Consider the following 57,343-nt stretch of genomic DNA (forward strand, 5'->3'; position numbering starts at 1 on the left):
TTGCAAGCCACATGGCGGAGACGATCTGCGGGCTGGTGTAGTGAGCGTTTCGGGGGGACGCTATAGCTGCACCCATCTCGGCCGGTTGCAGAATGTCATTCAGCTCGGCGACTTCCTTCGCCCAGCCGCTGGTGGCCGTACCATCCGTGCGGGCAAACGCTTCCTGGATGCCGCTCCAGCCTACGTATTTGGCGAGCACGGCCTGTCCGTCGCCTGCCGGTTGCCGATCTCCAGCTCTTTCAGCAGTCGGATGGCGGCAATGTTATCGCGGTAATTGGCCTTTTTCCCGCCCTGCCTATGCTGGCGGGGTCGATGGTGAAGAGGTCGGCCGGTTTTTCCTGCGCGGTCAGTCCTGATATTGGGAGGGGCCCTCGTCCTCGTCGTAGAGCGGCATCGCCAGTACGTCCCTCAGCGCCGCACTGCAGAACGGCTCTCTGTCCTGCTTGTCCTTCAGGACCTGTTCTTCGGGCGGAAACAGGTATTTCTCGCGCGTCATCTCCCACGCCTCGTGTTAGTAGAAGCCCGCGTTCTCCAGCTAGTCCATCTCCTCGGACGTCCACATTGCTGCGTCCTGAAGGGCGTCCTCTAGCGTCCCGGCCTTCTTCATTTCTGCGAATTTAGTTGGCTGGAACTCTGCCCAATGTTCTCGGGCTTCATTAATCCAATTTTGCAGCATTACCATTTGATACTGTTTTCAGGGAGGAGATCACCGGTATGCAACCCCGCGCGGGGCTCTGTATTCTGCTGGATGACGGAGACAGCCGGATACTGTTTGATACCGGCCCGGATGAAACATTTATCCGCAACGCCCGGCTGATGAATGAACCTTTGTCGAATCTGAGCGCGGTGGTGCTATCGCACGGCCACTATGACCATATCGGCGGCGTCAACTGGCTCAATTCAGGTACCAGGATTATCTGTCATCCTGACGTTGTACGGGAAAGATATGCCTGTGTACGAGTCCCCGGTAAGGCAATACCGGTCAAAAAGCTTTCACGCCACCTTAATTTCACCGGCGAAAATGTGCTGTTCAGTAAAGGCCCGCACGCAGTGGGAAAACGCTTTACCTGGACAGGTGAAATTCCCGTCGAAAAGCCCGTTGCATATGGTATTACCGATGTCCGTACCGGAGCACTTGATTATGTGCCTGATGAAGGGGCCCTTATCTGGCGCTCCTCCCGTGGCCTGGTCATTATTACCGGATGCGGTCACCGTGGGCTGGAGAACACGATTCGCCATTGCCGGAATATTACGCCGGAAGAGAATGTTTATGCCGTTATCGGCGGACTGCACCTGCGTACCGCGTCGCCATTAAAACTGATCAATCTTATGAAGTTTCTCAGGGAAATAAAGCCTGAAAAAATCATGGGATGCCACTGCACGGGACGATGGGGCAGACTGTGGCTTAAGGATAAATATCGCCTTTCCTGCGGGGATACACTCTTTTTTGACGCATAGCACCTTTCTGTCTTGCCGGTCATCCCGGCACATCTGTCTACGGGAGGGAGCATCTGTGTATCAAATCAGCAGCCCTGCTAAACACGCGTAATGCGAAAACAGCTACTGCATACCTTGATCATTTGCGGCTCGCCGCGTCCGCATAATGCTCACCTCATGCTTGCGCAAGTGGCACCTCCCCAACACTGAAACTGACCGCCAGCCGAATATGTTGCATTTGGGCGGCGCGAGCGGATTTAAGAACCGTCTTCAGCACTCCGCGACGCTGTCGCGCGTTCTTTCCTGACAGCATGACCATACTGCCAGGTGGATACCAGACATATCAGTAAAACAGGTAACATCATCAGGCCCAGCAGTTTCCAGCCCAGCAATGCCAGCATCACCCCCGCCCCTGATGTGGCGATCGCGGAGAAAATAAAGCGGCTGGTTTCGGCCAGACCCTGCGCTTTTTTTCGCTCATGATCACGATAAGAGAGACTAAGCAGCGTAGAACCGCCCACAAACATAAAATTCCATCCGACCCCCACCAGAAGCAGACTTAAGCCGTAAGCCAGCATCGTTTCCCCGGTCAGGTTAACCATGATGGCTGACATGTTGAGAGCGATCCCGGCATATAACAGCACGGTGATCCCCACTTTTCGTATCAGGAGACCGGTAAACAGTGAAGGGACATACATTCCCAGCAGATGCAGCTGAATTACCAGGGCGCCATCATTCATTGAATGGTGGTGCGTAACGGAGAGAGGGGCCGCCGTCATGAGAAAAAGCATCACCAACGAGCCAACGACCAGGTGAAACCAGGCAGTACGATAATCCGGACGTTTCATTAGCTCCCGGCTGGTCGGTGACCGTACCGGGGGAGCCGCGGTGTCCGGAGCAGAGGGATATTTTTTTGATCGGCCGAAGAACAGCGCCAGATTAAGTGCCGACATAATACCCAGTGCCGCCACCACGAGATAAACACCGGCAAAGCGAGGTAGCCCGGGAACATCCCGTGCAATAATCGTCAACAGTGGCCCGAGGATTGCCGCCACAACACCGCCAATCATGACCAGAGAGATAGACTGCCCCTTCACTTCCGGCGGGGAGTGATCGGCGGCAACCAGGCGATAGTACTGGCTGAAAGCCTGATAGACCCCCACAAGAAAGCAGCCGGTGCAAAAAAGTAAAAAACTGCCCTTCAGCACAGCGAGAAAAGACAATAATCCGCCCGCTGTACCGCATACAGACCCCAGCATAAACGCGAGTTTTTCGTTTCCCCGCCCGATCATGCCGGCAGCAAACAGACTCGAGAACGCGCCGGCAACAGTGATGAGCGCAAATGGAACGGTGGCCAGTTCATCAGACGGGGCCAGCTGATAACCCACCAGGGTGGCAATGGTCAGGTCAACAGAGACAGCACAGGTAAAAAACAGATTACTGACCGCAAGGATAGCGGGTATACGGCCTGGTATGTATCGCATGATGCCCTCCTGGAGGGATGAACTTAACGGAAGTCAAGCGGCGGCTCCTGAGCCTAAGTCTCATGGAGTGGACCGGGAAGAGCAAAGAGAAGCGGTTGCAGGCGGGCGTCTTTCTCAACGCGAAGCTCCTTGTATACATTTTTAAGATTCCATTCGTCATTCGTTCACTCAGGACGCTATATGTATTGCCTCTCCATGACGTGAGTAATAAATAAAGCAAAAAAGGTGCCATAAAAAAAAGGGGGGGACCTGTTATTCATGGCGCTTCTGCACCGTCCGCAAGCAAAGTTATCATTCTCTGGTGCAATGAGCTTAATTACATAATGTTATTATTAATTATAAAATAGATAAATTGTTTACTGATGTCGGTTTTAAATTTAAAAAAGTCATTGAGAGCGTGTGGCGGCCATGCCATAAAGTTCAGCAGTAATAAAATGTATCCGAAGCCAACCGGTTTCGCGGTCATTTTCGTTGCCATGCGTTCCAGTCTCAGCCTACACGGTATGTCCAGTAAGGCCTTGAATGAGGATGGTAAAATACTGCGGGAGATCGTGTTGATCTCCACCGCATTTAAGCACGAAAAATGCCGGATGTTTACGAGCATCCTGAAAGCGGTTCTCAAATCGGCAGCGGCAGAACGCTGTGCCTGTAGCGCCATGACCTCATTGCTGGCGCGATCGCGACTGCGCGGGCCGCAAAGAAAAATTCAGAATATCCTCCTGCAATAACGGTCTGTCAGGCTTAAATGCAGTGATTTTTTCGGAGGTTGCAATAATCAATAACATAAAATATGAGAATGAAACCCGGGTCATTTATCATGCCTGGTCCAGAAAGAGACTTAATTGTCACTTCTTGTGCTTGAAATATCATCAAATGGTGCAAAATTTGAATGATATTAATTTTAATTAATTGATGTATAAAGCATTAATAAAATTTGATGACAAGAATAAAATGTTACTATAGAGTAAATTTTAGTATATTAATTGCCGTGTTTTATCATGAATACGGCTGAAAAAGAGGGTCTGGCGCCGGTGGGAAATTTACGCTGCCAGTGAGTGCCTGTCAGATAGCACCTTATTTGTCGACTCATCATATCGGGATAATTCCCGCTGATCTTACCGGGGGGCAGAGGCACCCCTGCACCTGACAGGATATCCCCTCATGCAACAGATCGCTTTTTATATTCTTATTGCCAGCCTGACCATCGCCAGCCCCGGTCCGGGCGTTTTATTCACCCTGACGAACACCCTGAACTATAACTTGCGTCATGCCATGGCCGGGATCATCGGTGTGGCCGCAGGAATGGGGGTGATATCGATCGTCGCGGCCAGCAGTGTCGGGGTGATCATTACCACTTCCCGGTTGGCCCTGCTGGCAGTGAAAATCATCGGAGCCGCTTACCTGATTTATCTCGGGAGCAAATTATTCCGTTCACTACCCCGTGCGATGAATAATAACGCGGCCATACCGGGAACCGATGTCGCGCCATCCGCCAGTCAAAGCTTTCGCCAGGGTCTGCTGATTTCTCTGCTGAATCCCAAACCCATCGTCTTCTTTATGGCGCTGTTCCCGCAGTTTATTAACCCGCAGCAGCCGTTTGTCCCCCAGTTTTCGATACTATCGGGTATTTTCTGTCTTTTGGTGATCGTCATCCACACGCTTTACGGGCTTTTCGCACACTCCGTAAAGATGAAGATGTCTTCCGGTAATCTCTTCAGTAAACTCAATAAAACCGGCGGAGTGCTGTTCATGTGTTTTGCTGCAGGCCTCATTATTTCCGCCCTGCAGCCTTACATTTGAACCTATGCTCCCTTATTCCCCCATGGAGTCGTTAAAATGGATATTTTTGTTTGCTATCGCTGATTACTCTGGGCACCAATCTTCTTGACCCCCTCAGATTGCATATCCCGACTTTGTGGGGGGAGTGGGCTGGACTCATCATGATAAACCGTGGTTACCGGGCGATAACGTTCCCGAACATAGCCCGCTGACCCTGGCCGTATGCCGTGACGCTGGAACTTATTAAACCGGGTACAGCGACGCAGAATGTGACGCCGGAAGAGCACCGGCTGATAACCAGGAAAGCGCAACTATCAAAAAGGGCATGAAGCTAAAACAGGTGTAGTGGCAATACCGGCTCAGGTATTTGCTATCATCCCCACATGGACACGTGAAGGTTGTCTATGAAGGCAAAACAGCAGCAATGAAAATCCTGTCAGAAGGGAAGCCCATAGTGGGTTGCGCCGGCTACGTAAGATACTTTTCCTGCGGGAAATTGACGGCGGGTCGCCAGGATGTTCTGAAATACAGGTGAAAAATGTTTCAAAAAAAACCGTTTCTCCTCTCCCTGCTTATCGCTCTCTATTCAGGGGGAGTTATCCTGACAACTTTTCTTCTCCTTGGCGGTATCTATTTCTTTCAAAAGAAAGAAATAGAAGATTCTCTCCTTGAGAGCAACCTGGCCTACGCGATGAAAATTGCTGATACGACAGACCGGTATCTGGCCATGGCCCAACGTGAATTAGCCTGGACAGCTTCTGAATTACATAGCACCGATGCATCCGTGGCCAGGTATGAGGTAGAGCGTCTGCGACTCCGGTCAGCCGTATTTAACTCTGTTGGGGTTGTTGACGCTAAGGCTGCGATTATTGCCACTTCACCTTACCTGCCCGCACTGACCGGCGTCAGAGTACATTCCGCAGCAAGCCAAAATGCTCTGGCTGTTCAAAAACCGCTGATTTCTGGTCCATTCACGTCGATTGCCGGAAATGACATGATAATGCTCTCGCATCCACTCCGTTCGCCGGATGGCCACTATCTGGGCTATCTCGGCGGAAGTATTTATCTGAAAAAACAGAGTATGCTCAGTGATATTATTAGCCTTCATTTTTATAAAGATAATGTATCTGTAACTATTGTCGATCGCGATGGCAAAGTTATATTCAATACTGCTCCCACGATGACCAGGTCGCCCGTCAATCTCACGCCACAATTGAAAACGTATATGAGCAACAACTTAAACGGTTCTTTTGCCGGACGAGATTATTTGGTTGGCTATGCGGGTCTTAAGAAATCTAACTGGAATATTATTGTGTCGACGCCGTCAGAGGTTGTCACCAGTATGTTGTTCAATACGGTGAAGAAAATTTCCGGACTGGTGCTGGCTATCCTGTTCTTTATTACGACAGGGGTGGCTTTTCTGTCGTCACGTATCGCAAAACCACTGGAGCAGCTTGCGCGGCTGGTTCAGACCAATGACAGTCTCACGTCGCCAGAGAAACTCTCTTCCATCAGGGCCTGGTACCAGGAAGCTTATTTACTCAGAGAGGCGATGGAAAAACGTTTTCGTTTAGTTTCTGCCCAATTTGCAGCGCTCAGTGATGAGGCGATGACAGATCCTTTGACGGGTTTGTATAACCGGCGTGGTTTCTATGAGCAATTAACTTATATCAAGAACCTGAAAAATCAGTGCGCGATTGCAGTAGATATCGATCATTTTAAAGCTATTAACGATCGGTTCGGACACAGTACGGGTGATGACGTGCTGGTTCATACGGCGGATTTACTCAGACTGACATGCCGAAAAGAGGATGTTATCAGCCGCTTTGGTGGAGAGGAGTTCGTTATCCTTTTGACGGAAACCACGCTCGCCGGGTCTGCTGCGATAGCCGAGCGGATCCGCCAGGTCATATCGGCTACCGAGTTCTCTGAGGCAGGGCACCTTACGGTCTCGATCGGTGTTGCGGGGCTAAAAGATTATGAGGGTGACTACGAGCGACTCCTCATGGCAGCTGATTCCGCGTTATATCAGGCTAAACGACAAGGACGAAATAGAGTCGTGGTCAGTGGGCATAGCCAATAGCCATGATGGTCAGAAGTGAATGCGCTCAAATTGTGAATGTTCGGTTTTGCTTTATGAACAGAGGCTTGCCGGCCCGGATTTTACCAAAAGTGGTTCTCAGACAATAAAATGTGCGATTTTCCCAACGGCACATTACCAGATTGCTATCTGGCAGACTGGACAAGGAAATCCAGATATCTACGTTCTCAATTTTCAGCCGCTTTGTCGGCTGAAAGGTTCGCAGGTAAGACTAATCTGCGGATTCTGCTATTGTAAAGAATTAAGATGTGGAACAACTACCGGTAGGAGATAACCGATACGGCGGATACGAGCAGCTGTTGCTGAACTGCTCGAGTAATTCTTGCCTGGTCATCAACCAGTGTATTATTTTGCCGCTTTGTTTTTTATATCTGTCGGAATTTTTTCCGGACTGACAACCAACCACACAGAAATACACACTATTAACGCACCGATAATAAACCCTTCATTAATGGTTTCACCCAGCGCCAGATAGCTCCACAGCACCGCAAATGGTGGGATCAGAAAGGTGACAGTCAGTGAGCGCAGTGGACCAATATCAGCGATCAGGCGGAAATACAAAATATAAGCAAAAGCAGTACAAACTATCCCGACGGCGAGAATGCTCGCCCATACATCTCCCTGCAGCCAGTGAACTGACGGCCCGGTTGTGGTACTCCAGATAAAAAAAGGCAGTAAAAATAAAGTCGCGCCGATCTGGCTGCCGAAGGCGACAGTCTTTGGATCCAGCCCACCTTTATTTGAGATCCAGCGACGGGTGAGAAAACCAGCTATACCATAGCATGCAGTAGCCACAAGGCATGCCACAACGCCAGCGATAGTTTCATTCGTAGAACGAGACTCTCCGACGCTGGTGATGACTATTATCCCGACCAACCCAAGTAACACACCACCCCATTTTCGTGTTGTCAGTTTTTCACTGAAGAAAGTAAATCCAAGCAATGCTCCCATTAATGGTGTAGTTGCGTTGAGAATAGCTGAATATCCGGCTGGCAACCATCTTGCAGCAAGACAATACATTAAGAAAGGCAAGCCAGAATTAATTACCCCTAAAATAATAGATGATTTGAACTTATCTTCAAAATTAAATGAAGATTTAAGGGTGAATAAAATAACTGCAAGCCCGCTAAAGCCAAAAAAAACACGTAAAAAAGCAGTGTTTATCGCACCAAATTCAGGTGCGGCAATTCGCATGAACAAAAAACTAGCTCCCCAAATGGCGGCAAGAAGTAATAATCGGATATAATCGGCCACACGCATTTTAACTCCTCTTTCTATTAAAATAAAAATGTCGTATATAATCTTGGTTAATAAAACTTAAACATAAAAAACTTTAAAGGCATGTCAGCAAACACACAAACAAGTTTTTCTTTTATAATTCAGTTTAACTAATGCATAGGTTCAGGCAGATTATGAAACTTCCTCCTTTACATGCACTTATGTGCTTTGAGTCGGCCGCCAGGCATTTAAGCATGAAAAAAGCGGCCGAAGAATTGTGCGTCACCGCTAGTGCGGTCAGCCAGCAGATTGCAAAACTGGAAGGCATGATACACATACGTCTTTTTATCCGGAGTCCACGAAGTCTTGAACTGACCGATGAAGCCCGGATCTATCTGCGTGCAATCCGCCCGGCGTTCAGTCAGATAGCAGAAGCGACGCAGCGGCTGATGAATGAAGGGAAGTCGAATAAAATTACCATCAGTTGCACCAGCGGTTTTGCGATCCTGTGGTTGCTGCCGCGACTACCAGAATTTGAAAAGGAGAACCCCGGTGTGGAGGTGCAAATCAGCACCACTAACCGGCGGGTTGATTTATTGTCAGAAGGGATCGACTTTGCAGTCAGACACGGCACCGGCTATTATCCCGGTCTGGAATCGGAATGTCTTCTGAACGACCGGCTGAGGCCCGTATGCAGCCCAAGTCTTGTCCCTCAGGAGCAACCACTCTCTTCGCCGTTTGATATCACCCGGTATACGCTGTTGCATGATGAACACCGGATGGACTGGGCTCTCTGGTTTAATGCAGTGGGTATTGCTGGTGCCGATACCGATAAAGGTCCCGTTTTTGTCGATTCGAATGGCGTACTGGAGGCGGCGCTAGCAGGGAAAGGTATAGCCCTTATCCGCGACGAGCTGATCCGGGAAGAACTGAAAAACGGGACGCTTATCAATCCGCTGCGGATGGCCATTGATTCACCGATAGCGTACTACCTGGTGTATCACGAATCGGCCACTTTACAGCGAATAAGCCGACGGTTTCGGGACTGGCTCTCGGCCACTGCAGCTGCTAACAAAAATGAATACCCCACTTGACCTGCCTTCAGAAAGAGAACACCGACAGGCGTTCTCTGTTTTAGTTTAGTAAACTAAACTATCGTTTAATTTATATCAGTTGTGCGATCCCGCCCTCTAATTAGATTTTCTCCTGAGTTTACTTTTTCTAACTCATTAGCCCAGATGATTATTTTCAGTCATCCTGAAGAAATACCATGGTAGATTTTCAAATATTTCGCGCGATGTGTCGGGGTAAGTTATTACACATATGTGAACTTGATAGTTCAGGTCTTCTGTCAGTTATTGCTGATTATGACCGGATCATATACTAGGCCAGGCTCCGCCAGTCTTAAAAACTGGCCGAGGGAAATAGGAACTTTGTTTGCAGATAAACGTTGGTGAGAAATCTGCATACGAAATGAATCCAGAATGATAATAACGGGCGCTGAAAACATTCAGGAGAACTCCTGCTCACTTATATCCAATGTCTATTTTCGCTCATAGCCGCTATGGTTCCCTCTACCTGTAAGGGCGGCGTCTTCCATAAACCAGGCCGCCTTCCGGCGATGCAGTCCTGGTATAGCCGCCAACATTCCCGCTATAATCGCAGAAATTTCTCAACGGGTTCAGAGACGAAATGACAAAACTCACCTTACAAGAGCAGCTGCTGAAAGCCGGGTTGGTGACCAGCAAAAAGGTCGCTAAAGTGCAAAGAACGGCCAAAAAATCACGGGTACAGGCGCGTGAAGCGCGAGAGGCGGTGGAAGAAAACAAAAAAGCGCAGCTCGAACGCGATAAGCTGCTGGGCGAACAGCAAAAGCAGGCCGCTTTAGCCAAAGAATATAAAGCTCAGGTCAAGCAGCTGATTGAAATGAACCGGATTGTTCCGGCAAAAGGCGACATTGGCTTTAACTTTACCGACAACAATCTCATTAAAAAAATTTTTGTCGATAAGCTGATTCAGGCTCAACTGATTAGCGGCCGTCTCGCGATCGCGCGTTTGGTGACAGACAGCAGCGGCGAGAGCGTATACGCGATTATTCCGGCTAACGTCGCGGATAAAATTGCGCAGCGCGATGCGGACAGCATTGTGTTACACAGCGCGCTCAGCCAGGAAGAGCAGGATGAAGACGATCCGTATGCTGATTTCAAAGTGCCTGATGATTTAATGTGGTAGCTGGCCTTGCCGTTCGTCATCTGTGCCTATGAATGGCCGCGTCGCTGAAAGGGATGAATGCATCGTCTCGCTGCGAAAAATGTCGCTCCCTATCAAAGGATGAATCAATGATTATGCTCCGCCCGATGGGCGAAGAAGAATACCCGGCATATCTGGAATACTTTATTGCGGATTACGCGCGTGAAATTGCCGCCAACTATCGGCTTAGCGCGGAGGATTCGCTGGCAAGAGCGAAGCGTGAAATCGCAGAGGATCTTCCTGAGGGGGTGAATACGCCCGGGCAGGTTTTGCTGTGTCTCTTTAACCAGGCAGACCACTGCGACGAGCACGTCGGTTACCTCTGGTATAAACCCGATACCGCCACGCAAACCGTGTTCATCTTTGATTTTTATATCTTCAACGCCTGCCAGGGGCAGGGGCTGGGCACGCAGGCGCTACGCGCTTTTGAGCGGGAGATGCGAGAGCAGGGGATTGAACAGATTCGACTTCGCGTGGCCGGAGATAACCAACGAGCCCGCCACGTCTACGCGTCTGCCGGCTTTTGGGTGACGGGAATCAATATGAGCAGGACGTTATCCGATTAATGCTCGTGGAGGCAGACAAAAGTCACGTATTCCGACGGGCCGCACGGCGGTGAAAGGGGAGATGAACGCGCGGGGCTTCAGGCTTTATGTTCGGTCCTGCTGCGCGCTGTTCGTTCCGGCCAGGGTTCTGGATAGCGATCCGAACGCCTGACCCGGACTTCTCTTTCAGCGCGCTGACTCCGCTGACGTTATTTCGCCAGCAGCTCCTTGCGGACGATCTCTGCGCCTGCACTTAACGCATTGAGCTTGCCTCTGGCGACCTGACGAGAGAGGGGCGCCATCCCGCAGTTGGTCGAAGGATAAAGCTTATCGGCATCGACAAACTCAAGCGCTTTACGTAGCGTACCGGCGACCTCTTCCGGGGTCTCAATAGCATTGGTTGCCACGTCAATCGCGCCCACCATCACCTTTTTGCCGCGAATCAGCTCAAGCAGGTCCATGGGGACACGCGAGTTATGACACTCCAGCGAGATGATATCGATATTCGATGTTTGCAGCCTTGGGAACGCCTCTTCATACTGGCGCCACTCTGACCCCAGCGTCTTTTTCCAGTCAGTATTGGCTTTGATACCATATCCATAGCAGATATGTACCGCCGTTTCACATTTTAGTCCTTCAATCGCTCTTTCTAACGCAGCGATCCCCCAGTCATTCACCTCATCAAAAAAGACATTAAATGCCGGCTCATCAAACTGGATAATATCGACACCCGCCGCCTCTAATTCTTTCGCTTCCTGATTGAGAATTTTGGCAAATTCCCAGGCCAGCTTTTCACGGCTTTTATAGTGGTTATCATAGAGGGTATCGATCATCGTCATCGGCCCTGGCAGGGCCCATTTAATAGGTTGTCGGGTCAGCTGACGTAAAAAACGGGCATCTTCAACGAAAACCGGCTTCTGACGCGCCACTTCACCCACGACCGTCGGCACGCTCGCCTCATAGCGATTGCGAATTTTCACCACTTCGCGTTTCTCAAAATCCACGCCGCTGAGATGCTCAATAAAGGTGGTGACAAAGTGTTGGCGCGTTTGCTCGCCATCGCTGACAATGTCAATTCCTGCGCGTAGCTGATCATACAGGGACAGGCTTAGCGCATCTTTTTTCCCTTCAATTAATTCCTGATCGTGTAATTTCCAGGGCGACCATAGTTTCTCAGGCTCTGCCAGCCAGGAAGGTTTAGGTAAGCTGCCAGCCGTCGAGGTGGGTAATAATTTTTTCATAATAGAAAGCCTTGTATGTTCGGTAAATTAAAGCGCGTAGCCAGCAGACCATTTCTCAAGAATATTCTGGTAAGGCTTGATGAAATGCTCTTCAGTAAATTTTCCCTGCTCGATCGCCAGCTGGCTGCGTTCTTCCCGATCATAAACAATTTTTGTTAATGAATGATCCTGGTGATTCAGGTTCGGTTGATAATATTGCCCTGCGGCGGCATTGGCATTGTAAATTTCAGGCCGGTAAATTTTCTGGAATGTCTCCATCGTACTGATGGTACTGATAAGCTCAAGATTAGTGTAATCACTAAGCAGATCCCCAGAAAAATAAAACGCTAACGGTGCAACGCTATTCTGCGGCATAAAATAGCGAACCTTTAATCCCATCCTGGAAAAATATTGTTCAGTCAACGACGAGCCATTTTGCTGATATTCGATACCCAATACCGGATGCTGATTTCCCGTCCGCTGATAGGTGTCTTTGCTCGATACGCTGAGGCAGATTACCGGCGGTTTGTTAAAGTTCTGCTGGTATACAGTAGAACTAACGAAGTGTTTAAAGATATTGCCATGTAACTCACCAAAATCATCCGGGATGCTAAATGCGGATTGCTGTTTGTTATGCTCTAACAACCGCACGCTAAAATCATAATCGCGTACGTAAGAAGAGAAATTATTCCCGGCGAGGCCGTCAATACGTTCGTGCGTTTTTTTATCGAGAATGTTTGTTTTTAAGATCTCAATGACCGGAAAGCTGCCGCTGCGGTGCTGGTCATTGAGTGTCATTTCAACTGAAATAATTTCAAGTTCGACAGAATAACGATCGCCTTGTGGGTTATCCCAGTACGCCAGCGCATTAAAACGATTGTCAATCATCGTCAGCGTGTTACGTAAGTTGTCCTCGCGGTTTTCCCCTCTGGCCAAATTCGCGAAATTGGTTGTAATTCGCGTATTTTCAGCGGGGTTATAATGCGCGTCAAAACAACTACGCTTAATCGTAAAAGTAAAATCTTTATTCATCGCGATGGTGCACCCTAAGTCTGATATGAAAACTGAATGTATTCCCTGAATCCCAGCATATCCTTTCTTTTTATCTGGTTATGTCATTCAGTAATCATCATATTGTCTCTGATTAATAGAACATATTTTATGCCAGAGTCCCTGGATGAGTGAAAGCGACATAATTTCATTACAACATGAGTCATCTTCATGGTCGAAGAGCAGCCTCACTGCGCCAAGGCTGGCGGAGAGTCCTGCGTCGAACGTTGTACTTATTCGCGCAGGCGGCTCTTGCGCGCGAGATCTTCCCGTGTAGGCCCCTGAAAATAGAGGGTGCTGATATGACAGCTGCGGGGCTGAGTGAGGACAAAGCGAATGGTTTCCCAGACCGATCGCCCGTTCAGCAGGCGTTCGCCCATTTTGACGCTATCGTCGACATGTTCGTCTAAACCGCTCAGTTCAAAATCCGGCGGATACAGCCCGGTGACGCGGATGTTTTCAGCCGCCAGCTGGTGCGAGAGCGTCTGGGTAAACCCGCTCAGACCATGCTTGCTGGCGAAGAAAGCAGGATGCGCGATTGAATCGGTAAAGTGCGGGATACCGCAGGCGGAGATCATGGATACAATATCCGCCTGCTCCGAGCGTCTTAATGCCGGTAATAACGCCTGAACTAACAACACCGAGCTTGTTAACCCGGAATGAAGGGTATCGACGATCTCCGGGGGCGAGCGATCGTCTAAATTGCCGGACAACCATTGCGCCGCATTAAGAATAAGAATATCCACCGGCGTCTCAGACTGTAATAGCTGCGCCGAAAACTGCGCAATGGATGCCGGTTGCGCTAAATCACACAGGTATCCTTGCGCCGTCCCGCCCTCCGCCGCGATCAGAGCGCTGGTTTCCTGGATATCCGCCGGGCGCCGGGCGCAGTAATCGACGCTGACCCCTTCGCGGGCCAGCCAGACGGCCAGCGCCTGCCCAAATCCGCTTCCTCCGCCCGTAATAACGGCTCTTTTACCTCTCAACATCAACTGACTCCTTGTGAGTGACAAGCATGAACACGGAAGTGATTGTGCACAGGAGGCGGGAGGGGCATCTTTCCATTTGTGCCATTCGGCCAATCATGGCATCAATGAACACATCCCCACGCTGTGTTAACCGGAGGTCGGCCCCAATGGACGCCGCACAGGGCTTGCATTATGGCCGCCATATTGCAATGCAGTCGCAGAACCGGCGGCAAGAGCAGGCGTATGGAGAGCGGTTTGAAGGGCCGCCAGGCTGCGGCAGAAAGCGGCAGAATGTCGGCCCAGGGGCGGTCAGAAGGCAATCAGACTTTAAGCAGTTTCACCGTGGCATCAATGTCAATCTCATCTTCTGAGAAGATCAATGTCGTTCCCTGAAAAGTGGTGATCGCCAGTTTTTTCAGCGAACGCATGTCACCGGGCTTAACGTCGGATTTCGGCTTGATGCTGCTCATCAGGATCCCCACGGACAGCACCGCATTTTCTTTATCAATGCGGGTATCGGCAGGCACTTCTTCGCTGTAGACCAGGTAGGATTTGATCGACGTGAGCTTCAGGCGCTCGCCGGCGATATAGATGTATTTGCTTTCCGGCACCACTTTCACCGCATAAGCTGACAAACCCTTGTTATTGGTGGTGGGTTCGAAGGTCACCGCCGCATCTTTCTTAATCAGATCAGGATTGGCGACCTTAATCACATGAAAATAGCGGTTATCGCCGTTTTCATCTTTGATAAATCCAAAACCTTTATCTTTAAACCAGGTTGTGATTGTTCCGTTCATCGCCGTTACCACCTACTTAATCGTGTATTAACTCAATTTTTGCAGCGCGCAGTGTAATGCACAACGCCTGCGCAGACCACGCCTTTGCTTTCAGTCTGGACGATAAATTTTGGCTATGCGAGGGGGAATAGCGTGCGTCAGAATAACAACACGCCCGTTTATCCTGGCCAGAGAGCCCTGCTGAGGCTACTCATTGCCCCACTGATTAAGGAACATCGCGATCTCATCGATACGATCCGCGGGGAGACCGGCTTCGCGCGCCATGTCTGCCTGGGCCTCTTCGCTGATCTCCTCGTTGTTCATGAGACGAGTGAGCAGCAGTTGAAAATAGTGCGCCAGAGGTTCGCGTTCTGATTCACTGACCGGCTTTGCGCATTCCGTCGCGTACTCATCGGCGATGTCATAATACTTTAGCGGTATTTCATTATTCATTAAGTAGGCCCTTAGGTTAATGCCGGTATCATTTGCCGAAGATCATATCATCCTTATTTCATTTTATCTGCCATCCGCGTTGTGGAGATCAGAACGCGGACAACGTCCTGAGTGCAGCGGTCTGATTTTCTGTCCTGCCGGGTGCTCTGACCGTCACGGAGTGCGCGTCAGGGAAAGCCGGGCCGGGCATCGCTTTCTTTTTATTCCCGACGGATGGTAATGTTGCCCGATAACGGGTAACCCGATGCTGCTAATGAAAATATTGCTCGTAAGACATGGTGAAACTGAATGGAATGGCGTTAACCGCCTGCAGGGGCACCTTGATAGCCCGGTAACCGCGCGCGGGCATAGACAAATTGCGGCGCTGATCCGCGCGCTTGACGGTGAGAAGATCGATCGGGTGGTCTCTTCTCCCGCAGGTCGCGCCGTCGCGGCGGCCACGCCGATCGCGGCCCATTTTGCCTGTCCTATCCGTTTTGACGCGCGGCTCATTGAACGGGGCTTCGGGCCATTAGAGGGAACGGTCTACTCGCAGCTCAACGACGAGCAGCGGAGGTTGTTCGATGCGATCTACTCCGGCGATCCGCACGTGACGCCACCGCACGGCGAGTCGCTGGCCGCTGCCGTCGCCAGAACAACAGCGGCGCTGCTTGAAGCCGGTGAGGCGGGGGACCGGTGCGTGTGCGTGGTTTCTCATGGCCAGGTCATGCAGGCGGTTATCTCTACGCTTGACGGCCATGGTGCGGAGAACTTTCCCCGCTATGCGCATCTGAATGGCAGCTACTCGGTTCTGGAGCGCGCGGAAGGTCGGTTATCGCTGGTGAAATGGGGGATAGCCACCCATTTGCTGTTGCGGGGATAAGCAGACAGCTTATCCCCGTATGGCGTTTAGTCGGATTTCAGCATGCCGAAACTGACTATCCGGGAGCGCCCCTGCTCTTTGGCCCGGTAAAGTGCGGCATCCGCGGCTCGCAGCAGACTGTCGCTCTGGGTATGCTGCGGGAAGCTGGCAATGCCGATTGAGACATCCACCTGGCCAATCTCGGTGAGACCATCGCGCAGGGTCAGGCTGCGGACACTGTCGTAAATCTCCTCTGCGCAGGCCCGGGCCGTCTCTTCATTGGCGCCGGCAAGTAGCACCAGAAACTCCTCGCCGCCGTAGCGAAAAGCCATGCCTTTGTCGCGTACCGCGCGTTGGACAATGACCGCCACGCTCTTGATCACCAGATCGCCGGCTTCATGACCATACCGATCGTTAATCGTTTTGAAGTGATCGATATCGATCATCAGGCAGCTCAGCGGAGCATGGTTTTGCACCGCGAGATTGATTTGCGTATGCAGGGCATCATCCAGATGATGACGGTTACGCAGCCCGGTCAGCGAATCAAACAGCGCTTTCTCCAGCAGCGCGCTGCGCAGACGCTGGTTTGCCAGCGCCAGACCCAGCGCTTCGGCCATCAGCTCCAGATAGGCGCGAGAAGGGGCGGTGGCGGGAGTGACATTCCTGAAGGAGAGCAGGCCGATCGCTTCTCCTTGCGCAACCAGCGGCACGCAAAGCGATTGATGAATGCAGGCGTCGGGCAGGTGGGTGCAGGCGATGTCAGGCTCACCATTGACCGGCGGATGGCTTAATCCACGGCGCACGGCCCAGCAGTTGTCAGGATAAAAGACCTCGGGTTCATCCGGCGGCGAGAGCCATTGAGCCACACAGCGCAACTGCCAGGGATTGGTTTCGAGAACATACAGGCGCCCGGGAATTGCGGGGGCGATATTCGGAGCGAAGAGCTCGGCGACCTTGATAACATCGTCAAAAGATTCGCAGCCTTGCAGACGCTGCGTCATGCGCGCCAGCAGTTCCCGAATCGCCCAGTCGGCATCCCGCTCTTGCTCAAGACGCTGACGCGCCAGGCCATTTTCGCGGAAAATACGGATCGCCTGGGCCATATCGCCAATCTCATCGATCTGCGTGAACTGGGGGGCTTCGACGGCATAATCCTGTGAGGCAAGACGTTGTACCACATCACTTAAACGAACAACCGGGTACAATACCCGCCGTTGCAGGATAAATCCGAGGACAAACAGGAACATCAGCGCCGTCAGCGCGACCATTATTTCTGATAACGTACGCCAGGTGTGCGATTTTTCCGTGGCTTGCGCAATGGCGCTGGCGGCCCGGCCTTCCAGCATAAGGCGGAAGTGATCGATCTGGGTCTGTACCCGTTCCAGCTCCTGTTCATAAGGCTTGCCGTAGAGCAGGGTGAGCGCCTCGCTGTCTGCTCCACGTTCAATACTGGCAAGCGCGGCCTGCTGTTCATCCTGCAGCTCATCCGCTATCTGCAGCCCCTCGCGCAGCAACATCAGCTCCTGCGGCGTCGCTCCCCGATCTTTCAGCTTTTCCAGCCGGTGCTCTATTGTCGTCAGCGAACGGGCCTGCTGGCGGTATTCCTGTAACACATCCGGGTTTTTGTTAATGACGTAAGCGCGAGCGAGGTCGGATAATTCCCAGCTCTCGGTTTCAACCGTTTCGGTTAGCTGGTCGAAGATCTGCCGCTGTTGTACGACCTGGCGTTCGGCGGTCTCCGCGTTGGACGCCATCAGCATGGCAATACCGGAAGTGATGGTCAGGCAAACGGTGATCCCGTAGGCCCAGTTGGTCATGGTGGAGATTCTCACCCGAATTTTCCTTGCATGCAGATGAACAAATGACGTTACGTCTAATTATAGAACCCGCTTCTGCCCATTTGCGGGCAGAGGGTTAGTCGCGTTTTTTCCGAATAATCGTGCTATGTAGCGTGTCGGCATGCTGGCATAACGTACAAAAAACATCTTTATCCAGGGCGCCATTTATAACATCGTTCTCTATCAGCTGTAATGCATCCTGATAACGCATGGCAACGCGATAGGGACGATCTTCGGTCAGGGCGGTAAAAATATCGGCAATGGCGATGATACGGTCAGGGAGTTGCAGATAATCCTGATTCAGATGCAGCGGATAGCCGCTGCCATCGAGTTTTTCATGGTGGTTGGCCGCCCAGTTAATGATTTCACCGAGTTCACTAAAGGCGCTGAGAATTTCACCGGTCATATAGCTATGCTCTCGCACCTGACGCAGTTCATCAGGCGTGAGTTCGCTTTGCTTTTCCAGGATATCCAACGGGATATTAATTTTACCAATATCGTGCAAATAGCCGGCAATCTCGATTTTTTTACACTCCTCTTCCGGCAGATGCATATAGGTTGCCAGCAGGCAGGATATTTCGCCGACCATAATACTGTGACTGGCGGTGAAGCTGCTGTAGGTATCGACAATTTTGGCAATTAACAAACAAATATCTTTCAGCCCGTCGATATCGATGTACAGCTCGTTAATCGGGCCGATGATCTCCAGCATCCTTTGGATATGTCCGGGATGAAGATGCAGCCAGAAATGCTCTTTTTGCGCGAGCTGGCAGACGGTGTCACAGAGCATCGGATCAATCTCATGATGCGATGTGCGAAAGGTGTCGATGATAATGTCGGGGTGATGATCTGTGGTGATATTTCCGCTGGAGAGCAGACGTTCAAAAGCATCGGCAAAAAAAACGATATGCTCTTCGAGGTTACCTTTATACGCCGGGTTAAAGTGGTGATGGCGAATAACAGGCAAAACAGGCGCGAAGGTGGGTAAGCCGCCGAGCATCTCGGCGCCCCGATGCTGGTGGGGGTCTTCGATATTATCAATGTCATTCAGCGAAGTGACGATTCGCTTATCCCCGAGCACGCCAATATCGTGAAGCAGTGCGGCGCAAAATATGGTCTGCTGCTGCGACCGCGGCAGTTCCAGAGCTAACGCGAGCTCGAGAGCAATTAGCGCCGTGCGTTGCATATGCAACTGAAGTTCCGGGTTGATTATCTGTATAACGCGCGTGGTTAGCATCAATGCTGATTTTAAGGCGAGACGCATCGTTTTTCTCCATCCGCGTGATTGGGATAATATCGGCTCATTCCGGTGGTCTGTATCCAGATAACGCCAGCAGAGGGTAGAGACGCCAGTACGTGGCGAAATGATCGGCGAGTAAATCCCGAAATAATTTCATTTATAGCAATACTCAAGCCCGAAATGCATGGCGACAAAGACGCATAAAAGCGTGAAAAAGTTTTTAACAGACGTCAGTTAATCATTTTGCTCATAAAAAGAAAATACATTGTCGTGAGCCACTTGCGTTATCTCGCTGCCGGGATGATACATATCTGATTCGATCGTCGGCAAAACGAATTTTAGAACAAGATGCGTGATGGGGTGATGAACGCTTGCCGGCCGCCGCTGACGGAGACGCAGTTTCCTCGCGAGTTGTCGGGGGCGAGACGCCTTTACAGCGCCAAACGTCGGCATCAAGGCTGAAAGGCGTGCTAAAACGTCACCGTCACCGCCCTATGGCGGGACGGTGACGGAATACCCGCACAACCTTTTGCTCACCCCCAGGTCGTCATCAGAATGTCATGGCACCTTGCAGATACAAGGTCCGCGGCTGGCCGACATAGATGCCTTTGTTGTTATCGTCGTATGAGCGGGTGTAGTACTCATGGTCGAAAATGTTTTTCACGCCGAATGCCAGGTTGAGATTGGCCATTTGCGGGCCAAAATCATAGGCGACGCGGGCGCCCCACAGCATGTAGCCCGGAATGCGGCCGTTGCTGCCGTCAGCGCTCTCCGCCACGGTGTTGGCATTGTCTGCAAACTGACTGGACTGAAAATCGCTATTGAGGTTGAACGTCCAGTTACCCGGTTTGTAGTCCACGCCAAGCGTACCTTTATGTCTGGGTGAGAAAGGCACCTGGTTACCGTAGGTATCGCCTTTCTCACGAATGACGGCGTTGACATAGGCATAGCTGGCATAGACCGACAGATTTTCCAGCTGCGGATTGAGATCGCCAAGGTCGTAACGCGTCTGCGTCTCCAGTCCGCTGTGGCGCGTTTTACCGCGAGCGGTGACGGTATCGTTGGTCTGGTTGGAGTCGTACTGATTATTGAAGTTAATCAGGAAGAGTCCCATTTCCGCGCTCAGCGCGCCGTTGTCGTAGCGAGTACCGACTTCCCAGGTACGGGCTTTTTCCGGTTCCACATTGCCGCTTTGCACAGCCTTGCCAATTTGGCTGTACTGTACGGTACCGAACGATCCTTCTGTGTTGGCATAAAGATTCCAGCTGTCGGTGAGATGATAAAGTACGTTAAGCGCCGGCAGCGGGGCGTTATAGCTGACCTGCTGACGGGTGCCTTTCAGACTGTCATCCTGGTAAGACTCAATATGTTCGAAACGCATGCCCGGCGTGACCGTCCAGTTGCCGATATCAATACGATCGTCGATATACCAGGCGTGAGCCTCGGTGCCAGAGCGGGTATCGCGGTCGTACGGACTGGCGGTGTCGGGCAACTTGCCGCTGATGGTGGGGGTGTAGTAGCGCATCTCGTGCGTGGATTCATTCACGTAGCGATAGCCGACGCCGACTTCATGAGCGGAAGCGCCAAGCATAAAGCTCTGGCTGTAGCGCGGTTCGATACCACGCACCCAGTATTCACGCGGGGAAAGCGTGGTGCGCTTCCCTTGCTCCAGATAACCGCTGCGCAGCGTATGGGTATAGAAGCCCTGAATGTTGAACTTGTGCTGTGCATCCGGCTGGAACTGATAGCCGAGGCTGGCAAGCTGACGTCGTCCCCAGAAGCGATCTTTTAAGCGGGTGGACTGCCAGCGATCGGCAGTATAATCGGCGCGGGACAGGCCGCCGGGCATATCGGCTTCACCATCGTAGTATTGCAGCAAGCTGTTGAACGTGTGCACCGCGTTTGGCGCATATTTGCCTTTCAGCATCACGTCATCGATGCGCGTGGCGCTATGTTCACGCCAGTCGCTGCCGCGGGTACCGGAATAGAGCAGGGCAGCCCCCAGTCCGTTATCGGCGGTCCCCCCCAGCATCAGGTTGTGGGTCTCTTTGGGATTGTTCTGCGAGGAGGTCGGGCTGAGCTGACCTTCCACGCCGCCCGCTATGCCAAAATCCTGCGGGATGGCCCGGGTGACAAAGTTCACTACGCCGCCCACGTTTTGCGGTCCGTAGCGCACGGCGCCTGCGCCGCGAACCACATCTACAGCATCCATGTTGCCCAGCGATACCGGCGCCAGCGATAGCTGAGGTTGACCGTAGGGGGCGAAAGGTACCGGAATACCGTCCATCAGTACCGTAGAACGGCTGGCGAGGCGTGGGTTCAGCCCCCGGATGCCAAAGTTCATCGCCAGATCGTGGCTGCCGGTACCGGTATTTTCCGGAGCATTGACGCCGGGAATGCGATTCAGGACTTCGCGCATGGTGGTGGCGCCGGTTTTGGCAAAATCATCGCGGCGGATAACATCGCGGGCGCCAGCATGTTCAAAAACATCGTTTTCCCGGGCGTCGCCAAGCCAGTCGCCGACCACCGTCAGCGTGGATTCCGTATTCGCAGGCGCCGGCTCCAGCGTCCAGGCCTGATTGCCCAGAGACTTCAGCTGCAGCCCGCTACCGTCGAGCAGCGTTTGCAGACCGTCTTCCACCTCATAGCTGCCGTGCAGGCCATCGCTGTGTTTTCCGCGAGTCAGGCCGGCGTCCGCCGAGAGCGTAATACCGCTGCGGGCGGCATATTGGTTCAGGGCGCTGTCTAAATCCCCGGCGGCAATGTCAAACTGCGTTGCCGCCAATGTGGGGGCCGCGACCAGCCCCGCGAGAGGCAGCAGGCTTAAACGGATTGCCATCACCAGAGGCATCGGTTTGCGTAATACGCGTAAAGGCGTCATGTGTTCTCCACAATCGTTTTTGGTTGTCATCACCTGTTAAGTCGAACGAGCAGGTGAAAAGGGACAATGGAGAAGGCTAATTTTTTGTTTTTTTCTCAGGCCGCGACGACAGTGACCCAGTAGCGGGTGGCAAACTGCAGTTTTACCGGTAGGGTCTGCGCGATGATGCGCAAAATCGCATCAGTGTCGCCCAGTGGAAAGGTGCCGCTCAGACGTAAACCGGCGACGGCGGGATCGCAGCGCAAGATCCCCGGGCGATAGCGGGAGAGTGTGGCGAGCACCTCATGCAGGGGACGATCGCGGAAACTGAGGACGCCCTGTGTCCAGCTTACGTCGCTGCCATTCAGCGGCTGAAGGTGGGAGAAGGTGTCGTGGGTAAACCACAGACTCTCGCCGGCGTGGACAATCTTGCGCTGTCCGCCTGACAGCACCGCCTCGACAGCGTGCTGTTGCACCGTCAGGCGCGTGTCACGGGGAAACTGGCGGAGGGTAAATTCGGTGCCCAGCGCGGTAAGTAAACCATCTCGGGTCTGGACGCGAAACGGTCGCTGTCGGCGGTCACGGGCGGTAGTAACGGCAATTTCGCCGTAGCGCAGGCGAACCAGGCGCAGGCGATCATCAAAGCGCACATCGGCGGCGCTGTCGGTATTGAGCGTCAGCAGAGTGCCGTCGTTGAGGGTTTGCCGCAGCGGCAGGCCTTTTGCCGTGCGGTAATCGGCGCGCAATCCTTCCGCCAGTTCACTGGTCCACATTTGCCAGCCGCCGCCGGCGGCGACCAGCAGCATCAGCCCTTTCAGTACCTGGCGACGCGTCAGGCGACTGTCGTTGAGCGTCCGGCTGGCAAGGGGGCCGGGAAGTTGTCCCATCTGCTGGCGCAGGTTTTCGACCTGCTGCCACGCCCACTGGTGATCGCGGTTTTGTTCATACCACTGTTGCCAGCGGGCTTCTTGCTGTGGGTTGACGCGACCATCGCTTAATACCGCGTACCAGCGCGATGCGGAACGCAGGGCCAGGCGACGGGATTCGGTTAATGCGGAACTCACAGGCCATTCTCCAGGCGAAAAAGCAGGCAGTGCTCAGTTGCCCTGGCGACATATTTTTTCACTGAGCTGACCGAGACCATCAGGCGTTCGGCAATCTCGGCATACGTCAGCCCCTCCAGTTGCGAAAATAAAAAGGCCGCGCGGGCTTTGCGGCTCAGGCCATCCAGCATGGCATCGACCTGCTGCAGCGTCTCCAGCTGGATGTGCTGTAGTTCCGGCGAAGGGACCATGGCCTGCGGAAGCTGGGCAAGCATCTCCAGCCACGCGCGTTCCAGCGCGTTACGGCGAAACAGATCGATCATCACCCGTCGGGCGATGGTGCACAGGAAGGACTTAGGATCGCGGATAGCGGGCAGAGATTCGCTGCCCATGACGCGCAGAAAGGTATCCTGAGTGACATCATCGGCGTCAAAGGCGGATTGCAGCTTGCCGGTTAACCAGGTTGTCAGCCAGCCGTGATGGGCCTGATACAGCGAGGCGAGCGTGAACGGTGTGGCGGCGGAAAGCTGAGACATGAGCAGGTTCAGAACAGGTTATCAATAGTGATATGTTAATATGAGAATGGTTATCATTACAATTAAAAGGCGGCGCAAAAATGGGCCGCGCGAACAATAATTTCAATAAGTGACTGTTGCGATTGAGAAATATTGTTGATTTCACGGTATCCGCTCTCAGGCCTGCGTTACGGGCGGCTGATCGGCGAAGATTGGGGGATAAAAAATGATAATTGTTCGTTACAAACGAATGATGTGCGATTTATTTTCTGAAGGCGCCAGATATTGCGCGGAATTATAAAATAAGGTGATTCTTATTTGATATATAGAAAAGGAATGAAAAGATACGTTGCATGCTATTTCATAGGTTATGACTCTGATATATGGAGAAGCGTTATATTGATTGCCGCGATTCTTTAGCAACGTTTATACTTTTTACCTCCGCGCCGCCGCGCGCAGGATGAGAGGGCGGTAGGATGTCGCCGGCCAGTGACAGCAGGGGTTGCGAAGCAATATGATACTGAAAAGTACAAATTGATTTAATAATGTGCAATCAGCGAATCGAAATAGTTAGCGAGAAAAGGGTTGCCATAGTAAATATTTGTAATGAGATCTTCTTTTTTATTTTACATTCTGTTACAACTGTGAGGGTATTATGCTTTTTTCACCGCGGGGATGTTTTTTACTTGCCGGAGTGAATTTAGCCGGATTACTATTGTCATAGTTGCTATACGTACCGCCTAACGACTGATGAATGGACTTCGTTTTTTCCTTAAGCGCTACTCATTTATAGACGTTTACAGGAAAAATCATGCCTTGCGCTTTTAATAAAAGTCTTCTGCACCCTCGCAACTGGGGGACCTGGTTTGGCCTGGCCATTCTCTGGTTAATCGTGCAATTGCCTTATCCTCTGTTACATATCATCGGCACCAGCGCAGGAAAGGCGTCGCGCCGCTTCCTTAAGCGCCGCGAACATATTGCCCGCCGCAATCTTGAACTCTGTTTTCCGGACATGTCGCCGCAAGCGCGGGATAAGATGATTGAGCAGAATTTTATGTCGCTGGGGATGGGGCTTATCGAAACCGGTATGGCCTGGTTCTGGAGCGACGAGCGGGTTAAAAAATGGTTCGACGTTGAAGGCTTTGAGAATCTGAGCAAAGCATTAAGCGCCGGGCAGGGCGTTATGGTCGTTGGCGTGCACTTCATGTCGCTGGAACTCGGTGGCCGTACCATGGGCCTGTGCCGGCCAATGATGGCGACCTATCGCCCGCACAACAGCCCGCTGATGGAGTGGGTGCAAACCCGCGGACGCCTGCGTTCGAATAAAGCGATGATCGATCGCCGTAATTTATCTGGTCTGGTGCACGCGCTGAAAGCCGGCGAAGCGGTATGGTTCGCCCCGGATCAGGATTATGGCCCGAAAGGCAGCGTGTTTGCGCCGTTCTTCTCCGTCCCTCAGGCGGCGACGACAAACGGTACCTACGTCCTGTCGCGTCTCTCCGGTGCGAAGATGCTGAGCATCAGTATGGTGCGCAAGATGGACCGGAAAGGTTACACCTTGTACATCAGCGATGTGCTGAATGACTATCCTGGTGAAGATAAACAGGATGCGGCCAGCTACATCAACCGGGTGATTGAAAAAGAGATTCTGCGCGCGCCGGAGCAATATCTGTGGGTACATCGGCGTTTCAAAACCCGCCCGCTGGGCGAGGGCTCACTCTACTAAGCCAACAAGCACCGTAAGCGCTTTCAAAATCGCGGCAGTTGCGTTAACGTGAGCGCGATCATGTTTTTTGTTGAAAGCGAAGGAGTGCAGCGTGTTCGCTGAGTTTGGTGTGTTGAATTATCTGACCTATCTGGTCGGGGCTATTTTTATCATCCTGGTGCCCGGCCCTAATACCTTTTTTGTTCTGAAAACCGGTATTGCGCACGGCGTTAAAAAGGGCTATCTGGCGGCGGCTGGCGTGTTTATCGGCGACGCTGTGCTGATGCTGTTGGCGTTTGCCGGCGTCGCGACCCTGATTAAGACCACGCCGGTGCTGTTTAATATCGTTCGCTATCTGGGGGCGATTTACCTGCTGTGGCTGGGGGGCAAAATGCTCTATTCCGTTTTGACCCAGCGGGAAGGGCACGCGGACGCCGGAGCTGAACCGGGAAGCGCGATTCTGAAACGCTCGCTGACGCTTAGCCTGACGAATCCCAAAGCCATTCTTTTCTATGTCTCTTTTTTCGTGCAGTTCATCGACGTTAGCGCGAAAACGCCCGGGCTGGCGTTCTTTATCCTCGCGCTGACGCTGGAAGTGATTAGCTTTATGTACATGAGCTTCCTGATCCTGTCCGGTTCGTTCGTGACGCGCTACGTGAAGACCAGAAAGAAACTGGCAAAAATCGGCAACAGTCTGATTGGTCTGGTGTTTGTCGGTTTTGCTGCGCGTCTGGCAACGTTGCAATCGTAAACCGCTGGCCGGTCGTGATTCCGGCCTGATAGCGATATCCTCTGGCTTGTAACAAAAACCCTTCAGTTTTTATTGCATTAATGTTACATATACAGCCGATTATCGGTCAGAGAAAAGGGAACCCGGATGATTCTGCAAAAGCTCATCAGTAACAAAAACAGCAAGAAATTCTTCTTGTCGATAGGGATTGTGTTTGCCATCGCGCTTACCGTGGTGGGCCGCGCAACGTTTGGCGGGGTCGTTAGCGAATACAATATGCCGTACTCCGAATGGAGCACATCGATGTTTTTCCTGCAGGGGGCGATGGTGACCGTGTACAGCATCGTGTTCACGCTGCTGTTTTCCATCCCGCTGGGTTTCTTCTTTTTAGGTTCTGACCGTCAGGACTAAGACTATGGGGCGAACGCGCATTCGCCCTGTTTAACCCTTCCGTCACCAGCCGCGGCCGTCATAATGATGATGGTGGTGGTGCCTGTGGTGATAGCCGTCGTCAACAATACATCCCGATAACAGCGTGCATAGCGCAAGAATCAACGATAACACGATCGGTTTTTTCATTTCTCACTTCTCCGTTGTCCACCGTCCGCGGGCAAAGAGCTTGCGGAGTCGGCTGATGAAGTGAGTGTATAGCGTTAACTTATTGAGTGGATAGGATAACTCCGCAATAACGCTCTGACGAATGATCCCCGGCCGCAGGCGCTACCACCAGCCGAACTGAACGCCGGCCAGGGCCACGATCGCGATGATAATCATCAGAATGGTACTTTTTTTCATTACGCGCCGCCCGGAGCCGCGTAGCCGCCGACAAAAAACCAACCGAGAAAAACAACGGCGACGATAAAAATGGCCACCGGGAAAAGAATACCCAATCTCATGATGTTACCCCTGAAGCTAAAAATATGACCTGTCCTGCCACAAAACCATTAAGCCGTTGCATTACATCGCCACAGCTTACCGGAAAACCTCGCTATCATACTGGATATCGCCGTCAGGTTTTAATCAATATTCAGAAAGGAATCGCGCCGACGGGACTTTTTATCCTGATACATCGCATCATCCGCAGCGCGCAGCGCACTTTCGACATCCTGAATCTGCGGATTCACCTCAGTGACGCCAAAACTGGCACCGGGATAGTTAATTCGGTGTTCACCCAGAAAGTAAACTCCACGTAAGGCCTCTCGCAGGGTCGCAACAAAGGACTGTTGTTGCACAGTGTCCAGTTCGGTGCCGACGACCAAAAACTCATCGCCGCCCAGACGCCCCACCAGGTCTCCCTGGCGAATATTCGCCTTCAGCCGTTCGCCAATCTGGATCAAAAAGCTGTCGCCGCACTGATGACCAAAGCGATCGTTGATCGCTTTAAAATCATCGAGGTCGATAAAGATCATCAGCAGATTGCGCTGCCGTTCGCGCTCGCGGGGAAACATTGACGACAGATGCTTAAACAGCGCCCGGCGATTGGCTAAGCCGGTCAGCTCGTCGGTATAGGAGTGCATTTCCAGCGCGACGTTGGCGGCGCGAAGCTGATCAACCAGCGTCTCTTTCTCAATATAGTGAGAAATTAAGTTAGCAAACAGCTCCATCACCTGCTCGCCTTCGAGGTTATAGGGCTGCTTATTGCGGCTGGTTGCACACAATGTGCCGTACAGCGAACCGTCGGCGAGGCGCACGGGAATGCTGAAGAAGGTGATAATACCCATGCCCTGAGCGGCGATGCACGACGGCCAGCGGGTGTTGACATCGTTACTGAACTGGCAGTTATCATCGATTGCACGTTTACACAGCGACTCATTCCACGGCACCGAAAACCCTTCCGGGATCTGCATTTCGCTGCTGTTATGCGCGTACAGGACCAGCTGGCGCTGCGCTTTTAAATCAATACGAGTCAGATAAGTCGACTCCATTCTGGTCACAAGCTCCAGCATCTCTAGCAGCTGCCTGACTAACATTTCGAGGGAATGTTCATTGGCGAGCGTTTGCGAGACGCGAGCAAGAATAAAATCTGACATGAATGTACGGCTCCCGATCGTGGGTGGGGCCGTCAGTCATTTATGCTGGAAAACGGCTACCAACGAAGAGTAAACATAGATACAACAAATTTAACACATTAATGAAGGGAATACCTGCGATCGCAGCGGGGAAAAAAAGCCCCGTCGGGGGCGACGGGGAAAACTCATTGATTATGGAATGATCTGTTCTCTGGTCAGTTCGAGAACAAGCGCTACTCTACGGGGCAAAAGTGTAGTTAAAATGGAGAAACCATGAAGAATCAGGGCAAATACCTGCTCTGTGCAAAGAAGGAGCAGAAATGAAGTGGATGATAATGCTACTGCCGCTGACCCTGGCCGGATGCGCGAAGCAACCGCAGCCGCAAGATGCCCCGCCGCCGCCGCAGACTATCGGCATGGCCAACCCGGCTTCCGTCTACTGTACGCAAAAAGGCGGTAGTCTGATTCCGGTTCAGACGCCGCAGGGCGTGCGCAGCGACTGTAAGCTGCCCGGCGGGGAAACCCTCGATGAATGGGAACTGTGGCGCCGGGATCACCCCGCTAAGCCGTAACCGGTAGATTCTCAAGCCAGTTAGCCAGCACCAGCGCATGGTTTTGCCGGGTATCTTTGGCGGCATACAGCAAGGTTAAGGGCTGTTGGCGAGCCAGCCCGGCGAGACGTAATCCTTCGTCACGCCGGGCGTCGAGTTCCTGGCGATACTGTTGACTGAAGCTGGCAAAATCGATCGCCTCGCCGTGGAACGCTTTACGTAGCGCCGAAGAGGGCGAGAGCGATTTGCACCATTCATCGTAGCGCAAAGCCTCTTTTTTCATCCCGCGCGGCCAGAGTCGGTCGACCAGGACGCGGTAACCGTCGCCGGCCTCTGCCGGATCATAAACGCGTTTACAGTGAATCATCGCTATTTTCTCTCTGTTGCATCCAGGCGAGGAGTTGGGGCAGCTGTTGGTCGGAAAAAACGGCGATTCCGTGTTCACGCAGCAGCGCCGCCGCCACGCCTGAGCCCGGCTTTCGCTGCCCGCTGAACGTCCCGTCGTAAATAAACTGGCTGCCACAGGTCGGGCTGCCATCGGTTAACAACGCGGCCTCGCAGCCGGCTTCCTGTGCGGCGCGCAGGGCCAGCCATGCGGCCAGCTGATAGTGCGGGGTGACGTCCTGACCGTTGCTTTCAATGATACGCGCGCGGTCTTGCATGACATCCGCGCCCTGGGCGTGAAGGATTTCGGCCGGCAGTCGGGGGACCGGCAGCCCGGCGGCCAGCTCCGGGCAATGAATTACCAGCCGACCTTCGCGCTGCCAGCGCGCCAGCGCGTCGGCAAGCTGCGCTTTTTGGCTGCCATTATAGCGAACCTGAAAACCCATCAGGCAGGCGCTGACCAAAATTTTGCTTTTCATAGGCGGTCCATCATTATTCCTCGGCGCTATACAATAGCGCCTGCGCGGGGAAATTACCCGCGCACAAAGCAATCCGAAAGCACGAATGGCCTTCTGCCGTGGTGAAAACAGGGGTTGTGTTCCGCGACGGAGATCGCTAATCTGAGGCTCCTTGTGTTGCCCGAAAATCGCTCTGACATAAGGATCCTGCTATGAACACCCCCCTGCGTATTGCCCTGGTTGGCGACTACAATCCTGACGTGATTGCCCATAAAGCTATCCCCCTGGCTATCGACGATGCTGCTGCCGTGCTGGAGCTGCCCGTGCGCTATGAGTGGCTGGCAACTCGTGATATTCATCATGCCGATGCGCTGGTGGATTACGCTGCTATCTGGGTCGTGCCCGCCAGTCCGTACGAAAATGCCGAAGGCGCGTTTACCGCCATTCGCTACGCGCGCGAAAACAGCGTGCCTTTCCTTGGAACCTGCGGTGGTTTTCAGCACGCGATAATCGAATATGCGCGAAACGTGATGGGCTGGCAGGATGCGGCACATGCTGAAACCGATACCGAAGGACGGATGGTGATAGCGCCGCTCAGCTGCTCGCTGGTTGAAAAGTCGGACACCATTGAGCTGCGCGCTCATACCCTGATTGCCCGTGCGTACGGTCGCGATCATATTGAAGAGGGCTACCACTGCAACTACGGTATCGCCGACAGCTTTGCCCGTGAACTGGAGCAGGGGGAGCTGCGGGTAACCGGATGGGATGAAGAGGGGGAGATTCGCGCGGTGGAACTGGTCACACATCCGTTCTTTGTGGCGACCTTGTTTCAGCATGAACGTCATGCCCTCGAAGGGCGTCCCGCACCGCTGGTGCAGGCGTTTTTACATGCCGCAAGCCAGTAATCTCAGCGCCGGTTAATCTTACTGGATTGAGTCCGCATTGCCGGTATCACCCCGGCGGCGCGGGCGAGCAGGAAAATATTGCCGCCATCGTAATGGCGGCTTATCAAAGCGCTATCCGTTTATCTCCCGGTCGCGTCCGGCCAGTGCGCCGAACAGCGCCATGACGACTGAAATCAGCGCCACGGCGATAAGCGGGATCTGCCAGTCGCCGTTGGCATCATGAATTTTCCCCATGAGCGGTGGTCCGCAGGCGGCCAGCAGGTATCCGATGGTCTGTGCCATCCCCGACAAGGCCGCTGCCTGGTGCGCAGAGTTTGCGCGCAGGCCGATAAACGTCAATCCCAGAATCATGGTCGCCCCCGAACCGAAACCAAAGATCAGCGTCCAGACTACCGCCTGTCCCGGCCAGAACCACAGCCCGCAGGCGCTGATGGCGCACATCAGCGCCACAATGACCGCGATGGCGCTCTGGTCTTTAAGGCGATGAAGAACCAGCGGAATCGCCAGCCCGGGGGCCGCGGTGGCCAGCTGGAGCAAACCATGCAGAGAGCCCGCCTGCGCCTCGCTATAGCCAAGGCTCTGCAAAATGGCCGGCAGCCAGCCAATAATAACGTAATAGACCAGCGAGTTGATGCCGAGGAACAGCGTGACCTGCCAGGCGAGCGCGGAGCGCCAGATTCCGCGATTGTGCATGGCGCCGGAACCGGTGAGCGGCGCAGTCGCGGTCTTGCGCGTTTGCGGTAACCATACCAGCAGCGCCAGCAGCGGAAAGACCATTAACATCAAGAGCGCGCCGTGCCAGCCGAAACCCGCCAGCGCCAGCGGCACCACCATGGCTGAACCCAGCGCGGCCGCTCCGCCCATAGTGATCGAGTAGGCCCCGGTCATCCTGGCAACATGCTGTGAGAAGTCGCGTTTGATCAGACCTGGCAGCAGAACGTTACCGAGCGCAATTCCGCAGCCGATGATCGCCGTACCGCCGAACAATAAGGCGGTGGAAGGAAGCGAACGCAATCCGATACCCAGACAAATAAGGACTAACGCGACCAGCAGACTGCGCTCAATGCCTAGCCGGCGACCGACCCCTGCCGCCAGCGGCGATACCAGGCCAAAGGCCAGCAGCGGCAATGTGGTGAGCATCCCGGTTTGTGCGGTGGAGAGACCATAGTCCGCGCGAATGGCGTCCAGCAGCGGGGCTGCGCCGGTAAAAGTCACGCGTAGCGTGGAGGCAATCAATAAAATCCCGGCAATCAGCAGCAGATGACGGCGGCCGGTAGAAGGCAGAACAGAACTCATGGCAATCTCTGACGAGTAAACAGGGCGGCTACAATAGCGCGTTTGCCGATGGTTTAAATCAAGCTAAAATGACAGATTATCGCTAATATCGGACAAAATCATGATAGGACTTGGCCTGGATGGCTACGATCCGGACAGCGGCCATGAATCGGCCCTCGCTTTTCGCATTCAGGTGGTGGAGGACGAGCAGTTCATCCCTCGCCATCAGCACCGCAAAGGCCAGCTGATCCTCGCCTTGCATGGAGCGCTCACTTGCGAGGTGGAGAACGCTATGTGGATGGTGCCGCCGCAGTACGCGGTGTGGGTACCGGGTCAGATGCCCCACAGCAACCGCGCCACGCCGGGGGCGCAAATCAGTTTTCTGTTTATTGAACCGGATGCTGCGCCAATGCCGGCGCACTGTTGTACCTTAAAAATTTCTCCCCTGGTTCGCGAGCTTATCCTGACCCTCGCCGGACGTCACGGGGAGGCGTTTGCCCATCCGACTACTCAACGGCTGGTACAGGTGCTGTTCGATGAGCTCCCACGACAGCCGCAGGAACATCTGCAGTTGCCGGTTTCCCCCCATCCGAAGATTCGCCAGATGGCGGATTTCATGGCGGTTGATCCGGCCCGTTGGCAGACGCTGGGGCAGTGGGCGGCGGAATTTGCGATGAGCGAACGGAATCTGGCGCGGCTGGTGGTGCGTGAGACCGGGCTGAGCTTTCGCCGCTGGCGACATCAGCTGCAGCTGATCCTGGCCCTGCAGATGTTGATTCGCGGGCAAACGGTCCAGCAGACCGCGCAAACGCTGGGATATGACTCGACGACCGCGTTTATTACGATGTTTAAAAAGGGGCTGGGCCAGACGCCAGGGCGCTACCTGGCGAGTCTGGTTACGACTTCCCGATAAACAGTGAAATGATGCCAGCGGCGATCAGCGGGCCAACCGGTACGCCGCGGAACAGCGCTACGCCAAGGACCGTGCCGACCAGCAGCCCGGCGACCAGCTGCGGTTGCGACCCCATCAGCGCCACGCCGCGACCGCCCAGCCATGAGACGAATACGCCCACCGCAATCGCCAGCAGCGACTTCCAGTTAACGAACGAGTGCAGCAGCGTCGACGGCGGCAGCGTGCCGCTGGCAATGGGGGCCATGACGCCAATGGTCAGAATAATAATACCGATCGTCAGCCCCTGTTTTTCAATCCACGGGAAAAAGACGTTGAGCGGCGTGACGCGAACGATGATTAAAACGAGGATAGAAATGGCCACGGTGGTGTTATGGCTGATAAAACCCAGCGCGGCCAGCCCCAGCAGAATAAACAGGGTTGTATCGAACATGAAGGGAGATCCTTGCCAAAATAATAAGCCTGTCTACTTTACGCGTAATAGCGTGAATAGACAGGCTTTTTTTGACGAACGACCGCGTATTCAGGCATCTGCACAATTTTACGTGGCGGCGTACTATCACACCTCAGCTTTCGCGGCGAAAGGCGACCAGCTCCGGGCGGGCGATGCGTAGATAATCCCTGGTGTTGAGGATAATGGATTTATCCAGCTGGCCGGCGTTAAAGGCAATTTCAGGGTAGCGATCGAACAGCAGCGGATCGGCAATCAGCCGCAAGTCCGGATGAAAGCTGAACGGAGGGATGGCGCCAAAAACGCAGGCGGTGAGCGTATCGACTTCCGCCGGACTGGCCAGCGACGCCTTGCTGCCGCCGATATGCTGCGCCAGGCGTGACAGGTCTGCCTGTTGATCGGCGGCGAGGATCGCCAGCACATGCTGGTTCACGCCGTTCCCTTTGACTTTACAGACCAGCGCTTTTGCGCCCTGGCCCAAAGCGGTACCGCGAATTTCCGACACGGCCTCACATTTCCCCACGGCCTGATGTTCTACGACGCGATAGCGTGCCTGATGCTGTTCAAGCAGCGCGAGCAGCTGACGGTGGGTGTTGCGTTTTTCCGGCATGTTCATCTCAATCTTTCCAGCATGACAAAGCCGTCAGCATAATCTTCTTCACGCCTGATGAGAACCCACGGAGCCCGTAGGAGCATTTTGTTCTGATTGCTTGCGCGGTGAATGTGGACCTGAGAGGAGAGGGATAAACGACATGATGCTCAACGATCAATACCTCCGCGAACGGTGAGGGCCAATTCATATCTTCTCATCGGATTATTCGTATTTAATTCATAATTTAAGCAAATTCTCTTCAATTTATCGCTGGCCAAAGCACTCCTCACGACAAAATGGAAAGAATTTATTAAGCAATAGAACTTTTCTCATTTTATTGAGTCCTTAACAAAATCGATAGTAGTGCGGTTAATTGTGGTTACGAGGATATGATGATAGATAACACAGCGGTGCGGGTATCCCCGAAGAAGTTTAAAAAAATAAGGGAACTTAACAGGCGCCGTAATTATTTTACAAAAAGAGTGCGTAACGCCTTACGGGTTTATATCGCAAAAACGCTGTGGGATAGCCCTGCGCGTCATGAGCCGGATTTGTCATCGGCAAAAACGGTGCTGCTGATGCGCAATGAAGGCGCTATCGGGGATGTGGTTGTCGATTCCGCATTGGTTAAGTGCCTTCATCAGTCTGGATTTATCGTGGATTTCCTGCTGACAAAATCGAATAGCCAGGTGATGCGGTATCATCCGGGCATTCGCCGGATCTATGAGGCTGAGAATGTAGCCTCCGGTGATTTCCTGCATAAATTTACCCATAATGTTCCTGAGTCCGTTATTAATGAGCTTGCGAATAATAAGTATGACATTGTTATCGATCCCTCTTTATTCGACATGCCCATACACCGGATGCTGTTATTGCGGCAAATAAAAGCAAAGTCGGTCCTGGGGTTTAATAAATGGGCATCTATTAATCACTATTCAAAATCCTTTGATTTTGATTGTGAAAACTGGCATGTCAGCAAAACCTATACGTTTATCGCCGAGCATCTGAATCTGGATAAAAAACATCTGGAGCGCTATGACCTCCATATTCCAGAAGATATTTATCAGCAAACCCGGCAGTATCTGGCGGGGATTGTCGGGCGAAAAGTCATCATTAATATTTTTGCCGGGCATCCGGACCGCAGCCTGTCGCAGGCGCAGTTGTCATCCCTCATCGGCAAACTGCAGAAGGCCTATCCCGATGTACAGATCATTTTGCTCGATCACCGCAATGAGATCCGACTCCCGCTGCCAGAAAAGGTTCGCATTAACCCTTTCAAAACGCTGCATCACGCCATGGCGCTGATTGCCGATGCCGATCTGGTTATCTCACCGGATACCTCGGTGGTCCATATGGCGGCAGCGTGGAGAAAACCGCTGGTGGCTATCTATAAAGATGTGCGCATGAACAACCGATTGTGGGCGCCGGGATATGACAACGCGCGGCAGATCATTGTCAAATGCGGCAAGGTCCATCACATGGAGAATCTGGCCAGTCTGATTATGAGTGAGATTGAAGGTGGCGTGCTGGCAAAAGAGCCCGGGCGGGATGGTCTCAACGATCGATAATCGTCGCTGCTGGCAGAGGGTACGTCCGGCAGCAGGGCATCATCACGTGGCCAGCGATACAAGATCGCTGGCTTTTTTATGCACCAGATTCCCGGTCAACCAGCACAATAGCAGGAGTCAAAAAGGGGGGATTTACGCCACAGGGATAATCCGGCGGAAGGGCCGGCCAACGGGGAGCGCCTCACCGTTTTGCTTCCAGACTCTCGCCCGTTGCCTGTTGCGCTTTCATCAGGCCTTCTGTTCCCTTGCGGACCCGATTGGAGGTACTATCTAACCCATTATCTCTTTGTAACAGGTAACCTCTCCAATGGCTCTGATCCCTAAAAACTATGCCCGGCTGGAAAGCGGCTATCGCGAAAAAGCATTAAAAATCTATCCGTGGGTATGCGGGCGCTGCTCGCGGGAGTTTGTCTATTCCAACCTGCGCGAATTAACGGTTCACCATATCGATCACGACCATACCAATAATCCGCAAGATGGCAGCAACTGGGAGTTATTGTGTCTGTACTGCCACGACCATGAGCACTCCAAATACACCGAGGCTGACCAGTACGGCACGCGAGTGGTAGCGGGGGAGGATGCGCAAAAGGATGTAGCCGCCGCAACCTATAATCCCTTTGCGGATTTAAAATCGATGCTCAATAAGAAGTCATAAAATCAGCCATCTTTCCTGCTGGCACAGGGCTGTCTGAGCAGCCCTGACAGGTTCAGGTCTGGCTTATTACTGCGACTGTGCTGCCCGGCGCATTCGCTCAGACAGCACCCTTCGCCGGTTTGCCGACTGCGGGCAGCTTATGCCAGTCGCCCGCAGTAGACAGTGCATGATTACCAGAAGACGTTAGCCTGAATACCCACAGCCCAGGTGTCGTTGTCCAGACCATTATTGAAGGACGATTCGCTGGCATCCGTCCAGTTATCCCGGTCGCTATCGTAGTGGCTGACGAATACGCGTAATTCTGGCTTATCGCGACCGTAGGACAGCGCCTGAGCAAGGGTGTATTTTGCACCGCTGCGATCGTAGTCAGTCCCGTTAACCGTTTTCTTGTCGTCGAAATAACCCATTTCAAGATACGTTCGGGTGTAATCAGACCAGTGATAGGTCACTTTCGCGCTGACGGACGCCGTTGATGCATCGCCCTTATCACCATTCCACAGCTCAACATCGTTGGCGGCAGCATAGTTCAGCGCATGGCTGACATCCCAATCCGCGGCAACCGGGATGGTGCCGTAGTTACGCAGTGCCCAACCTTCACCCTCTTTAACCGTGCCATTGAGCGTGTCCGCAGCGCCGAAGGTCACGCCTTGCAGGGCAGAGCCTTTGCCATAATACTGGATAACCGTATTGTTAACGCCTTTGTCGAAGATCTGCTGTTTCAACACCACCATCGCGGTTTGGCCATCGACATAATCGTGGTTGGCTCGCTCGACTTGTTCATCGTTAGCATCTGCGTGGAGATATTTATAACCCACCGCTAACGTTGCGCCATCCCACAGAGGCTGGCTGTCATACATGAGTTCAAGTTGATTGGAATCGATCAGCTGCTGAGCGTCCACTTCGCCTTCGGCAAAGGCAGAAAGATCTTCATCAATATCGCGATGTAAGAATGCGACAGAAAGTTTCCCCTGACCGAGACTCATTTTTTCAATACCGCCGCCGACGTTGGTATGGTTCCAGTAATCGTAGTCGTTGGCGTCAATACTGTATTTATTATACTGGCGAATACCCGCCCAGGTTGTTTCATCAAGGCCCATGAAGTTACGGAACTGGATATTCATATTTTCCCAGCCGAACTTATTTTCGTGGCTGCTATTGGTATCGCCGTCGTACATGTTGATCATCGTCTGAATATATACAGACTGACTTCCTGAACGATATAGTTCTTTACCAAAGCCAACTTCAGCGTAGGTGTCAAATTCATTACCCAGACGGCCAAGTTTATTCTTCTCGAAGCTGCCGCCGGTCGCGTCTTTCATCGAACCACCGCCGTCACTGGCCCCCATGCCTGAACGGAAATATCCATAAAAATCAATGCCAGCTAAGGTGTCGGTGGCGGTAACGGTTTTGGATGGGGCATCTGTTTTATCATCTGCAAATACGGCTGTGGACACCATTGAAAGTGACGACGCAATGGCAAGGGGCAATAAAGATTTTTTCATTAATTAATTCCTGGTGTTTTAAAATATAATTTCCGTAACAAATTGCACGGGATTTAATTATTAAATTTCAGCCGCTGCTGGTGGCGGTTAAAAGGTAAAATATTTTAATTGCTATAAAAGAATATTAATTTTCAGGCGCTATTGCACGTTCAGGCATAGTGTATGGTGTAACCTGCGGCTCTAAAACAGCACATTTATTTAAAAGTAAATATTGCCCTTGCGGAATATTAAATTGTGGACTAACGCACAAAAATAAGCGTTTTAAAGATAACGCTGACCCTGAGGAGCCGCTTGGGAGAGGGGGCTGGGGGAAGGGCAGCCTCCGCCGCGTCATGTTGGAACGACAGTCGGCTTTGGTTGCGCCAGTTGAAACGGGATCCGGAGGGACTAATTCAGCAGACCTGCGCCGACGTTGACCGACAGACCCAGTATCGCGAGATTGAACACAAAGGAGATAACCGATTGTAGCAGCGTGATTTGACGAATCCCGGTTGTCCCGGTGGCCACATCGGCGGTTTGCGAGGCCACCGCAATCGTAAACGCGTAGTACAGGAAGTCCCAGTATCCAGGGTCCTCCGGCTTTTCAGGAAATATCATCGGGGTGACGTCCTGCGTCCGATGCAGGTAGTGCTGATGGGCATAGTGCATAGCGAAAGAGCTGGGCAGGAGGGCCCAGGAGACAATGAGGGTTGCCACCGTCAACAAGAGATGCACTACGCGCGGCGTGCCGGAGAGCTCTTTCAACGCGGAGAGTTCGCTTAAAATGGCGACGATGCTGGCCGCACAGGCCACAATCACTATCGTTAGCACGAGCATCGCGCTTTGGTCCTGTAATCGGGCAATGCGCTGAATGCCCGATACATCAGTAATCAACATGCGGATCCAGATAAAAATCAGATAAGGCCATGCCAGCGTATTCCAGCCGATCAGCACTCTTTGCAAGGTCCCCAGGTGTGCCGGAAGCAAGAAAAAACAGACGACGCCCAGAACGATAGAAATCAGCAGGGGCAGACGAACGTAGAGGTGGGCGGTAAGGCGCATAGTGGCAGTCGCTTCCAGTCAGACACTGATTCAGGCTTATTCAAACGTCATTATTGGAATTGACGCGCAAATACTCAACGGCCAGCCTTCAAGGAAAACAGTCAGGATCTTAATGTAACTGACTGTTTTTATTGGCTAGTTTCTGACCTCGGAACCCTGCTTGTGGAACAGTTCGCGGAACACCGGATAGATATCTTCCTGGTCGCGAATGTGCTGCATAGCAAAGTTCTCAAAGGTTTCCTGCAGATGCTCATATTCGCGCCACAGCGTCTGGTGCGCGCGGCGGGTTATCTCTATGTAGCTGTAGTAACGCACCACCGGCAGAATATTTTTAGCCAGCAGTTCATGGCACAACGGTGAATCATCCGCCCAGTTATCGCCGTCCGAGGCCTGTGCGGCATAGATATTCCACTGCGACGGGTCGTATCGTGCTTTAACCACCTCATCCATGAGCTTCAGGGCGCTTGAGACGATAGTGCCGCCGGTTTCCTGAGAATAGAAAAATTCGTGCTCGTCCACCTCTTTGGCCTGCGTATGGTGGCGAATATAGACGACTTCAACGTTCTTATAGGTCCGGCTGAGGAACAGATACAGCAGGATATAAAAACGCTTAGCCATATCCTTGGTGACCTGATCCATCGAGCCCGAGACATCCATGAGACAGAACATGACCGCCTGACTGGAAGGCTCCGGGCGTTTTTCGTAATTCTTGTAACGCAGGTCAAAGGTATCGATAAACGGCACGCGTTCGATTTTTGCCCGCAGCTCGGCGATTTCCCGACGTAAACGCTCCTCTTCCAGCAACTGCGCCGGTTCACTTTTGGCTATTGTGTCCAGATCCTCCTCAAGCGCCCGTAGTTCGCGACGCTTGCCCGCCGTCATCGCGGTACGTCGCGCCAGCGAGTTTTGCAGGGATCGCACCACGCTGATATTGGCCGGCACGCCGTTGGCGGTGAAGCCTGCCCGGTGAGTTTTAAATTCGGTGAGCTGGCGCTGCTGATTTTTCTTCAGGTTCGGCAGGGCGAGATCCTCAAACAGCAGATCCAGATACTCATCTTTCGATATTTGAAAGACAAAACCATCCTGGCCTTCGCCGTCGGCGCTGGCTTGCCCTTGGCCGCTCCCGCCACCGCCACCGCCGCCCTGAGGCCGCTCGATGCGGTCATTTTGTACAAAGTGATCGTTTCCCGGATGTACACGGTTACGCAACCCCCCGCGTCCCTGATGAAACATCGGTTCGTTGATATCATCCGTCGGGATAGAAACGGATTCTCCGCTGTCAATATCCGTCACTGAACGCTTATTGATCGCCTCGGAGATGGACTGTTTAATCTGCGCCTTATAACGGCGCAAAAAGCGCTGGCGATTCACCGCACTTTTATTCTTTCCGTTCAGGCGCCGGTCTATGAACCAGGTCATATGCCCTCCTGTGCTGCAATTGCCAACCTTACGCTGCGACGGAAATGCCGGATGGCGCTGAGCTTACCCGGCCTACAGGTCGCTGTTGTTGTAGGCCCGGCAGGCAACGCGCCGCCGGGCAATTTCCGTTATCAGGATGATTTACGTACGCGCAGGTACCATTCGCACAGCAGACGGACCTGCTTACGGGTATAGCCTTTCTCCATCATACGATCGACAAAATCGTCGTGTTTTTTCTGCTCGTCGGTGGACGTTTTGGCGTTAAACGAAATCACCGGCAGCAGCTCTTCGGTATTGGAGAACATTTTCTTCTCAATAACCGTGCGCAGTTTTTCATAGCTGGTCCAGTTCGGGTTCCGTCCGTTGATATTAGCCCTGGCGCGCAGGACGAAGTTGACTATCTCATTACGGAAGTCTTTCGGGTTGCTGATCCCGGCCGGCTTCTCAATTTTTTCCAGCTCTGCGTTCAACGACTCGCGGTCAAACAGTTGGCCGGTGTCCGGATCGCGGTATTCCTGATCCTGAATCCAGAAGTCCGCATAGGTGACATAACGGTCAAAGATGTTCTGCCCGTATTCGGAGTAGGACTCAAGATAGGCGGTCTGAATCTCTTTACCGATAAACTCGGCGTATTTCGGGATCAGATAGCCTTTGAGGAACTCCAGATAACGTTCCGACTGCTCTTGCGGGAACTGCTCGCGCTCGATTTGCTGTTCCAGGACGTAGAACAGATGGACCGGGTTCGCGGCGACCTCGGCGTGGTCAAAGTTAAACACGCGTGACAATATTTTGAAGGCGAAGCGGGTGGACAGACCGTTCATCCCTTCATCGACGCCGGCGTAATCGCGGTACTCCTGATAGGATTTCGCTTTCGGGTCGGTATCTTTCAGGCTTTCACCGTCGTACACGCGCATTTTGGAGTAAATGCTCGAGTTTTCCGGCTCTTTCAGTCGCGACAGTATTGAGAAGCGCGACAGCGTCTCCAGGGTCCCCGGGGCGCACGGCGCGTGGGTCAACTCACTGTTGTTAAGCAGTTTTTCGTAGATACGCATCTCTTCGGAAATGCGCAGGCAATAAGGCACCTTGACGATATACACGCGGTCGAGGAAGGCCTCATTGTTTTTGTTATTACGGAAGGTCACCCATTCGGATTCGTTGGAGTGGGCGAGAATAATGCCGTTAAACGGCAGGGCCGAAATGCCCTCGGTCCCGTTATAGTTGCCTTCCTGGGTCGCGGTCAGCAGCGGATGCAGCACCTTGATAGGCGCTTTAAACATCTCGACGAACTCCATAATCCCCTGGTTGGCGCGGCACAGGGCGCCGGAGTAGCCGTAGGCGTCCGGATCGTTCTGGGCATAATGCTCCAGTTTACGAATATCCACTTTACCGACCAGCGCGGAGATATCCTGGTTATTCTCATCACCCGGTTCGGTCTTGGCGATGGCAATTTGCTCAAGGATAGAGGGCCACACTTTGATCACGCGGAATTTGGTGATGTCGCCACCGAACTCATGCAGGCGTTTTGCCGCCCACGGCGACATAATGGTGCCGAGATAACGGGTAGGCACGCCATACTCTTTATCGAGAATCTGCGCGTCTTCCTGCGGGTTAAACAGGCACAGCGGATGATCGTTGACCGGGCTACGTTCACCGTTGGCGCTCAGGATATAGATAGGTACACGCTGCATTAAGGATTTCAGACGTTCAGCCAGCGACGATTTACCCCCACCCACCGGGCCCAGCAGATACAGAATCTGTTTCTTCTCTTCCAGACCTTGTGCGGCGTGTTTCAGGTAAGAGACGATCTGCTCGATAGCATCTTCCATACCGTAAAACTCTTCAAATGCCGGATAGCGCGCGACAACCCGGTTTGAAAAGAGACGGGACAGCCGGGGTTCCAGGGCCGTGTCGACCATGACTGGCTCACCAATGGCCATCAGCAGCCGTTCTGCCGCGTTGGCATAAGCACTGCGATCTTGCCGGCAGATGGTAAGAAACTCCTGCAGTGTGAACTCTTCGTCCTTGGCAGCTTCATAACGCTGGCGATAGTGATCGAATATATTCATGGCATGCCGTCCTTTCGTTTTTAGCACAAGTTGAGAGCCGTTCATATGAATAGTGGGAGCTCCCGGAAGAGGTAAACTGCGCGACGTTCATCGATTCTCCAGCAACCCTTATGCCAGGTTGTCGAAGCGACACAGACAACGTGCGCTAAAATCACTTCTTCTAAATTAAAGCGTAGATGCATTTAGAAAACTTGCATGCCGTCAAAAATCAATTTCAATGACATATCAATAACTCATCCGGAAAAAAGGCGCTTTTTCGCACGTCTTGCCAGGCCGCGTCATGGTGCTGTCATCCGGCTGCAAGTTTATGGTCATCTGGCGATGAGAAATTGAATGGTTTATGTAATGACGGGTAAAGAATTTGAGGCATGAGGCCTACGACGGTAAACTGCCCCGGCGTATTAATTGACAAACGGGAATATGGATTGTGAATAAGATCAAACCTCTGGCACTCAGCGTGTGCCTTGCGGCCTCTGTTTCGGCTGCCCACGCGGAAGGGAAATTTACGTTAGGGGCCGGCGTGGGTATCGTCGAGAACCCTTATAAACAATACGATGCCGATGTTTTCCCCGTCCCGGCAATTAGCTATGAGAGCGACAGCTTTTGGTTTCGTGGTCTCGGCGGCGGCTACTATTTGTGGAATGACAACACCGATAAGCTGTCCGTGACCGCCTACTGGTCGCCGATGTACTTCAAGCCGGGCGACAGCGATAGTGAGCAAATGCGCAAGCTGGATCGCCGTAAAACAACCATGATGGCCGGGCTCTCTTATGTCCACAACACGCAGTACGGCTTCTTGCGTACTACGCTTGCGGGCGACACGCTGGGTAACAGCAACGGTATCACCTGGGATACGGCCTGGCTTTATCGCTATACCAACGGCAACCTGACCTTGACGCCGGGGATTGGCCTGGAGTGGAACAGCGATAACCAGAACGAATACTACTACGGCGTTTCACAGCATGAGTCGAATCGTAGCGGCATGCGTAGCTACGACCCGGATAGCAGCTGGAACCCGTATCTTGAGCTGTCGGCTAACTACCGTTTCCTCGGCGACTGGAGCGTGTATGGCGCGGCGCGTTACACCCGCCTGTCTAATGAAATCACCGACAGCCCGATGGTGGACAAATCCTGGAGCGGTCTGATCTCCACGGGGATTACCTACACCTTCTGATTGAACACGAGCGCGTTCGTCGAGCAGACGATCGTGCACCATAACGAAGAAATTCGTGCATCAAAACAGGGCGTCGCGCCCTGTTTTGCATTACGGTGGTGCAATGACATAACCGAAGGGGGCGATGATGGAAAAAACGGTATCTTTTGGCGATCGTGCGGCAGTTCCTGCCATCGGGCAGGGCACCTGGTATATGGGTGAAGACAGGGCCCGACGCGCGCAGGAGGTTGCTGCACTACGAGCGGGCGTGGAACGCGGGCTGACGGTCATCGACACCGCTGAAATGTACGCGCATGGCGGTGCGGAAGAGGTGGTCGGAGAGGCGATTCGCGGCCTGCGGGATCGCGTCGTACTGGTCTCCAAAGTATATCCGTGGCATGCCGCTGGACAGAAGATGATGGATGCCTGCGAAGCCAGCCTGCGCCGCCTGGGGACCGACTACCTCGATATGTACCTGCTGCACTGGGCCGGCGAATTTTCCTTTGCGCAAACCGTTGAGGGCATGGAGACGCTGGTGGCGCAGGGAAAAATTCGCCGTTGGGGCGTATCGAATCTCGATACTGCCGCGATGCAGGCGCTGTGGCAGGTTGCCGGTGGCCAACGGTGCGCGACCAATCAGGTACTGTACCACCTGGCGTCGCGGGGAATTGAGCATGACCTGCTGACGTGGTGTCAGCAACGGTCGCTGCCGGTAATGGCCTACAGCCCGTTGGCTCAGGCCGGACGCTTGCGCGATGGACTTTTAAATCACAGCGTTGTGAAAAATATTGCTGAACAGCGAGGGGTGAGCGCGGCCCAAATTCTGCTGGCCTGGGTCATCAGTCATCCGGGCGTCATGGCTATCCCGAAAGCCGCAAGCGTAGAACATGTGGCTCAAAATGCCGATGCGCTGGCGATAACGCTCACCGTGCAGGAGCTGGCGCAGCTGGATAATGCCTTTCCCGCGCCGGGCAAAAAAGTCCCGCTCGATATGGTGTAAAGAACAATTATTCGCCAAAACACTGGCGCTTAGTTGATGAAAATCAAGGTTCAGTGGTGATTATCTCCTTAAAGATAAAAGAAAAAGGAGATTTACATGACTGAACTGAACAAGCCTCTGGATGTGAAGCTGGCTTTCCCGCTGTGGAAAGCGATTCTCACGATACTCTTCGGCGTTATTATCTGGTTTACTCCGCCGCCTGATGGACTCGCCCTCCACGCATGGCAAATGTTTGCCATTTTTGCCGCCACTATCTTTGCCATCATTCTTAAGGTGCTCCCGATGGGGGCGGTGACGATGATTGCGCTGATCGTCTCCGCGTTTTTGGGCGTGACGCCTCTCTCGCCGGGTAAAAGCGACAAAGTTGCGGCGTTATCCGGATTTGCCAACGGTACTATCTGGTTGATTGGTATCGCTATGTTCATCTCCCGGGCGGTGATCAAGACCGGGCTGGGTAAGCGGGTGGCGCTGTGGTTTATTTCTAAATGCGGTTCCAGCATGTTGGGTGTTGCCTATGGACTGGCGCTGTCAGATGTCGTCCTCGGACCGGGGATCCCCTCGGCATCAGCGAGGGGCGGCGGAATTATGTACCCGATTACGCAGTCCATTGCCACGGCGTACCAGTCAGAACCTGGCGCGACGGCGAGAAAAGCCGGCGCCTTTTTAATGATTTGCGTTTCACAGATCGATGCCATCGTCTGCACCATGTTTTTAACGGCAATGGCGGGTAACCCGCTGGTCGCCGAACTGGCAAGAAGCCAGGGAATAGAGATCACCTGGACGACGTGGTTTGTCGGGGCCATCGCTCCGGGGATTGTCTCACTGATCCTGCTGCCGCTGGTGATTTACGCGATTTATCCGCCGCAGTTGAAGAAGACGCCGGAGATACCATCGATTGCCCGGGAAGAGCTGCGCAAAATGGGACCGATGTCGCTGGCAGAAAAAATTCTGGCGTTTGATTTTGTCCTGCTGATCTTGCTATGGACCGTCGGTGATATTTTCTTTTCGATTCCCGCGACGCTTTCGGCGTTTATTGGGCTGATGGTGCTGCTTATCAGCAACATCATGTCGTGGAAGAATATTATTGAAGAAAAAACGGCCTGGGACACCATGTTCTGGTTTGCCGTACTGGTGATGATGGCAAATGCGCTCAATAAGTACGGCATGATTAGCTGGATATCTGAGCGAATTGTCGGCTATGTCGGTCACTTCGAATGGATAACGGTTTTTTTGCTGCTTGTCGTGGTTTATTTCTACACCCGCTATTTTTTCGCGTCGGCGATGGCGCATATTTCCGCGATGTATCTGGCGTTTCTTGCCGTGGCCGTTTCCGTCGGCGTACCGCCGCTTTTTGCCGCGCTGGTGCTGGGGTATACCTCTAATTTGTCGATGGGGCTCACGCAATACTCCGGGGGCCCGGGGCCAGCGCTGTTTGGCTCGGGATATAACACGACAGGGCAGTGGTGGGGAGTCAGTTTCGTGGTATCGCTGGCCTCTATTGCTATCTGGTTAGTGTTGGGGGGCGCGTGGATGAAACTGGTGGGATTCTGGTAACGGAAAAACGTCACGAGTGTCAGCAAACAAAACAGGGCGATATCGCCCTGTCTTTAATCCCTCATCTCCCGGCAATCGGGAGTGGAAGGGACTAGCCTCGTTTTACCACGCGGATAGTTTGCGCCAGGCGAGATGGTTTCTCTTCGCTGGTTTTCTGCGCTTCGGTGACGCAACAGGTTTCGACACAAACAAAGGTTTTGTACCCGTCATCCGGCATATCGCCCATGCTGATGGAGAGCGCCGGGCCTGGGTTCCAGCCTACTACGTTGCTGTGGTGGTGGTGGACAACATCGATGTTGCGGTTCAGCGCAGCGTCGTGAATCACGCTACAAGCTTCGGCATTCAGATAGACGCGGTCGGTACGGTCAGGGAAGGTCTCTGTTCCGTTGCTTAATACGCCTTCTTCGGCATTTTTCACTTTATCAATATAACGGTCGCCCAGACCGCTGACCTTCACTGCCGCAATGTCGCCGACGTTGAAGTAGGTATGCAGTGCGGAGGTGGTTTCAAATTCACCGTGCGCTTCCAGCTCGATCTCGCAGGTTTTACCCAGCTTGAAACGCGCATAGAGCGTAAATTCGTGCGGCCAGTATTTGCGGGTTGCATCGCTACTTTTTAGTTCAAAGGTCAGCATCACGCCGTTTTCATCTTCATCGTGGCCTTTCAGCGCCCACGGCAGGTTGCGGGCGAAGCCATGGGACGGTAAACCCTGTTGCGCCGCCGGGCCGAACCACGGCCAGCAAACCGGCACGCCGCCGCGCAGGGCCACGCCGTTTTTGAATGGCGTATTGTTGCTGAGCCACAGCACTTCTTCTTCGCCAGCCGGTTTCCAGGAGAGCAGGTGCGCGCCCTGAAACGCAACGGAGGCTTTCACCTGCGGATGGTCAACAACGATAAGCTCCAGCTCATCAAGCTGGCGGCGGGAGAGGACAGGGGTAAGTTGTTCAACTACCGGGAGAGCAAAAATTTTGTTAATCATGGTGCAATCCTAAAGGTTAGCCGTAAACGTGAAGCCATAAAAAAAGGCGACCGAAGTCGCCTTTTTGGATCAATGTCTCATCTCAACTTATTTGGAGATGTGAGCGATCAGGTCCAGAACTTTGTTGGAGTAACCTGTTTCGTTGTCGTACCAGGAAACCAGTTTCACGAAGTTGTCGTTCAGTGCGATACCTGCTTTAGCATCGAACACGGAAGTGCAAACTTCGCCGTTGAAATCGGTAGAAACAACGTCGTCTTCGGTGTAACCCAGAACGCCTTTCATTGCGCCTTCAGAAGCCGCTTTGATTGCTTTCTTGATTTCTTCGTAAGACGCTGCTTTTTCCAGACGAACGGTCAGGTCAACAACGGATACGTTCGGAGTCGGAACGCGGAACGCCATACCGGTCAGTTTGCCGTTCAGTTCTGGCAGTACTTTACCGACGGCTTTAGCAGCACCGGTAGAGGACGGGATGATGTTCTGTGCTGCGCCGCGGCCGCCGCGCCAGTCTTTGTGAGACGGGCCATCAACGGTTTTCTGAGTAGCGGTGGTCGCGTGAACGGTGGTCATCAGGCCTTCGATGATGCCGAAGTTGTCGTTGATAACTTTAGCCAGCGGAGCCAGGCAGTTGGTGGTGCAGGATGCGTTAGAAACGATGTCCTGGCCTTCGTATTTGTCAAAGTTAGCGCCTTTAACAAACATCGGAGTGTTGTCTTTGGACGGGCCAGTCAGAACGACTTTTTTCGCGCCAGCAGTGATGTGTTTACGAGCGGTTTCGTCAGTCAGGAACAGACCAGTTGCTTCAGCAACAACGTCAACGCCTGCTTCGTTCCACTTCAGGTTAGCCGGATCACGTTCAGCGGTAACACGGATTTTTTTACCGTTAACGATCAGATGACCGTCTTTCACTTCAACGGTACCGTTAAAACGGCCGTGAGTGGAGTCATACTTCAGCATGTATGCCATGTAGTCAGCGTCTAACAGGTCGTTGATTGCAACGATCTCGATGTCAGAACGTTCCTGAGCAGCACGGAAAACAATGCGACCGATACGGCCAAAACCGTTGATACCTACTTTGATAGTCATATATTCCACCAGCTATTTGTTAGTGAATAAAAGGTTGCCTGTAAAATTACAAAAACCTTACGCAGCGTCAAGCGGAATCGTGTCAATCATTGCGACAAATCAATCCTGAGCATACCTTTGCTCGAATGTTTTGCCTCACTCTCCCTTTGAGCCCAATTCCATATTGGGGCCGCGCCCGGAATTTTAAAGGGCGTTAAAGATAAAAATGTGATGTTAATCACAATTATCTGGGCTGCCTTTTGGCATCGAATAAGTTTAGAACAAAAGTCCACGCTTCATTGTTAATGTTTTGTTAGAATCGAGGCGTAAAGTTGTCCTTTCACAGTGAGAAGCAAGCACATGGCGAATAAACCCTCCTCGGACGAGCTCAAAAAAAATTTGAGCGAGATGCAGTTTTACGTGACGCAGAATCACGGTACTGAGCCGCCGTTCACCGGACGACTGCTCCATAACAAACGGGACGGCGTCTACCACTGCCTGGTATGCGACGCGCCGCTGTTTCACTCGCAAACGAAGTATGATTCAGGCTGCGGCTGGCCGAGCTTTTACGAGCCGGTAAGCGAGGAGGCGATTCGCTATCTGAACGATTACTCTCACGGTATGCAGCGCACTGAAATTCGCTGCGGAAACTGCGATGCGCATCTGGGGCATGTGTTTCCCGATGGACCGCAGCCGACGGGGGAGCGTTTTTGCGTCAATTCGGCCTCATTAAGCTTCAATGACGACGATAATGGCGAGCAGATTAAAGGCTAAAGAAACGATTCAGCAAATTATTCCAGTGCGGAGTTGAGCGGACCATGGAAATCGAGCAAATAATAGACAGTATGACGCCGGAAGTGTATCAGCGCCTGGCGACGGCGGTGGAGCTGGGAAAATGGCCGGATGGTGTGGCCTTAACTTCCGGGCAGAAAGAGAACAGCCTGCAGCTGGTGATGCTTTATCAGGCGCGACATAACAGCGACGCGCAGCACATGACCATCGACACCAACGGCCAGATGGTGATGAAGAGCAAGCAGCAGCTGAAAGAAGATTTTGGCATCGCGCCCAAACCGATTGCAACGCTGAAAATGCAGTAGCCCAGCGCCTGATGCCCGGCTCAGGGCCTGTAGTTGGATAGCGCAGGCCCGTTAAGTCACTCTTCCGGGCCTGAGGTTGAATGACGTAGGCCCGGTAAGGCAACGCCGCTACCGGGCAAGGTTGTGACAATTGACAACTCGGGTAAGACGCCGCTCTATCACCCGACGGCCGATCGCCGATTAATGTTTAATCCCAAGCGATGTCGCGAGCTGCTTCGCCAGCTGATTGTGGTCATCGGCGCCATACTCCCAGAACATAGCCCCCGCCAGACCTTTTTGCTTAATGTAATCAGCCTTTATCGCCACCGAACGCGGATTCTCGTACGACAATGCGAACAGCGCTTTGCCGTCTGCCGACTGGACCGACAGCCACGGCACCTTCGCCTCATCATCCCAATGTTCGGTAAAGCGTTTTTGCGGGTCGTTAAGCATTTTCTCGACGATGTCGTTATATTTCACGTACGTGTCTTTAGTCAGATCAAAGCCCAGCGATGAAAACAGGGCGATTTGCTGTGGTCCGAACCACGGCTGAGTGACGGGATTTTTTTGCGCATCCGGCTTCGTCCAGTCGATACCCGGCTCAAGGGCGCGTTTTGGCACCCGGCCATAAAAGCCGATCCCCAGGTTCATCTGGCTCGGTTTTAAACCGGCGGCGAGATAGTTGTTGACCACAAAATCGGCGCTGTACTTATCCGCAGCCGCTACCGTCGGCCAGCGGGTTGAATCGTACAGGTTGGCGTTGAAGTACTGGGTACCGTAGGCCATGTCGTAAGTCATCAGGTTGATATAGTCGAGCGACGGAGCAATCGCTTTGATATCCACCCAGCTTTTCGGGCTCTCTGCGTTAGCGCCCACGGCGATGGTCACCAGTTTCTTCGTCCCAAACGCCGCGCGCAGCTCTTTCAGTAAGGCCGTGAAGTTATCGCGATCGGCCGGTTGGCTGGCGACCAGTCCCCATGCGCCATTGACCGGATACTCCCAGTCGAGATCGATGCCATCCAGACCATACTTTTCAACAATCTCCTGCGCGGACTGAATAAACACCGCCCGGGATTCCTTCGTCGCCGCTGCGCCGGAGAATCCGCGCGCCCCCCAGCCGCCGACGGAAAGCAGGACTTTCAGATTCGGGTTCTGCTGGCGCAACGTCGGGATTTTCTGCAGATCAGCCTCTACTTTCGGCGACAGCCAAATCTGATGCAGCTTGCTGGCATCTTTTAAAGCGTCCTTGGTTTCGTCTTTTTCGTCGTTATAGACCAGACCAAACGAGTAGTTGAGATGGGTTATCTGCCGCACGTCCAGCTTATCGATATCGCCACCGGGACCGGCAGTAACGTCGCCGCCGCCGTTAAAGTAGCCGACGGACATCAGGGAGCTGGCGGAGACCACGGAAGCGCAGAGCAGGGGTAATGCTGCCAGTAAAGGCAAAAGCTTCATATCAGATCCTCTTTGACTTAAAAAAGTGACATTGAAAAACAAACACGCCACGTAAATGGCGTGGCGAAAAAACAGCCAGTAAAGACTAGCATCTTCCGCAGAGTAAAACTGCGAAGAGGTTCACGGCTGTATGAGCGTTGCGATAGCCGTCCCTCTCTTGCGTCATTCCCTGAAACTGCGCAGGCGTATTTGTGATCTAAGTTGTGAAAAGCAGATCAATATCTGCCTTTTAAAGATTTCACATTGACCTTAAAGATTTTGTGGTTAAGTATTGCTGTCACTGAAGCACACCAAACATAAGGGAAGAGGCAATGAAAGCACTGGCAAGATTTGGTAAGGCCTTTGGCGGCTATAAGTTGATTGACGTACCAGAACCAAAGTGTGGCCCGGACGACGTAGTGATTGAAATCAAAGCAGCGGCCATCTGTGGCGCGGACATGAAACACTACAATGTTGATAGCGGATCCGATCAATTCAACTCGGTTCGTGGTCACGAATTCGCCGGTCAAATTGTGCGAGTGGGTGACAAGGTTAAAGACTGGAAAGTTGGTCAGCGGGTGGTTTCTGACAACAGCGGACACGTTTGTGGCGTTTGTCCTGCCTGCGAACAAGGTGATTTTCTGTGTTGTACAGAAAAAGTCAACCTCGGTCTGGACAACAATACCTGGGGGGGCGGCTTCTCGAAATACTGCCTGGTACCGGGGGAAATCCTCAAAATTCACCGCCATGCGCTGTGGGAAATCCCGCAGGGTGTTGATTATGAAGAAGCCGCTGTGCTGGATCCTATCTGCAACGCCTACAAATCTATCGCCCAGCAATCCAAATTTCTTCCCGGTCAGGATGTCGTGGTTTTCGGTACCGGCCCATTAGGGCTCTTTTCCGTACAGATGGCGCGCATTATGGGGGCCGTCAATATCGTGATGGTTGGGCTGGAAGAGGATGTGGCGGTGCGCTTCCCGATTGCTAAAGCGCTGGGCGCGACGGCAGTGGTCAACGGTTCGACCGAAGATGTGGTCGCGCGTTGTCAGGATATCTGCGGTAAAGACAATCTGGGGCTGGTCATCGAATGTTCGGGCGCCAATATTGCCCTCAAACAAGCTATAGAAATGCTGCGTCCAAACGGTGAAGTGGTTCGCGTGGGTATGGGCTTCAAACCGCTGGACTTCTCCATCAACGACATCACCGCCTGGAATAAAAGCATTATTGGCCATATGGCCTATGACTCCACTTCCTGGCGCAACGCCATCCGCCTGCTCGCCAGCGGCGCGATCAAAGTCAAGCCGATGATTACTCACCGCATTGGCCTGTCGCAATGGCGCGAAGGTTTTGACGCCATGGTCGATAAAACCGCGATTAAGGTCATTATGACTTACGACTTTGATAAATAATCCATTTATACCCGTCATACAGCAAGTTGCAGGTGTGCTGGCTGCGTTCGCTCACCCGAATAACTTACTACCGTAAGCTCATCGGGTTTCGTTCAATTGCCGCCTTCCTTCAACTCGAATTATTCAGGGCATATTAAGGAAGGTTTTCGGATGGAACAGATAGCAAAACCGCACTGCGGCGCCAGGCTGGATCGCCTGCCTGACTGTCGCTGGCACACTACGATGTTTGCCATGGTCGCTTTCGGACTACTGGTCTGCTGGAGTAATGCCGTCGGCGGGTTAATTCTTGCGCAGTTAAAAGAACTCGGTTGGACTGATAATTCTACTACCGCTACGTTTTCCGCCATGACGACGGCGGGAATGTTTCTTGGGGCGCTCGGCGGCGGCATCATTGGCGATAAGATCGGCCGTAAAAACGCGTTCATTCTGTATGAAGCGATTCATATTATTGCCATGGTCGTCGGGGCGTTTTCCCCGAATATGAACTTCCTGATCGCCTGCCGTTTTGTCATGGGAGTGGGATTAGGCGCGCTGCTGGTGACCTTATTTGCCGGTTTTACTGAGTATATGCCCGGTAGAAATCGTGGCACCTGGTCCAGTCGGGTCTCGTTCATCGGCAACTGGTCCTATCCACTCTGTTCACTGATTGCAATGGGATTAACGCCGCTAATTAGCGCTGAATGGAACTGGCGCGTGCAATTGCTGATCCCTGCCGTGCTGTCGCTGATTGCCACCGTTATTGCCTGGCGCAGTTTCCCTGAATCGCCCCGCTGGCTGGAGTCTCGCGGACGCTATGCGGAAGCTGAAAAGGTGATGCTGGCCATTGAAGAGGGCGTGGTTCAGCAGACGGGCAAGCCGCTGCCGCCGGTGGCTCTCGAAGATGACGGAAAACCGCCGCGTGCCGTTCCCTATTCGGCCTTGTTAACGGGCGTATTACTCAGACGGGTTATTTTAGGTTCCTTCGTACTGATTGCCATGAATGTCGTGCAGTACACCTTGATTAACTGGTTGCCGACGATATTTATGACCCAGGGAATTAATCTGAAAGACTCTATTGTTTTAAATACCATGAGTATGTTCGGCGCACCGTTCGGGATTTTTATTGCCATGCTGGTGATGGATAAAATACCCAGAAAGACCATGGGGGTGGGACTGTTAGTGTTAATTGCCGTCCTGGGATATATCTACTCGCTGCAAACTAGCATGCTGTTTATTACGTTAATTGGTTTCTTCCTGATTACTTTTGTCTATATGTACGTTTGTTACGCCTCTGCGGTTTATGTCCCGGAAATATGGCCAACCGAAGCGAAGCTCCGCGGTTCTGGCCTGGCGAACGCGGTCGGGCGAATCAGCGGTATCGCTGCGCCCTATGCAGTTGCGGTATTGCTTAGCGCTTACGGCGTGACGGGGGTGTTTGTGCTACTGGGGGCCGTCTCAATTATTGTCGCTATTGCTATCGCTACTATCGGAATTGAAACCAAAGGCGTCTCTGTCGAAAGTCTCGGTATTGATGCAGTTACCAGTAAATAATATTCACAGGAAATAAAATGAAAAATTCGAAAGCGATATTGCAAACTCCGGGCACAATGAAAATTATTGCTGCCGATATCCCGGTGCCCAAAGAACATGAAGTGCTGATCAAAATTGAATACGTCGGTATTTGCGGTTCAGATGTTCACGGGTTTGAGTCCGGCCCCTTTATTCCGCCGAAAGATCCCCATCAGGAAATTGGCCTGGGGCACGAATGCGCCGGTACGGTGGTGGCGGTAGGAAATCGTGTTAGCAAATTTAAGCCGGGCGACCGGGTGAATATTGAACCCGGCGTGCCGTGCGGCCACTGCCGCTACTGCCTGGAGGGGAAATATAATATTTGTCCCGACGTTGACTTTATGGCCACGCAACCTAATTACCGCGGCGCGCTAACCCACTATCTGTGCCATCCAGAGAGCTTCACTTACAGGCTACCTGATAACATGGACACCATGGAAGGGGCGCTGGTGGAACCCGCTGCGGTCGGTATGCACGCTGCGATGCTGGCGGACGTTAAGCCGGGTAAGAAGATCGTTATTCTTGGCGCAGGCTGTATTGGTTTAATGACCCTCCAGGCGTGTAAGTGCATGGGCGCAACCGACATCGCTGTCGTTGATGTGCTGGATAAACGCCTTGCCATGGCCGGGAAGCTCGGGGCCAAAACCGTTATCAACGGGGCAAACGAGGACACCCTTGCGCGCTGCCAGCAGTTCTCCGGCGAGATGGGGGCCGATATCGTTTTCGAAACTGCCGGTTCGGCCATCACCGTTAAGCAGGCACCCTATCTGGTTATGCGTGGGGGAAAAATCATGATCGTCGGTACGGTTCCCGGCGATTCAGCGATTAACTTCCTCAAGATTAACCGTGAAGTTTCGATTCAGACTGTCTTCCGCTATGCCAACCGCTATCCGGTCACCATTGAAGCTATCTCTTCCGGGCGTTTCGATGTGAAGTCGATGGTGACACATATTTACGATTATGAGGATGTTCAGCGCGCGTTTGATGAATCCGTTAACAACAAACGCGAAATTATTAAAGGCGTTATTAAAGTTAATCATTAATTTATTGGAAAGGGAGAAACAACCATGTTGGCAGATATTAAATATTGGGAAAACGATGCTCAGAATAAACATTATGCGATTGCCCACTTTAACGTGTGGAATGCAGAAATGTTAATGGGGGTAATTGATGCGGCGGAAGAGTCTAAATCACCGGTGATTATCTCTTTCGGCACCGGATTTGTGGGAAATACTTCGTTTGAAGATTTTTCGCATATGATGGTTTCTATGGCGAAAAAGGCTTCGGTACCGGTGATCACCCACTGGGATCACGGGCGCAGTATGGAGATTATCCACAACGCCTGGGCCCACGGCATGAATTCACTGATGCGCGACGCATCCGCCTTTGATTTCGAAGAGAATATTCGCCTGACCAAAGAGGCGGTGGACTACTTCCATCCGCTGGGTGTTCCGGTCGAAGCGGAGCTGGGGCACGTGGGGAATGAAACGGTCTACGAAGAAGCGCTGGCGGGCTATCACTATACCGACCCGGATCAGGCTGCGGAATTTGTCGAGCGTACCGGCTGCGATTCACTGGCGGTGGCGATTGGCAACCAGCACGGCGTTTATACTTCTGAACCGAAACTGAATTTTGATGTGGTTAAACGCGTGCGCGAGGCGGTTTCCGTGCCGCTGGTTCTGCACGGCGCGTCCGGCATTAGCGATGCGGATATTAAGAAGGCCATTTCATTAGGTATTTCGAAAATCAATATCCACACTGAACTGTGTCAGGCGGCAATGTCGGCTGTGCAGGAGAACCAGAATCAGCCTTTCCTGCACGTTGAGCGCGAAGTCCGCAAAGCGGTAAAACAGCGCGCGCTGGAGAAAATCAAACTGTTTGGCTCTGACGGTAAAGCGGAATGACAATATGGATCATATCGAGGTTATTTGTATAGGGGCGGCAATCGTTGATATTCCCTTACAGCCGGTGAGTAAAAATATTTTTGATGTCGACTCTTATCCTTTAGAACGAATCGCCATGACCACCGGGGGAGACGCAATTAATGAAGCGACTATTATTTCTCGTCTTGGTCATCGTACCGCGTTAATTAGCCGGATAGGGGATGACGCTGCCGGGCATTTTATAGTAGAGCACTGCCGGCGTGAGAATATTGATATTCACAGTCTGAGGCAGGATGGCGAAATTGATACCTCAATCAACGTGGGCTTAGTTACCGCTGATGGCGAGCGTACTTTTGTGACTAACCGCAACGGCAGTCTGTGGAAGCTGAATATTAATGATGTTGATTTTGACCGCTTCTCTCAGGCAAAGCTGCTGTCGCTGGCGAGTATTTTTAATAGTCCGCTGCTCGACGGTAAAGCGTTAACGGAGATTTTCATTCAGGCGAAAGCGCACGGATTAATTATTTGTGCCGATATGATTAAGCCGCGGCTTAACGAAACGCTGGAAGATATTCGACAGGCGCTGAGCTACGTAGATTATTTGTTTCCCAATTTTGCCGAAGCAAAACTGCTCACCGGCAAAGAGACGCTGAATGAGATTGCCGACAGTTTCCTGAGCTGCGGCGTGAAAACGGTGGTCATTAAGACCGGCAAGAGAGGCTGCTTTATTAAGCGTGCTGATATGAAGATGGAGGTTCCGGCGGTTTCAGGAATTACCGCCCTCGACACCATCGGCGCGGGGGACAACTTTGCCTCGGGATTTATCTCCGCGCTGCTTGAAGGTAAGCCGCTGCGCGAGTGCGCATTGTTTGCTAACGCAACGGCTGCGATCTCGGTGCTTAGCGTGGGCGCCACGACGGGCGTGAAAAACAGAAAGCTGGTTGAACAACTTCTCGACGAATACGAAGGGTAATAGCGGCAGATGAATATGATTCCTTTAGGCAGTACGGATATTACGCTTTCTCGCATGGGATTAGGGACATGGGCCATTGGCGGCGGCCCGGCATGGAACGGCGATCTCGACCTGCAGATTTGTATCGACACCATTGTTGAGGCGCATCGCTGTGGCATTAATTTGATTGATACCGCGCCAGGCTACAACTTCGGTAACAGCGAAGTCATTGTCGGTCAGGCGCTGAAGCACCTGCCGCGCAGCGAGATCGTGGTTGAAACCAAATGCGGTATTGTCTGGGAGCGTACGGGCAGTCTGTTTAATAAAGTCGGCGATCGCCAGCTGTATAAAAACCTTACCCCCGAGTCGATTCGGGAGGAGGTGGATGCCAGCCTGCAAAGACTTGGCATCGAAAGCATCGATATTTATATGACCCATTGGCAGTCGGTTGAACCCTTTTTTACGCCGATTGCTGAAACCGTCAGCACGCTAAACGAGCTGAAGAAGGAGGGGAAAATACGTTCAATTGGTGCGGCTAACGTGGATGCCGGGCATATCAGGGAGTATCTCAGGCATGGCGAGCTGGATATCGTGCAGGCTAAGTACAGCATTCTCGATCGAGCGCTGGAAGCAGAACTACTGCCGTTATGCGAGCAGCATGGCATCGTGTTACAGGTCTATTCACCGCTTGAGCAGGGGCTGCTGACGGGCACTATCGCGCGAGATTATATCCCGGGCGGTGCGCGGGCCAATAAAGTCTGGTTCCAGCGTGAAAACATGCTGCGGGTGATTGATATGCTTGAGCAGTGGCAGCCGCTTTGTGATAAATATCGCTGTACTATCCCCGCACTGGCGCTCGCGTGGATTTTAAAGCAAAGCGCTTTAATCACTTTGCTGAGCGGCGCAACGGCGCCAGAGCAGGTGCGTGAAAATGTCGACGCCCTGACCATTGCCCTGACCGATGAGGACTCATTGTTGATGAGGCGAATGGCGGAAGCGTTGGAGACGAAATAAGATTGATGTATTGACCTCTGTTTCTGTGTGAAATAACATTAAAATCTGTGATTCAGACATGTTTTTTTGAAAGTAAATATAGTCTGTGAGATACTTGGGTCTTATTATTACTTTGCAGGAAACAGGGGTGTCATCGTGGCGGCAAAAGACAGAATTCAGACCATCAAGCAAATGGTTGCGAACGATAAGAGGGTGGCGGTTTCTAATTTAAGTTCAATTTTTCAGGTTACTGAAGAAACCATTCGCCGCGATCTGGAAAAACTAGAAAATGAAGGTTTTTTGACCCGAACCTATGGTGGTGCGGTATTAAATACTACCGCGTTGTCCGACAATATTCATTTTTATAAACGTGCAAAGTCTTTTTTAGAAGAGAAGCAGACCATCGCTCGTAATGCATTACCATTTATTAAAAATAAAACTACTATGGCTGCCGACTCCAG

57 protein-coding genes (1 of these 57 cut by a window edge) are annotated in these 57,343 nt (G+C 52.6%); 29 read left to right on the top strand and 28 right to left on the bottom strand.

What is annotated here, in order from left to right; translation table 11 throughout:
• The first annotated feature begins 40 nt into the window (after positions 1–40).
• Positions 41–274: a hypothetical protein gene (locus tag MC50_RS28555; RefSeq protein WP_127913563.1), complete on the top strand. Its 234-nt coding sequence runs from the start codon at positions 41–43 to the stop codon at positions 272–274.
• A 72-nt stretch (positions 275–346) separates the two neighbouring features.
• On the opposite strand, the gene MC50_RS28675 is transcribed toward MC50_RS28555, so the two are convergent.
• Positions 347–496, bottom strand: coding sequence for a hypothetical protein (locus tag MC50_RS28675; protein WP_165457310.1), 150 nt, complete (start codon positions 494–496; stop codon positions 347–349).
• A gap of 218 nt (positions 497–714) precedes the next feature.
• On the opposite strand from MC50_RS28675, the gene MC50_RS18585 reads away from it, so the two are divergent.
• Positions 715–1,458: an MBL fold metallo-hydrolase gene (locus tag MC50_RS18585; protein WP_052135792.1), complete on the top strand. Its 744-nt coding sequence runs from the start codon at positions 715–717 to the stop codon at positions 1,456–1,458.
• Between the two features lie 236 nt (positions 1,459–1,694).
• On the opposite strand, the gene MC50_RS18590 is transcribed toward MC50_RS18585, so the two are convergent.
• On the bottom strand, positions 1,695–2,921 hold the full coding sequence (locus MC50_RS18590; protein WP_032688303.1) for an MFS transporter: 1,227 nt from the start codon (positions 2,919–2,921) through the stop codon (positions 1,695–1,697).
• A gap of 362 nt (positions 2,922–3,283) precedes the next feature.
• Here MC50_RS18590 and MC50_RS18600 point away from each other — a divergent pair, with 362 nt between their 5' ends.
• The 3 genes from MC50_RS18600 (at position 3,284) to MC50_RS18610 (ending at position 6,783) form a co-directional block, all read left to right on the top strand.
• Positions 3,284–3,649, top strand: a complete 366-nt coding sequence (locus MC50_RS18600) for a hypothetical protein (RefSeq protein ID WP_127913562.1) — start codon at positions 3,284–3,286, stop codon at positions 3,647–3,649.
• Between the two features lie 433 nt (positions 3,650–4,082).
• The gene (locus tag MC50_RS18605) at positions 4,083–4,721 is read left to right on the top strand and encodes a LysE family translocator (RefSeq protein WP_032700264.1); all 639 of its coding nucleotides are present in this window, start codon (positions 4,083–4,085) and stop codon (positions 4,719–4,721) included.
• 517 nt (positions 4,722–5,238) lie between these two features.
• Positions 5,239–6,783, top strand: coding sequence for a sensor domain-containing diguanylate cyclase (locus tag MC50_RS18610; RefSeq protein WP_032700262.1), 1,545 nt, complete (start codon positions 5,239–5,241; stop codon positions 6,781–6,783).
• Between the two features lie 363 nt (positions 6,784–7,146).
• Here MC50_RS18610 and MC50_RS18615 read toward each other — a convergent pair whose 3' ends face one another.
• Positions 7,147–8,061 carry a DMT family transporter gene (locus MC50_RS18615; RefSeq protein WP_046852748.1) on the bottom strand — a complete coding sequence of 305 codons (915 nt, stop codon included), beginning with the start codon at positions 8,059–8,061 and terminating at the stop codon, positions 7,147–7,149.
• A 152-nt stretch (positions 8,062–8,213) separates the two neighbouring features.
• Between MC50_RS18615 and gcvA the strand changes: the two genes are divergently transcribed.
• The 3 genes from gcvA (at position 8,214) to MC50_RS18630 (ending at position 10,835) form a co-directional block, all read left to right on the top strand.
• Positions 8,214–9,113 (top strand): transcriptional regulator GcvA, encoded by a 900-nt coding sequence (gene gcvA, locus MC50_RS18620; RefSeq protein WP_047664681.1) that lies wholly within the window; start codon positions 8,214–8,216, stop codon positions 9,111–9,113.
• Positions 9,114–9,711: 598 nt separating this feature from the next.
• Positions 9,712–10,251, top strand: a complete 540-nt coding sequence (locus tag MC50_RS18625) for a DUF2058 domain-containing protein (RefSeq protein ID WP_032695761.1) — start codon at positions 9,712–9,714, stop codon at positions 10,249–10,251.
• A gap of 107 nt (positions 10,252–10,358) precedes the next feature.
• The gene (locus MC50_RS18630) at positions 10,359–10,835 is read left to right on the top strand and encodes a GNAT family N-acetyltransferase (protein ID WP_047664682.1); all 477 of its coding nucleotides are present in this window, start codon (positions 10,359–10,361) and stop codon (positions 10,833–10,835) included.
• A gap of 188 nt (positions 10,836–11,023) precedes the next feature.
• On the opposite strand, the gene MC50_RS18635 is transcribed toward MC50_RS18630, so the two are convergent.
• From MC50_RS18635 to MC50_RS18655, 5 genes are all read right to left on the bottom strand, one after another.
• A complete protein-coding gene (locus tag MC50_RS18635; RefSeq protein WP_032688297.1) occupies positions 11,024–12,055 on the bottom strand; it encodes a methionine synthase in 1,032 nt (343 codons plus the stop codon).
• A 27-nt stretch (positions 12,056–12,082) separates the two neighbouring features.
• A complete protein-coding gene (locus tag MC50_RS18640; protein WP_032695763.1) occupies positions 12,083–13,066 on the bottom strand; it encodes a DUF1852 domain-containing protein in 984 nt (327 codons plus the stop codon).
• A 251-nt stretch (positions 13,067–13,317) separates the two neighbouring features.
• Positions 13,318–14,073, bottom strand: a complete 756-nt coding sequence (locus tag MC50_RS18645) for an SDR family oxidoreductase (RefSeq protein WP_047664683.1) — start codon at positions 14,071–14,073, stop codon at positions 13,318–13,320.
• Positions 14,074–14,372: 299 nt separating this feature from the next.
• Positions 14,373–14,849, bottom strand: coding sequence for a cold-shock protein (locus MC50_RS18650; protein WP_004860714.1), 477 nt, complete (start codon positions 14,847–14,849; stop codon positions 14,373–14,375).
• Positions 14,850–15,035: 186 nt separating this feature from the next.
• Positions 15,036–15,281 carry a YmjA family protein gene (locus MC50_RS18655; protein WP_032688295.1) on the bottom strand — a complete coding sequence of 82 codons (246 nt, stop codon included), beginning with the start codon at positions 15,279–15,281 and terminating at the stop codon, positions 15,036–15,038.
• A gap of 253 nt (positions 15,282–15,534) precedes the next feature.
• Between MC50_RS18655 and MC50_RS18660 the strand changes: the two genes are divergently transcribed.
• On the top strand, positions 15,535–16,143 hold the full coding sequence (locus tag MC50_RS18660) for a histidine phosphatase family protein (RefSeq protein ID WP_032688362.1): 609 nt from the start codon (positions 15,535–15,537) through the stop codon (positions 16,141–16,143).
• 26 nt (positions 16,144–16,169) lie between these two features.
• Here MC50_RS18660 and MC50_RS18665 read toward each other — a convergent pair whose 3' ends face one another.
• From MC50_RS18665 to fecI, 5 genes are all read right to left on the bottom strand, one after another.
• Entirely contained in the window at positions 16,170–17,954 is a 1,785-nt protein-coding gene (locus MC50_RS18665) for a sensor domain-containing diguanylate cyclase (RefSeq protein ID WP_047664685.1), read from the bottom strand.
• An 82-nt stretch (positions 17,955–18,036) separates the two neighbouring features.
• Positions 18,037–19,224, bottom strand: a complete 1,188-nt coding sequence (locus MC50_RS18670) for an HD-GYP domain-containing protein (protein WP_032688293.1) — start codon at positions 19,222–19,224, stop codon at positions 18,037–18,039.
• A gap of 526 nt (positions 19,225–19,750) precedes the next feature.
• A complete protein-coding gene (fecA, locus tag MC50_RS18675; protein ID WP_102990898.1) occupies positions 19,751–22,081 on the bottom strand; it encodes a TonB-dependent Fe(3+) dicitrate receptor FecA in 2,331 nt (776 codons plus the stop codon).
• A gap of 95 nt (positions 22,082–22,176) precedes the next feature.
• A complete protein-coding gene (gene fecR, locus MC50_RS18680) occupies positions 22,177–23,124 on the bottom strand; it encodes a ferric citrate uptake sigma factor regulator FecR (RefSeq protein ID WP_032688291.1) in 948 nt (315 codons plus the stop codon).
• A complete protein-coding gene (fecI, locus tag MC50_RS18685; RefSeq protein WP_032688290.1) occupies positions 23,121–23,639 on the bottom strand; it encodes a ferric citrate uptake sigma factor FecI in 519 nt (172 codons plus the stop codon). The genes fecR and fecI overlap by 4 nt, the downstream gene beginning before the upstream one ends.
• A gap of 790 nt (positions 23,640–24,429) precedes the next feature.
• Between fecI and lpxP the strand changes: the two genes are divergently transcribed.
• From lpxP to MC50_RS18700, 3 genes are all read left to right on the top strand, one after another.
• Positions 24,430–25,344, top strand: coding sequence for a kdo(2)-lipid IV(A) palmitoleoyltransferase (gene lpxP, locus MC50_RS18690; RefSeq protein ID WP_032688289.1), 915 nt, complete (start codon positions 24,430–24,432; stop codon positions 25,342–25,344).
• Positions 25,345–25,435: 91 nt separating this feature from the next.
• Positions 25,436–26,074, top strand: a complete 639-nt coding sequence (gene leuE, locus MC50_RS18695; protein ID WP_032695767.1) for a leucine efflux protein LeuE — start codon at positions 25,436–25,438, stop codon at positions 26,072–26,074.
• A 126-nt stretch (positions 26,075–26,200) separates the two neighbouring features.
• Positions 26,201–26,464, top strand: coding sequence for a DUF2534 family protein (locus MC50_RS18700; RefSeq protein WP_004860746.1), 264 nt, complete (start codon positions 26,201–26,203; stop codon positions 26,462–26,464).
• A 42-nt stretch (positions 26,465–26,506) separates the two neighbouring features.
• On the opposite strand, the gene MC50_RS18705 is transcribed toward MC50_RS18700, so the two are convergent.
• From MC50_RS18705 to MC50_RS18715, 3 genes are all read right to left on the bottom strand, one after another.
• Positions 26,507–26,632, bottom strand: coding sequence for a hypothetical protein (locus MC50_RS18705; RefSeq protein ID WP_088911622.1), 126 nt, complete (start codon positions 26,630–26,632; stop codon positions 26,507–26,509).
• A gap of 215 nt (positions 26,633–26,847) precedes the next feature.
• Complete coding sequence (locus MC50_RS18710; protein ID WP_004101234.1) at positions 26,848–26,949, bottom strand: YoaK family small membrane protein; 102 nt, start codon at positions 26,947–26,949, stop codon at positions 26,848–26,850.
• A 120-nt stretch (positions 26,950–27,069) separates the two neighbouring features.
• The gene (locus MC50_RS18715; RefSeq protein ID WP_047664688.1) at positions 27,070–28,083 is read right to left on the bottom strand and encodes a sensor domain-containing diguanylate cyclase; all 1,014 of its coding nucleotides are present in this window, start codon (positions 28,081–28,083) and stop codon (positions 27,070–27,072) included.
• 299 nt (positions 28,084–28,382) lie between these two features.
• Here MC50_RS18715 and MC50_RS18720 point away from each other — a divergent pair, with 299 nt between their 5' ends.
• Positions 28,383–28,634, top strand: a complete 252-nt coding sequence (locus MC50_RS18720; RefSeq protein WP_032688245.1) for a putative hemolysin — start codon at positions 28,383–28,385, stop codon at positions 28,632–28,634.
• On the opposite strand, the gene MC50_RS18725 is transcribed toward MC50_RS18720, so the two are convergent.
• Positions 28,624–28,980, bottom strand: coding sequence for a DUF488 domain-containing protein (locus MC50_RS18725; RefSeq protein WP_032688243.1), 357 nt, complete (start codon positions 28,978–28,980; stop codon positions 28,624–28,626). The genes MC50_RS18720 and MC50_RS18725 overlap by 11 nt on opposite strands.
• Positions 28,967–29,476: a DUF523 domain-containing protein gene (locus MC50_RS18730; RefSeq protein WP_102990897.1), complete on the bottom strand. Its 510-nt coding sequence runs from the start codon at positions 29,474–29,476 to the stop codon at positions 28,967–28,969. The genes MC50_RS18725 and MC50_RS18730 overlap by 14 nt, the downstream gene beginning before the upstream one ends.
• A gap of 191 nt (positions 29,477–29,667) precedes the next feature.
• On the opposite strand from MC50_RS18730, the gene MC50_RS18735 reads away from it, so the two are divergent.
• On the top strand, positions 29,668–30,360 hold the full coding sequence (locus tag MC50_RS18735) for a CTP synthase C-terminal region-related (seleno)protein (protein WP_032688240.1): 693 nt from the start codon (positions 29,668–29,670) through the stop codon (positions 30,358–30,360).
• A gap of 111 nt (positions 30,361–30,471) precedes the next feature.
• Here the strand turns inward: MC50_RS18735 and MC50_RS18740 are convergent, their stop codons facing one another.
• Positions 30,472–31,656, bottom strand: a complete 1,185-nt coding sequence (locus MC50_RS18740; RefSeq protein WP_102990896.1) for a CynX/NimT family MFS transporter — start codon at positions 31,654–31,656, stop codon at positions 30,472–30,474.
• A gap of 97 nt (positions 31,657–31,753) precedes the next feature.
• Here MC50_RS18740 and MC50_RS18745 point away from each other — a divergent pair, with 97 nt between their 5' ends.
• A complete protein-coding gene (locus MC50_RS18745) occupies positions 31,754–32,548 on the top strand; it encodes an AraC family transcriptional regulator (protein ID WP_164673306.1) in 795 nt (264 codons plus the stop codon).
• Here MC50_RS18745 and MC50_RS18750 read toward each other — a convergent pair.
• A complete protein-coding gene (locus tag MC50_RS18750; protein WP_004860772.1) occupies positions 32,532–32,978 on the bottom strand; it encodes a DUF441 domain-containing protein in 447 nt (148 codons plus the stop codon). The genes MC50_RS18745 and MC50_RS18750 overlap by 17 nt on opposite strands.
• A 133-nt stretch (positions 32,979–33,111) precedes the next feature.
• The gene (locus MC50_RS18755; protein WP_032695772.1) at positions 33,112–33,612 is read right to left on the bottom strand and encodes a YbaK/prolyl-tRNA synthetase associated domain-containing protein; all 501 of its coding nucleotides are present in this window, start codon (positions 33,610–33,612) and stop codon (positions 33,112–33,114) included.
• A gap of 368 nt (positions 33,613–33,980) precedes the next feature.
• On the opposite strand from MC50_RS18755, the gene MC50_RS18760 reads away from it, so the two are divergent.
• Positions 33,981–35,156, top strand: coding sequence for a glycosyltransferase family 9 protein (locus tag MC50_RS18760; protein ID WP_047664690.1), 1,176 nt, complete (start codon positions 33,981–33,983; stop codon positions 35,154–35,156).
• 307 nt (positions 35,157–35,463) lie between these two features.
• Complete coding sequence (yajD, locus tag MC50_RS18765) at positions 35,464–35,811, top strand: HNH nuclease YajD (protein WP_032688230.1); 348 nt, start codon at positions 35,464–35,466, stop codon at positions 35,809–35,811.
• A 170-nt stretch (positions 35,812–35,981) separates the two neighbouring features.
• Here the strand turns inward: yajD and MC50_RS18770 are convergent, their stop codons facing one another.
• The 4 genes from MC50_RS18770 to yeaG form a co-directional block, all read right to left on the bottom strand.
• Positions 35,982–37,313, bottom strand: coding sequence for a carbohydrate porin (locus MC50_RS18770; protein WP_032688228.1), 1,332 nt, complete (start codon positions 37,311–37,313; stop codon positions 35,982–35,984).
• Between the two features lie 387 nt (positions 37,314–37,700).
• Positions 37,701–38,354, bottom strand: coding sequence for a DUF1345 domain-containing protein (locus MC50_RS18775; protein ID WP_032688227.1), 654 nt, complete (start codon positions 38,352–38,354; stop codon positions 37,701–37,703).
• Positions 38,355–38,489: 135 nt separating this feature from the next.
• Positions 38,490–39,773, bottom strand: a complete 1,284-nt coding sequence (locus MC50_RS18780; RefSeq protein WP_032688226.1) for a YeaH/YhbH family protein — start codon at positions 39,771–39,773, stop codon at positions 38,490–38,492.
• 131 nt (positions 39,774–39,904) lie between these two features.
• Complete coding sequence (gene yeaG, locus MC50_RS18785; RefSeq protein ID WP_004860792.1) at positions 39,905–41,839, bottom strand: protein kinase YeaG; 1,935 nt, start codon at positions 41,837–41,839, stop codon at positions 39,905–39,907.
• A 427-nt stretch (positions 41,840–42,266) separates the two neighbouring features.
• Between yeaG and MC50_RS18790 the strand changes: the two genes are divergently transcribed.
• From MC50_RS18790 to MC50_RS18800, 3 genes are all read left to right on the top strand, one after another.
• The gene (locus MC50_RS18790; protein ID WP_032688224.1) at positions 42,267–43,013 is read left to right on the top strand and encodes a MipA/OmpV family protein; all 747 of its coding nucleotides are present in this window, start codon (positions 42,267–42,269) and stop codon (positions 43,011–43,013) included.
• Between the two features lie 124 nt (positions 43,014–43,137).
• Positions 43,138–43,992: an aldo/keto reductase gene (locus tag MC50_RS18795; protein WP_102990895.1), complete on the top strand. Its 855-nt coding sequence runs from the start codon at positions 43,138–43,140 to the stop codon at positions 43,990–43,992.
• Positions 43,993–44,088: 96 nt separating this feature from the next.
• Positions 44,089–45,546 carry a DASS family sodium-coupled anion symporter gene (locus MC50_RS18800; RefSeq protein WP_004860800.1) on the top strand — a complete coding sequence of 486 codons (1,458 nt, stop codon included), beginning with the start codon at positions 44,089–44,091 and terminating at the stop codon, positions 45,544–45,546.
• A gap of 91 nt (positions 45,547–45,637) precedes the next feature.
• Here the strand turns inward: MC50_RS18800 and MC50_RS18805 are convergent, their stop codons facing one another.
• Both MC50_RS18805 and gapA read right to left on the bottom strand, forming a co-directional pair.
• Positions 45,638–46,525 (bottom strand): D-hexose-6-phosphate mutarotase, encoded by an 888-nt coding sequence (locus tag MC50_RS18805; RefSeq protein ID WP_047664692.1) that lies wholly within the window; start codon positions 46,523–46,525, stop codon positions 45,638–45,640.
• An 87-nt stretch (positions 46,526–46,612) separates the two neighbouring features.
• Positions 46,613–47,608, bottom strand: coding sequence for a glyceraldehyde-3-phosphate dehydrogenase (gapA, locus tag MC50_RS18810; protein WP_004860805.1), 996 nt, complete (start codon positions 47,606–47,608; stop codon positions 46,613–46,615).
• Between the two features lie 339 nt (positions 47,609–47,947).
• Here gapA and msrB point away from each other — a divergent pair, with 339 nt between their 5' ends.
• Together msrB and MC50_RS18820 are read left to right on the top strand one after the other, a co-directional pair.
• Positions 47,948–48,361, top strand: coding sequence for a peptide-methionine (R)-S-oxide reductase MsrB (gene msrB / locus MC50_RS18815; RefSeq protein ID WP_004860809.1), 414 nt, complete (start codon positions 47,948–47,950; stop codon positions 48,359–48,361).
• Between the two features lie 44 nt (positions 48,362–48,405).
• Entirely contained in the window at positions 48,406–48,684 is a 279-nt protein-coding gene (locus tag MC50_RS18820) for a YeaC family protein (RefSeq protein WP_032695832.1), read from the top strand.
• A gap of 180 nt (positions 48,685–48,864) precedes the next feature.
• Here MC50_RS18820 and MC50_RS18825 read toward each other — a convergent pair whose 3' ends face one another.
• Complete coding sequence (locus tag MC50_RS18825) at positions 48,865–50,118, bottom strand: glycoside hydrolase family 18 protein (RefSeq protein ID WP_047664694.1); 1,254 nt, start codon at positions 50,116–50,118, stop codon at positions 48,865–48,867.
• 311 nt (positions 50,119–50,429) lie between these two features.
• Here MC50_RS18825 and MC50_RS18830 point away from each other — a divergent pair, with 311 nt between their 5' ends.
• The 7 genes from MC50_RS18830 to MC50_RS18860 all read left to right on the top strand — a co-directional run.
• Positions 50,430–51,506, top strand: coding sequence for a zinc-binding dehydrogenase (locus tag MC50_RS18830; RefSeq protein WP_032688217.1), 1,077 nt, complete (start codon positions 50,430–50,432; stop codon positions 51,504–51,506).
• A 150-nt stretch (positions 51,507–51,656) separates the two neighbouring features.
• Positions 51,657–53,036: an MFS transporter gene (locus MC50_RS18835; protein ID WP_047664696.1), complete on the top strand. Its 1,380-nt coding sequence runs from the start codon at positions 51,657–51,659 to the stop codon at positions 53,034–53,036.
• A gap of 17 nt (positions 53,037–53,053) precedes the next feature.
• Positions 53,054–54,097, top strand: a complete 1,044-nt coding sequence (locus MC50_RS18840; protein ID WP_032688214.1) for an NAD(P)-dependent alcohol dehydrogenase — start codon at positions 53,054–53,056, stop codon at positions 54,095–54,097.
• A gap of 24 nt (positions 54,098–54,121) precedes the next feature.
• Positions 54,122–54,958 carry a ketose-bisphosphate aldolase gene (locus tag MC50_RS18845; RefSeq protein ID WP_032695835.1) on the top strand — a complete coding sequence of 279 codons (837 nt, stop codon included), beginning with the start codon at positions 54,122–54,124 and terminating at the stop codon, positions 54,956–54,958.
• A 4-nt stretch (positions 54,959–54,962) separates the two neighbouring features.
• Positions 54,963–55,910, top strand: a complete 948-nt coding sequence (locus MC50_RS18850; protein ID WP_047664698.1) for a sugar kinase — start codon at positions 54,963–54,965, stop codon at positions 55,908–55,910.
• A gap of 9 nt (positions 55,911–55,919) precedes the next feature.
• Entirely contained in the window at positions 55,920–56,903 is a 984-nt protein-coding gene (gene ydjG / locus MC50_RS18855) for an NADH-dependent methylglyoxal reductase (RefSeq protein ID WP_032695836.1), read from the top strand.
• A gap of 135 nt (positions 56,904–57,038) precedes the next feature.
• Positions 57,039–57,343: the beginning of a DeoR/GlpR family DNA-binding transcription regulator gene (locus tag MC50_RS18860; RefSeq protein WP_032695837.1), read on the top strand. It continues 454 nt past the right edge of the window; 305 of the gene's 759 nt are visible here — the first part of the coding sequence; the start codon lies at positions 57,039–57,041; its stop codon lies beyond the right edge, outside the window.

This window comes from Klebsiella planticola (assembly GCF_000783935.2).
In the GTDB taxonomy this organism is placed as follows: domain Bacteria; phylum Pseudomonadota; class Gammaproteobacteria; order Enterobacterales; family Enterobacteriaceae; genus Klebsiella; species Klebsiella planticola.

Coding starts and splice junctions, on each gene's coding strand:
- fecA (WP_102990898.1), bottom strand. CDS start 22,081: ATGACGCCTTTACGCGTATTACGCAAACCGATGCCTCTGGTGATGGCA.
- MC50_RS18740 (WP_102990896.1), bottom strand. CDS start 31,656: ATGAGTTCTGTTCTGCCTTCTACCGGCCGCCGTCATCTGCTGCTGATT.
- MC50_RS18830 (WP_032688217.1), top strand. CDS start 50,430: ATGAAAGCACTGGCAAGATTTGGTAAGGCCTTTGGCGGCTATAAGTTG.
- MC50_RS18850 (WP_047664698.1), top strand. CDS start 54,963: ATGGATCATATCGAGGTTATTTGTATAGGGGCGGCAATCGTTGATATT.
- MC50_RS18655 (WP_032688295.1), bottom strand. CDS start 15,281: ATGAATAATGAAATACCGCTAAAGTATTATGACATCGCCGATGAGTAC.
- MC50_RS18645 (WP_047664683.1), bottom strand. CDS start 14,073: ATGTTGAGAGGTAAAAGAGCCGTTATTACGGGCGGAGGAAGCGGATTT.
- MC50_RS18775 (WP_032688227.1), bottom strand. CDS start 38,354: ATGCGCCTTACCGCCCACCTCTACGTTCGTCTGCCCCTGCTGATTTCT.
- MC50_RS18730 (WP_102990897.1), bottom strand. CDS start 29,476: ATGAAAAGCAAAATTTTGGTCAGCGCCTGCCTGATGGGTTTTCAGGTT.
- MC50_RS18750 (WP_004860772.1), bottom strand. CDS start 32,978: ATGTTCGATACAACCCTGTTTATTCTGCTGGGGCTGGCCGCGCTGGGT.
- MC50_RS18780 (WP_032688226.1), bottom strand. CDS start 39,773: ATGACCTGGTTCATAGACCGGCGCCTGAACGGAAAGAATAAAAGTGCG.
- MC50_RS18835 (WP_047664696.1), top strand. CDS start 51,657: ATGGAACAGATAGCAAAACCGCACTGCGGCGCCAGGCTGGATCGCCTG.
- MC50_RS18600 (WP_127913562.1), top strand. CDS start 3,284: ATGTCGGTTTTAAATTTAAAAAAGTCATTGAGAGCGTGTGGCGGCCAT.
- MC50_RS18795 (WP_102990895.1), top strand. CDS start 43,138: ATGATGGAAAAAACGGTATCTTTTGGCGATCGTGCGGCAGTTCCTGCC.
- MC50_RS18820 (WP_032695832.1), top strand. CDS start 48,406: ATGGAAATCGAGCAAATAATAGACAGTATGACGCCGGAAGTGTATCAG.
- MC50_RS18605 (WP_032700264.1), top strand. CDS start 4,083: ATGCAACAGATCGCTTTTTATATTCTTATTGCCAGCCTGACCATCGCC.
- MC50_RS18770 (WP_032688228.1), bottom strand. CDS start 37,313: ATGAAAAAATCTTTATTGCCCCTTGCCATTGCGTCGTCACTTTCAATG.
- MC50_RS18630 (WP_047664682.1), top strand. CDS start 10,359: ATGATTATGCTCCGCCCGATGGGCGAAGAAGAATACCCGGCATATCTG.
- MC50_RS18610 (WP_032700262.1), top strand. CDS start 5,239: ATGTTTCAAAAAAAACCGTTTCTCCTCTCCCTGCTTATCGCTCTCTAT.
- MC50_RS18590 (WP_032688303.1), bottom strand. CDS start 2,921: ATGCGATACATACCAGGCCGTATACCCGCTATCCTTGCGGTCAGTAAT.
- MC50_RS18635 (WP_032688297.1), bottom strand. CDS start 12,055: ATGAAAAAATTATTACCCACCTCGACGGCTGGCAGCTTACCTAAACCT.
- MC50_RS18670 (WP_032688293.1), bottom strand. CDS start 19,224: ATGCGTCTCGCCTTAAAATCAGCATTGATGCTAACCACGCGCGTTATA.
- ydjG (WP_032695836.1), top strand. CDS start 55,920: ATGAATATGATTCCTTTAGGCAGTACGGATATTACGCTTTCTCGCATG.
- MC50_RS18840 (WP_032688214.1), top strand. CDS start 53,054: ATGAAAAATTCGAAAGCGATATTGCAAACTCCGGGCACAATGAAAATT.
- MC50_RS18800 (WP_004860800.1), top strand. CDS start 44,089: ATGACTGAACTGAACAAGCCTCTGGATGTGAAGCTGGCTTTCCCGCTG.
- MC50_RS18705 (WP_088911622.1), bottom strand. CDS start 26,632: ATGAAAAAACCGATCGTGTTATCGTTGATTCTTGCGCTATGCACGCTG.
- MC50_RS18735 (WP_032688240.1), top strand. CDS start 29,668: ATGAACACCCCCCTGCGTATTGCCCTGGTTGGCGACTACAATCCTGAC.
- MC50_RS18805 (WP_047664692.1), bottom strand. CDS start 46,525: ATGATTAACAAAATTTTTGCTCTCCCGGTAGTTGAACAACTTACCCCT.
- MC50_RS18585 (WP_052135792.1), top strand. CDS start 715: ATGCAACCCCGCGCGGGGCTCTGTATTCTGCTGGATGACGGAGACAGC.
- MC50_RS18625 (WP_032695761.1), top strand. CDS start 9,712: ATGACAAAACTCACCTTACAAGAGCAGCTGCTGAAAGCCGGGTTGGTG.
- MC50_RS18845 (WP_032695835.1), top strand. CDS start 54,122: ATGTTGGCAGATATTAAATATTGGGAAAACGATGCTCAGAATAAACAT.
- MC50_RS28675 (WP_165457310.1), bottom strand. CDS start 496: ATGACGCGCGAGAAATACCTGTTTCCGCCCGAAGAACAGGTCCTGAAG.
- MC50_RS18615 (WP_046852748.1), bottom strand. CDS start 8,061: ATGCGTGTGGCCGATTATATCCGATTATTACTTCTTGCCGCCATTTGG.
- MC50_RS18825 (WP_047664694.1), bottom strand. CDS start 50,118: ATGAAGCTTTTGCCTTTACTGGCAGCATTACCCCTGCTCTGCGCTTCC.
- yeaG (WP_004860792.1), bottom strand. CDS start 41,839: ATGAATATATTCGATCACTATCGCCAGCGTTATGAAGCTGCCAAGGAC.
- MC50_RS18660 (WP_032688362.1), top strand. CDS start 15,535: ATGAAAATATTGCTCGTAAGACATGGTGAAACTGAATGGAATGGCGTT.
- fecI (WP_032688290.1), bottom strand. CDS start 23,639: ATGTCTCAGCTTTCCGCCGCCACACCGTTCACGCTCGCCTCGCTGTAT.
- MC50_RS18720 (WP_032688245.1), top strand. CDS start 28,383: ATGAAGTGGATGATAATGCTACTGCCGCTGACCCTGGCCGGATGCGCG.
- MC50_RS18725 (WP_032688243.1), bottom strand. CDS start 28,980: ATGATTCACTGTAAACGCGTTTATGATCCGGCAGAGGCCGGCGACGGT.
- MC50_RS18760 (WP_047664690.1), top strand. CDS start 33,981: ATGATAGATAACACAGCGGTGCGGGTATCCCCGAAGAAGTTTAAAAAA.
- MC50_RS18755 (WP_032695772.1), bottom strand. CDS start 33,612: ATGAACATGCCGGAAAAACGCAACACCCACCGTCAGCTGCTCGCGCTG.
- MC50_RS18640 (WP_032695763.1), bottom strand. CDS start 13,066: ATGAATAAAGATTTTACTTTTACGATTAAGCGTAGTTGTTTTGACGCG.
- MC50_RS18700 (WP_004860746.1), top strand. CDS start 26,201: ATGATTCTGCAAAAGCTCATCAGTAACAAAAACAGCAAGAAATTCTTC.
- gcvA (WP_047664681.1), top strand. CDS start 8,214: ATGAAACTTCCTCCTTTACATGCACTTATGTGCTTTGAGTCGGCCGCC.
- gapA (WP_004860805.1), bottom strand. CDS start 47,608: ATGACTATCAAAGTAGGTATCAACGGTTTTGGCCGTATCGGTCGCATT.
- yajD (WP_032688230.1), top strand. CDS start 35,464: ATGGCTCTGATCCCTAAAAACTATGCCCGGCTGGAAAGCGGCTATCGC.
- msrB (WP_004860809.1), top strand. CDS start 47,948: ATGGCGAATAAACCCTCCTCGGACGAGCTCAAAAAAAATTTGAGCGAG.
- MC50_RS18715 (WP_047664688.1), bottom strand. CDS start 28,083: ATGTCAGATTTTATTCTTGCTCGCGTCTCGCAAACGCTCGCCAATGAA.
- MC50_RS18650 (WP_004860714.1), bottom strand. CDS start 14,849: ATGAACGGAACAATCACAACCTGGTTTAAAGATAAAGGTTTTGGATTT.
- lpxP (WP_032688289.1), top strand. CDS start 24,430: ATGCCTTGCGCTTTTAATAAAAGTCTTCTGCACCCTCGCAACTGGGGG.
- MC50_RS18710 (WP_004101234.1), bottom strand. CDS start 26,949: ATGAGATTGGGTATTCTTTTCCCGGTGGCCATTTTTATCGTCGCCGTT.